Source organism: Stenotrophomonas sp. NPDC077420 (assembly GCF_044543385.1).
Classification (GTDB): Bacteria; Pseudomonadota; Gammaproteobacteria; order Xanthomonadales; family Xanthomonadaceae; genus Stenotrophomonas.
Window position 1 is genome coordinate 111129 of the sequence record NZ_JBITVZ010000006.1, and the last position, 57671, is coordinate 168799.

Sequence of the window (57671 nt, forward strand, 5' to 3'; positions counted from 1 at the left end):
GGCGAAGTGCTGGTCGGCGCCTCGGCCAAGCGCCAGGCCGTGACCAACCCGAAGAACACCTTCTACGCCGTCAAGCGCCTGATCGGCCGCAAGTTCACCGACGCTGAAGTCCAGAAGGACATCGCGCACGTGCCTTACGGCATCCTGGCCCACGACAACGGCGACGCCTGGGTGCAGACCAGCGACGCGAAGAAGATGGCGCCGCAGGAAATCTCCGCCCGCGTGCTGGAGAAGATGAAGAAGACCGCCGAAGCGTTCCTGGGTGAGACCGTCACCGAGGCCGTGATCACCGTGCCGGCCTACTTCAACGACAGCCAGCGCCAGGCGACCAAGGACGCCGGCCGCATCGCCGGCCTGGAAGTGAAGCGCATCATCAACGAGCCGACCGCTGCGGCCCTGGCCTATGGCCTGGACAAGGGCGACGGCAAGGACCGCAAGATCGTCGTGTACGACCTGGGCGGCGGCACCTTCGACGTGTCGATCATCGAAATCGCCAACGTGGATGGTGAGAAGCAGTTCGAAGTGCTGGCCACCAACGGCGACACCTTCCTGGGCGGCGAAGATTTCGACAACCGCGTCATCGAGTACCTGGTGGACGAGTTCAACAAGGACCAGGGCATCGACCTGCGCAAGGATCCGCTGGCCCTGCAGCGTCTGAAGGACGCCGCCGAGCGCGCCAAGATCGAGCTGTCGACCAGCCAGCAGACCGAAGTGAACCTGCCGTACGTCACCGCCGATGCCTCCGGTCCGAAGCACCTGAACATCAAGCTGACCCGCGCCAAGCTGGAAGCGCTGGTCGAAGACCTGATCAAGAAGTCGATCGAGCCGTGCCGCATCGCCCTGAACGATGCCGGCCTGCGTTCGAGCGACATCAGCGAAGTGATCCTGGTCGGCGGCCAGACCCGCATGCCGAAGGTGCAGCAGGCCGTGACCGAGTTCTTCGGCAAGGAACCGCGCAAGGACGTCAACCCGGACGAAGCCGTTGCACTGGGTGCGGCGATCCAGGGCGGCGTGCTCGGCGGCGACGTCAAGGACGTGCTGCTGCTGGACGTGACCCCGCTCTCGCTGGGCATCGAAACCATGGGCGGCGTGTTCACCAAGATCATCGAGAAGAACACCACCATCCCGACCAAGGCCTCGCAGGTGTTCTCCACCGCCGAGGACAACCAGTCGGCGGTGACCGTGCACGTGCTGCAGGGTGAGCGCGAACAGGCCCGCTACAACAAGTCGCTGGCCAAGTTCGACCTGTCCGGCATCGAGCCGGCCCCGCGCGGCCTGCCGCAGGTGGAAGTGTCCTTCGACATCGACGCCAACGGCATCCTGCACGTGTCGGCCAAGGACAAGAAGACCAACAAGGAACAGAAGGTCGAGATCAAGGCCGGTTCGGGTCTGTCCGAGGACGAGATCGCACGCATGGTCGCCGACGCGGAAGCCAACCGCGAAGAAGACAAGAAGTTCCACGAGCTGGTCCAGGCCCGCAACCAGGCCGACGCGCTGATCCACGGTACCCGTACCGCGATCACCGAGCACGGCAGCAAGGTCGGTGGCGACGTCATCGGCAAGGTCGAGGCGGCCCTGGCCGACCTGGAAACGGCGATGAAGGGCGACGACAAGGCGCAGATCGAGGCCAAGTCGAAGACGCTTGAGGAAGCCGGCCAGGCGCTGTTCGCCGCCGCGTCCGCGGGCGAGCAGGGTGGCGGCGCTCCGGGTGCCGACGCCGGTGCCGCTGGCAACGGTGGCGCGCACGACGACGTGGTCGACGCCGAGTTCACCGAAGTCAAGGACGACAAGAAGTCCTGATCCGGACAGCCGACGGGGCGTTGCGCAGGCAACGCCCCGTTGTCGCATCCCTGAACGCCTGACTGCCGGAACCCGATTCAAACCATGAGCAAGCGCGATTACTACGAGGTGCTGGGTGTTGCCCGCACCGCGACCGACGACGAACTGAAGAAGTCCTATCGCCGCTGTGCGATGAAGTACCACCCGGACCGCAATCCGGGCGACAGTGCCGCCGAAGCCTCCTTCAAGGAGTGCAAGGAGGCCTACGAAACCCTGTCCGATCCCAACAAGCGCCGCATGTACGACGCGCATGGCCACGCCGCGTTCGAGCACGGCATGGGCGGTGGCGGCCCGGGCGGCCCGGACATGGGCGACATCTTCGGCGACATCTTCGGCAACATCTTCGGTGGCGCCGGCGGTGGTCCGCGCCAGGCCCGTCGCGGCGCCGATGTCGGCTACGTGATGGAACTGGACCTGGAAGAAGCGGTGCGCGGCATCGAGCGCCGCATCGAAATCCCGACCCTGGCCGAGTGCGACGACTGCAACGGCAGTGGCTCGGAAGACGGCAAGGTTGAAACCTGCAGCGTGTGCCGAGGGCAGGGCCAGGTGCGCATCCAGCGTGGCATCTTTGCCATGCAGCAGGCCTGCCACAACTGCAACGGCCGTGGCCAGATCATCCAGACCCCCTGCAAGACCTGCCACGGCAACGGTCGCGTGGAGGAAGACAAGGTGTTGTCGGTCAAGGTGCCTGCCGGCGTCGACACCGGCGACCGCATCCGCCTGGCCGGCGAAGGCGAAGCCGGTCCGGCCGGGACGCCGCCGGGCGACCTGTACGTGGAAGTGCGGGTGCGTGAGCACGCGATCTTCCAGCGCGATGGTGACGACCTGCACTGCGAGGTGCCGATCCGGATCTCGCAGGCCGCGCTGGGCGACACCGTGCGCGTGGCCACCCTGGGCGGCTATGCGGAAATCCGCATTCCGGCCGAAACCCAGACCGGCAAGCTGTTCCGCCTGAGGGGCAAGGGCGTGCGCTCGGTGCGCAGCCGCAGCGAAGGCGATCTGTATTGCCGCGTGGTGGTGGAGACCCCGGTCAACCTGACCAGCGAACAGCGCAAGCTGCTGGAGCAGTTCGAAACCACCTTCACCGGTGAGGAGGCGCGCAAGCACTCGCCGAAATCGGCCACCTTCATCGATGGCGTGAAGGGTTTCTGGGACCGCATGACCTCGTAAACAGGATGGGTTCCAACGGTAACGAAGACGCCGGGCATGTCCCGGCGTTTTTTATGCGCAACTCACCGGTCTGGCACGATCCACGCAGTTGGCCGCAACCCACCACCGGTGGGGCCCGATCCACCCGGTCGGCGGCAACTCACCGGTCTGGCCCGATCCACGCGGTCGGCCGCAACTCACCGGTCTGGCCCGATCCACGCGGTCGACCACGACTGACCGGTCTGGCCCGACCCACGCGGTCGACCACGACTGACCGCTGGGGCACGATTCACCCGGTAGGTACCGACCGTTGGTCGGTACGCTCTAAAATGGGCCATGAACGATTCCCTGGAAAGCCACCTCGTCCACGGGCGCCGCCAGCGCCCGGACGGCCCGTCGCCGGTCGATGTCATCTCCGTGCAGTCGCAACTGGTCTATGGCCACGCCGGCAACAGCGCGGCGGTGCCCCCGCTGCGCGCGCTGGGCGTGCGCGTGGCCGAGGTGCCGACCACCCTGCTCAGCAACGCGCCCTTCTACCCGACCACCCGTGGGCGCGTGCTGCCGACCGACTGGTTCGCCGACCTGCTGCTGGGCGCGGAAGAACGCGGCCTGCCGGCCCGCGCAAAGATGCTGGTGTCCGGCTACTTCGGCAGCGTCGGCAACGGTGCCGCCTTCGCCGACTGGGTCGAGCGCGTGCTGGCGGCGTCGCCGCAGCTGCGCTACTGCCTGGACCCGGTGATCGGCGACACCCACACCGGGCCCTATGTGGAGCCGGGACTGGAAACCGTGTTCGCCGAGCGCCTGCTGCCGCACGCGTGGCTGGTGACGCCGAATGCATTCGAGCTGGGCCGCCTCACCGGCCTGCCCAGCCTGGCCGAAGCCGATGCCATCGCCGCATCGAAGGCGCTGCTGGCGCGGGGCCCGGAATGGGTACTGGCGCACAGCGTCGGCGGTGACCCCGGTGAGCTGGTAACGCTGGCGGTCAGCCGTGATGCGGTCTGGCGCTGGACCTCCCCGCACCTCCCCGTGGACGTGGCCGGTACCGGCGATGTGCTGATGTCGCTGCTGGTCGCCTTCCTGCTGCGCGGTGAGCGCTTCGAGCAGGCGCTGTCGCGTTCGATCTCCGGCGTGCATGCTGCGCTGGAAGCCACGTTGGCCAACGACCACGAAGAGTTCGACGTGCTCGCCGCGGCACCGGCCGCGTTGGCGCAGCCGCATCGCTTCCGCGCCGAGCGGCTGGCGTGACCCTGCGCCCGGTCGTCGGCATCGTCGGCAGCGCAGGTGCCTACGGACGCTGGCTGCGCACGTTCCTGGAACAGCGGCTGGGCCTGGAGGTGATCGGCCATGATCCGGCCGATCCCCAGTCGCAGGATCCCGAAACGGTGTTGGCACGCGCCGAGGTGCTGGTGTTCTCCGCACCCATCCGGCATACGCCTGCGCTGATCGCAGACTACGTGACCCGATCGGCCGGTCGCGAAGCCGGACGGCTGTGGTTGGACGTGACCTCGGTGAAGAGCGAACCGGTGGCGGCGATGCTGCGCTCGCAGGCCGAGGTGGTGGGGCTGCATCCGATGACCGCACCGCCCAAGGCGCCCACCCTGAAGGGCCGGGTGATGGTGGTCTGCGAAGCGCGCCTGGCGCGGTGGCAACCGTGGATGAGCGAGCTGTGCGCCGCGCTCGAAGCCGAATGCGTGCAGGCCAGCCCCGAGCACCATGACCAGGTCATGGCCCTGGTGCAGGCGATGGTACATGCCACCCACCTGGCCCAGGCCGGGGTGCTGCGCGGGTACGCCGCGCAGCTTGGCCCGCTGCAGGACCTGCTGCCCTACCGGTCGGCGTCGTTCGAACTGGATACCGCGATCATCGCGCGGATCCTGTCGATGAACCCGGCCATCTACGAGGACATCCAGTTCGGCAACCCGCATGTGGCGCCGATGCTGGAACGCCTGCTGGAGCAGCTGCAGCGCCTTCGCGACCAGGTCGTCCAGGGCGACGACGTGGCGCGCGCCGCATTCCGCCAGCAGCTGCTTGCCGACAACCGCGCGCATCAGGGTGACGCGCTGCTGGCCGACGGCAACTACACCTTCGAACGGGTCGGTTACCTGCTGGCCGACCTGACCGAGCGCAACGCGATCAGCGTGCATCTTCCCGAAGACCGCCCCGGCTCGCTGCGCGAGCTGCTGCATGTGTTCGAACGGCATGGGGTGAGCCTGGCGTCGATCCACTCCTCGCGCACGCCGGGCGGCGAGGTGCACTTCCGCATGGGGTTCGTGGCCGGCAGCAGCCTGCAGGCGCTGCAGCGCGCAGCGGTGGAGATCGACGCCACCGGGATCGGGCGGGTGCTGCCACGCTGATGCACCGCCGCATTCATCCACAGGGGGTGTGGATGACATGCGGACAAGCGTGTGGATAACCGTGCACAGGCCCCGCGCAGCAAGGCTGTCAAGAAGGATGGCGATTAATTGACCAGGGCCGCGCGACCCGCGCGTCGCACGACCAACGGTCGTGCGCTACCGGTAGCCTCGTCGCCCCGCGACATCGCGCACGCACCCCATCCCATCACACAGCAGGTACCGACCGTTGGTCGGTACGCGCCAAACCCACCACGGTAGGTACCGACCGTTGGTCGGTACGCTCCAAACCCGCCACGGTAGGTACCGACCGTTGGTCGGTACGCTCCACACCCGCAACGGTAGGTACCGACCGTTGGTCGGTACGCGCCAAGCCCGCCACGGTAGGTACCGACCGTTGGTCGGTACGCTTCAAATCGTCAGCGTAAGCCCGCCATCTTCAAGCCGGAATACCCGCCCATCACGCACCAGCCGCTGGCCGTCGGCCAGCTCGTAGCGGACATGCGGATCGGCCGCGGTAGCCGGTGCATTCGACTGCTCGCTCTTGAACTCAATGACCACATAGTCGTTGCCATCGGCGTCTACGGCGGGGAACTGTCGGAACGACATGCAACACCTCCTGCAGGGAACCCAGGGAACGGTGCCACGATGCGACCCCGCACGTTAGCGATGTGTCATCAATCGATGAACTGCAGCTTCGCCAGTTCAGCGTACAGTCCGCCTTCGGCCAGCAATTGCGCATGCGTTCCCTGCGCCACGATACGGCCGTGGTCCATCACCACGATCCGGTCGGCCTTGAGCACGGTGGCCAGGCGGTGCGCGATCACCAGCGTGGTGCGACCGGCCATCAGCCGTTCCAGCGCCTGCTGCACCGCGCGCTCGCTCTGCGCGTCCAGCGCGCTGGTGGCTTCGTCCAGCAACAGGATCGGCGCGTCCTTGAGCAGGGCGCGTGCAATCGCGATGCGCTGCTGCTGGCCGCCGGACAGGCGTGCCCCGCGTTCGCCCAGCTCGCTCAGGTAACCCTCCGGCAACGCCTGCAGGAAGTCGTCGGCCTCGGCCGCGGCCGCCGCGCGCTGCACTTCTTCGTTGCTGGCGTCCAGCCGGCCGTAACGGATGTTGTCCAGCGCGCTGCTGGCAAACAGGGTGGGCTGCTGCGGTACCAGCGCCATCTGCGCGCGCAGCTGCGCCGGATCGACCCGGCGCACGTCGACGCCGTCCACCTGCACGCTGCCGGCAGCCGGATCGTGGAAGCGCAGCAGCATCGACAGCACCGTGCTCTTGCCGGCACCGGACGGCCCCACCAGCGCCACGGTTTCGCCGGGGCGGACATGCAGGTCGAAATGATCCAGCGCGGGCGCATCCGGCCGCTGGGGATAGTGGAAAACCACGTCCTGGAAGCGGATGTCGCCGCGCAGCGGCTGCGGCAGCGGCTGCGGGTCGGCAGGACTGGTGATCTCGACATCTTCCTGCAGCAGCTCGGCGATCCGGCCCATGCCCCCGGAGGCGCGCTGCAGTTCGTTCCAGACTTCGGCCAGCGCGCCCACCGAACCACCACCGATCAGCGCATACAGCACGAACTGGCCCAGGGTGCCGGCGCTCATGCGGCCGTCGATCACATCGTGCGCGCCCAGCCAGAGCACGCCCACGATCGCGCCGAACACCAGCACGATCGCCGTGGCAGTGACCAGTGACTGCGCGGCGATACGCCGGCGCGCGGCGCGGATCGATTCGCCCAGCGCGGCGTTGAAGCGGCCGCGTTCATAGGGCTCGCGCGCATGCGCCTGCACCGTGCGCACCGCGCCCAGCGTTTCGGCAGCCAGGCTGTTGGCGTCGGCGATGCGGTCCTGGCTCGCGCGCGAAATGCCGCGCAGGCGGCGCGCGCCGATGATGATCGGCAGCACCGCCAGCGGAATGCCGACCAGCGACCAGGCCGCCAGCCGCGGGCTGGTCACGAACAGCATCACCAGGCTGCCCACCACGGTGACGCTGCTGCGCAGGGCGACCGACATGGTCGAGCCGATCACGCTGCGCAGCAGTTCGCTGTCGGCGGTCAGGCGCGACACCAGCTCGCCGCTGCGGCTGCGGTCATGGAAGCCCGCGCCCAGCGCGATCAGGTGTGCGTACAGGCGGCTGCGCAGGTCGGCCACCACCTTTTCGCCCAGCAACGAGACGAAGAAGAAGCGCGCCGCCGTGGCAAGCGCCAGCACCACCGCGACCAGGAACAGCAGGGCAAAGGCACGGTTGATCTGGCCATTGCTGTTGAAGCCGTGGTCGATCATCTGCTTCACCGCCGGCGGCAGGCTCAGCGTGGCCGCCGACGACACCGCCAGTGCGGCCAGCCAGGCCGAGAACAACCCGCCGTGGCGGCGCACGAACGGCCACAGCGTGCCCAGGCTGCCGAGGCGGCGCAGGGTGGGGGCCGGCGAGGGCGTGGGCGGGATCTGTGCATCAGTCATGGGCAATGCCTGGTTCGGTGCGTGCATGCACCCGGATACGATCACGGGTGGCGTCGCGAAGACGGGTTTTCAACGGGTCGACCTGCTCGGCCGGCAGCCGCACCTGCAGTGCCACCCCGGACGCGGTGAAGGTTTCATCCAGCTTGTCGGCCAGGTGCAGCGCCAGCGCCGCATGCAGCGCGCCCAGGTCCTCGAAGCCGGCCTGCACGGTCAGCTCGGCCAGCGCCACCAGCGGCAGCCGTGGCGCGGTACGCAGGCACTCGGCGGCGGTCCCGCCATACGCCCGCACCAGGCCACCCGCGCCCAGCTTGATGCCGCCGTACCAGCGGATCACCACGACCATTACCCGGTCGAAGCCCTGGCCATCGATCGCCGCCAGGATGGGGCGACCGGCGGTGCCCGCCGGTTCGCCATCGTCGCTGGAGCGGTACGCGTTGCCATGCCGGTACGCCCAGCAGTTGTGCGTGGCGTCAGCCACCGCCACCTGCTGCAGGAACGCCAGCGCGTCGTCGGGCGCGTCGATCGGTGACGCGTGCGCGACGAAGCGGCTGTGTTTGATGTCCAGGCTGTGGCTGACGGTGGTGGCGAGCGTATCGGGCATCGGCATCATTGTAGCCCCGGGCCGGGCGCGGCTCAGGGATCGAGCAGCGCGCGCAGGTCGCCGGGGATGCGTGCTTCCGGATAATGCTGCAGGTAGCGCTCCAGACTGGCGCGCGCGGTATCCAGGTCGCCACCATCGCGGCGCTCGCGGATGCGCTTGATCCACTGCCGCCGTGGCAGCGCGGCATCGGCATCGACTGCCAGGGTGAGGGCATCGGGCGAGATCATCGCGCCGTACGCTGCAGCCGGCGCCGGTTCGGCACGCCGCATGACCCCCGGCGCACCCGGCGCCCGCGCTGCCGCAGGCGCGGCGAGCCTGGCCTGGCCAGGCGCATCGCTGGCGCGGCTGCCGGTGGCCTCCACGCGGTCCAGCGCCGGCGCCTGCGCGGCGTCGACCTCGGCCTGCTCGCGCTGCGGTGTCGGGGCGGCCATCGGGGCGGGCGGCGCCGGCACGGCGACCGGCGCGGCGGCGGGGGGCGGCAGCGGGGCGGGCGCTGGCACCGGCACCGGCTCGGGACTTGGTGCGGACGGGGCGCGTGCCGACGGCCGGCGTGGCGATTCGCTCACCGGTGCGGCCGCATCGGACGGTGCCGCCGTGTCGGCAGCGACCTCGCGGGCCATCGGCGCCGGCGCGGCCGGCGGTGGCGCTTCCGGCTTCAGCTGCCAGGCAATGCCTACCGCGAACACCAGCGAGGCGGCCAGGCCGAGGACGGCGGGCACGCGCGAACGGCGCCGCGGCATGGGACGGGAGGCCGGTGCGGCGGCGCTCGGTTCCGCCTCGGCACCCGCTCGCACGGCCGCGCGCGCGGCCGCCAGCACCGCCTCGTCAACGGCCGCGGGCGGTGCGCTGGCCGCCGGCTGACCGAGCAGGCGGGCCAACGCGCGTTCTTCCGGGGTCAGCGGATCGTTGCGGTTCATGGGCTCAACTCCGCGCGCAGTTTGTCCATCGCGTACCGCAGTCGCGATTTCACGGTTTCCCGTCCGACGCCGGTGATCTGCGCGATCTCTTCCAGGCTCAACTCCTGTTCCAGCCGCAGCTGCAGCACCGTACGCTGGTCGTCGGGCAGCTGTTCCATCGCCAGTTGCAGCCGTCGCCGCTGCTCGAACTCGGACAACTGGGTTTCCGGGGTACGGGGATCGTGCATGCGCGCCACGCGTTCGTCGGCATCGCCCGGAGGAGAAGGCCGGTGGCGCAATGCCCGCCAATGGTCGTTGAGCCGATTATGGGCAATCCGGAACAGCCAGGTGGTGAACGCGGCTTCGGGCTGCCAGCCGGCGCGGGCGGCGATCACCCGCTGCCAGACGTCCTGGAACATCTCGTCGGCCAGCGCCGCATCGCGCAACTGGCGCAGCAGGAAGCTGTACAGGCGGTTGCGATGGCGTGCATACAGGCGCTCGAAGGCGCGCAGGTCGCCCGCGGCCCAGGCCAGCATCAGCGACTCGTCGGTTGGCAGGGCGGCAGCATCCACGGCGGACAGAGTAAGCGCTGGGCGCACCTGCGCATAGCCGGGCAGGGCGCGGGCGGGGCGGGTCATCGAGGCGGCGGCCAGTAGGGGGACACCCGTCGAACAACGTCCAGGGGCCCGCAATGGGGTCGAGGGCTTCCACTGCACCCCGGTTTGCGCGTTATGCTCGGCGGACAGGGGAGGCGCCGGGCATCCGGCGCCAGAAGAGATCAACATGTTGTCCAGCCAGGCAGTGACGACTTCAGGCCAGAAGGACCGTGCCGCAGCGGTGTCGGCGGCGCTTGCGCGGACGCTGTGCGCGTTGCTGCCGACCGGGACGCGGCTGACCCTGGGCTGGACCGACGCCACCCTGGGCGACGGCTGCGTCTGCCACCCGCCGGGCGTCGGCCCGGACCCGGCGGGGCTGGAGGCGCTGCTCGCATCGTCGCCGGACCGGTCCGCCCCCGGGGCGCTGTATCGCTGGCAGCACCAGGGCGGGGAGCTGCTCATTCATGTCGTGCTGGACGGCGACGCCAACCCGCCCGACGCCTGGTGGGGCGCAGCGCGCAGTGCACTGCAGGACGCACTGGCACTGGCCCGCCAGCGCGACCAGATCCGTTCGCTGGAAAATTCCAAACGCCTGCAGCAGGCCCTGTACGAAATCGCCGACCTCGCCGGCGCCGACCTGGAAATGACCGAGATGCTGCGGCACTTCCATCGCGTGCTCAATTCACTGATGTACGCGCAGAACTGCTACATCGTCGAATACGACGACGCGCGCAGGCGGATCCGCTTTCTGTACTTCGCCGACCAGCGCGACAGCTTCGTGGCCGATCCCGACCGCAGCTACGAAGAGCACGAAATGCCGCGCAGCCTGACCTTCGCGCTGCTGCGCCATGGCCAGCCGCTCAGTGGGCCATCCAACGAGCTGTTGGCGGCGATGAGCGACGAGTACGATCCCAGCCGCGGGCCCGAGAGCCTGGACTGGCTGGGCGTGCCGATGCTGCGCGACGGCCGGGTGTGTGGCGCCATCGTGGTGCAGAGCTATGAACAGCGGGTGCGCTACAACGAAGCCGACCGCACCCTGCTGGGCTACGTGGCCCAGCACATCCTCACTGCGATGGACCGGCGCCAGGCGCAGGTGCAGCTGGAGCGCCAGGTGGAGCGGCGCACGCTGGAACTGCAGCGCGCCAACCACAGCCTGCAGGACGAGGTGATCGAACGCCGCCGTGCCGAAAAGCTGCAGCTGGCCCTGTTCAACATTGCCGAAATGGCGATGAGCGCCGAGAGCCTGGCGCAGTTCTACGTGCAGGTGCACGGCGTGGTCGGCACGCTGCTGGATGCACGGAATTTCTATATCGCGCTGGTGGACGAGTCCGGCGAGGGGCTGGAATTCGTGTACTCGGTCGACGAGTACAACCCGGCGCGCGCCCCACGCCCGTTCAGCATGGGCCTGACCGAATACATCGTGCGCAACCGGCAACCGTTGCTGGCGTCGCGCGAACAGATCGATGCGCTGCGCGCGTCGGGCACGGTCAACGAGTTCGGTGCGCGCTCGCACTGCTGGCTGGGCGTGCCGCTGCTGAGCGACGACGACGTGGTCGGCGTGATCGTGGTCCAGAGCTATTCGCCGGACATCAGTTTCACCGCGCACGACCAGCGCCTGCTGACCTTCGTGGCGCAGAACATCGGCAACGGCCTGGCCCGCCAACGCGACCAGGAACGCCTGCGCAACGCGCACGCCGAGCTGGAGAAGCGCGTCGACGAGCGCACCCGCGAGCTGGCCGAAGTCAACGACAAGCTGCTTGGCCAGATCGGCGAGCGGCTGCGTGCCGAGCAGCGCCTGACCCACCAGGCGCTGCACGATGCGCTGACGGGACTGCCCAACCGCGCGCATTTGCTCGACCGGCTGGAAGACGCCATCGCGCGTGCACGCTCGCGCGACGGACTGCGCTTTGCGGTGCTGTTCCTCGACCTGGACCGCTTCAAGCTGGTCAACGACAGCATTGGCCATGCCGCGGGCGACCAGATGCTGGTGGAAGTGGCCAAGCGGATCGTGTCCATGGTGGGCCCCGACGACGTGGTGGCGCGACTGGGCGGTGACGAGTTCGCGCTGCTGCTCGAATGCGAGCAGGGGCTGGAGACGGCACGCGAGTTCTCCCAGCGCATGCTGGTGGCGCTGGAAGAGTCGATGTGGGTACAGGGCCGGGAACTGTTCCCGTCAGGCAGCCTGGGGATCGCGATGTGGAGCCCGCGCTACCGCAATGGCGAGGAAATGGTGCGCGATGCCGATGCGGCCATGTACCGGGCCAAGGCCCAGGGCAAAGACCGCTGGGCGGTGTTCGACGAAGCCATGCGCGAAGAAGCGCTGCGCAGCCTGGACCTGGAAGCGGACCTGCGCCGCGCGATCAACAACCGCGACTTCCTGCCGTACTACCAGCCGATCGTGCGGCTCAGCGACGGCCAGGTGGTGGGCTACGAAGCGCTGCTGCGTTGGCGGCATGAACGGCGCGGTCTGTTGCTGCCCAGTGCGTTCCTGGACCTGGGCGAGGAGAGCGGGCTGATCGAGCAGGTCGACTGGCTGCTGTATGAAGATGTGATCGGCCAGCTGGCGCGCGGCGGCGAGGGCTATCTCTCGGTCAACGTGTCGCCGCGGCATTTCCGTTCGGCCGATTTCAGCGCACGGCTGTTCGGCCTGATCGAGGCGGCCGGCGCCGATCCGCGCCGGCTGCGCCTGGAAATCACCGAAGTGGCGCTGCTCGACGACGGCCCGCGGACGCTGCGGATCCTGCAGACGCTGCGCGAACGCGGGGTGCTGGTGCAGCTGGACGATTTCGGTACCGGCTTCTCGGCGCTGTCCTACCTGCACCGGTTCCCGATCTCCACGCTCAAGATCGACCAGAGCTTCATCGCCGGCCTGCATGGCCAGGACCTGCAGAGCACCTACGCACTGGTCCAGGGCGTGCTGTCGCTGGCGCGCACGCTGGGCATCGAGACGGTGGGCGAGGGCATCGAGAACATGGCCCAACGCGAAACCCTGCTGCAGCTGGGCTGCGATTACGGCCAGGGCTACCTGCTCGGTCGCCCCGCGCCGATGGACACCTTCGTCACCGCGTGATTCCGCACAGCGGGGCAGGGCCGCCCGTCAGCGCAACGCCGTGCGGCGCTTCTCGTCGATCCACTTCGACGCCTGCGCCGGCTCATAGGCGCGCATCCAGTCCAGCATCGCGTCGATGTCCGAGCCGTACCAGAGGTCCGCGCGCTGTTCCGGGTGCAGGAAGCGCTCTTCGACCATGCGGTCGATCATCCCGATCAGGGGCGCGTAGAAACCGTCCACGTCCAGGAACGCGCAGGGCTTGTTGCCGATGCCGAGCTGGCGCCAGGTGAGCATCTCGAAAATCTCTTCCATGGTGCCGAAGCCGCCAGGCAGCGCGACGAATGCATCGGAGAGGTCGAACATGCGCGACTTGCGCTCGTGCATGGAGCCGACGATCTCCAGCTCGGTCAGCCCGCGATGCGCCACTTCCCAGTCGGCCAGCTGCTGCGGGATCACCCCGGTCACTTCACCGCCGCCGGCCAGCACCGCATTGGCCACGGTGCCCATCAGGCCGACGTTGCCGCCGCCATACACCAGGCGCAGGCCGTCGCGGGCGATACGGTCGCCCAGCGCGATGGCACGTTCGGTATAGACGGGCTTGCTGCCGGCGTTGGAGCCGCAGTAGACGCAGATGGATTTCATGGGAGGTCCCTGCTGGAAACCACCCATTATCGCATGGCCCCCCGCCCGCGTTGCGCGCGGGCGTTGGACGATCCCGATGCGTCAGGCCGCCTGGGTCTGCTCGCGCTGCGGGCCTTCCTTCAGGGCGCGGCCGACCAGGCGCACCAGCAGGTCCAGCTCGTCGCTGTCGATGCCGAAGTGCGGGGTGAAGCGCAGCGAGTTCTCGCCGCCATGGATCACGTTGATGCCATGCTGGCGCAGCCATTCCTCGGTGGAGCCCGCGCCGTAGCACTTGAACTGCGGGGCCAGCTCGCACGAGAACAGCAGGCCGGTGCCCTGCACCTTGGTGATCAGCCCGCCCAGCTCGCCCTTGAGCTGCTCCAGCCTGCGCACGGCTTCCTCGCCGCGCGCGCGGATGTTCCCGCGCACCTCGGGGGTGAGCAGCGACAGCGTCGCGCAGGCGACGTCCAGCGCGCGCGGGTTGCTGGTCATGGTGTTGCCGTAGATGCCCTTGCGGTACAGCTGCGCGGCGTGCTCGGTCACCGCCAGCACCGACAGCGGGTACTGCGCGGCGTTCAAGGCCTTGGAATAGGTTTCCATGTCCGGCACGTCCAGGCCTTCGAACCCGGGATAGTCCACGATCGACAGCACGCCGTGCGCGCGCAGGCCGGCCTGGATCGAATCGAGCAGCAGCAGGCTGCCGTGCTGGCGGGTCAGCTCGCGCGCCAGGGCGTAGAACGACGGCGGCACCGCGCGCCCGGGGTCGCCTTCGCCCATGACCGGCTCCAGGAACACCGCCTCGATGAACCAGTGGTTCTGCTGGGCGTCGGCGAACACCCGCTTCAGCGCATCCTCGTCGTAGGGCGCGATCGCGATCACGCTGTCCTCGCCGCGGTAGCTGGCCAGGTGCTGCAGGTACGTCCTGCGGCTGGAATCGGAGTACAGGCCCGGGCGGTCGGTGCGGCCGTGGAAGCTGCCCTTGACCACCACGCGCTTGATCTTCGCACCAGCATGGCGGGCGCCCGGATCAGTCTGCAGCTTGGCGTTCACGTCGGCGATGCGCGCCGCCAGGCCAACCGCTTCCGAGCCGGAATTCAGGCACATGAACCGGGCATACGGACAGCCGCCGCGGCGGTGGCCGATCTCACGGCGCAGGGCCTGGATGAAACGGTGCTGGGACAGGTTCGGTGTCATCACGTTGGCCATCACCTGCGGCGCGGCCATGGCGTCCAGCACGGCCTGCGGGGTGTGGCCGAAGCCGAGCATGCCGTAGCCACCCGCGTCATAGAGCACTGCGCCTTTCAGCGTCACCACCCACGGACCCCGGGCGGCGAGGGCGACATACGGGGTGACCGCATCATCCGCGTAGAAATTGACGAAGCCGTCCTGCATCGCGTCGATCTGCGCGCGCTCGTCCAGCGCCAGCAGATCGGCCAGATCGGCGCTGACGCGCTCGAATTCGGCGGCGCCTGCCTCTACGGCCGCCACGAGTTGCGGGTGCCCGGCAGCCAGGCGTTCCAGGGTGGCGTCATCCAGGCCGGCGGTGAGACGGGTGCCGGGCTGGGCGCGAAGGGGGGCGAGGCGTTCAATGAAGCGCATTGCAGATCTCCTGAAACGATTGGCGGCACGGCGCAAATGCAAAACGCGCGACCGGGGGCGCGCGCCTGGGGCAGTACGGCTCGTGCATCAGACTTCCGGTTCGATGCTATCACGCGAATTTTGGCGCGATAACCCCGTAAAAAACTGTTGCAAAGCAACATTTTGCGCGACGTTGCGCGCTTCTCGCGTTGCTACCGGGAGCCAGTCGTACAATGCCCGACATTGTCTACACGTTGCCGTGCGCTCCCTTGAAGAAGTCCGACTTCCATTACGACCTGCCCGCTGAACTGATCGCCCAGGCCCCGCTTGCCGAGCGCTCGGCAAGCCGCCTGATGGTGGTGCCACCGGCCCCGGCCGGGTTCGACCACCGCCATGTGCGCGACCTGCCGGCGCTGCTGCAGCCCGGCGACCTGCTGGTGTTCAACGACACCCGGGTGATCCCCGCGCGCCTGTTCGGCCAGAAGGCCAGCGGTGGCCGGGTCGAGATCCTGATCGAACGCCTGCTGGGCGCGCAGCAGGCGCGGGCCCAGGTGGGGGCGAGCAAGTCGCCCAAGCCCGGCAGCCGCATCGCCCTGGATGCCGGGGGCGAGGCCGAGGTGCTGGGACGCGATGGCGAATTCTATGTGCTGCAGTTCCACGTGTCCGAGCCGCTGGAGCAGTGGCTGCTGCACGCCGGGCGCCTGCCGCTGCCGCCGTACATCCAGCGCGAGCCCGGGCTGGACGACCGCGAGCGCTACCAGACCGTGTTCGCCCGCGAAGTGGGGGCCGTGGCCGCGCCGACCGCCGGCCTGCACTTCGACGACGCGCTGCTGGCGGCGCTGAACGACAAGGGCATCGGCTTCGGCCATGTCACCCTGCATGTGGGCGCCGGCACCTTCCAGCCGGTGCGTGTGGATGATCTCAGCGACCACGTCATGCACCGCGAATGGCTGAACGTGGGCGCCGAGCTGGTCCAGCAGGTGCGCCGCACCCGCGCGGCGGGCGGGCGCGTGATCGGGGTGGGCACCACCGTGGTGCGGGCGCTGGAAAGCGCGATGCGCGACGGGGAGCTGCTGCCCTACGCCGGCGAAACCCAGATCTTCATCACCCCCGGCTACCGGATCCGCAGCGTGGACGCCATGGTCACCAATTTCCACCTGCCGGAAAGCACGCTGCTGATGATGATCTCGGCGTTTGCCGGGCAGGCGCGGGTCTTCGAGGCCTACCGCGCGGCAATCGAGGAGAAGTACCGCTTCTTCAGTTACGGCGATGCCATGTTGCTGTTCCCGCAGGCATGACGCCGGATGGGCCGCCCCGGCACGGTCCGCCGCGCCGGGGTCGGATTTAGGGGATAATCGGGGATTATTTGCCCCGATTCCGCCCCGATGTCCCGACTCCAGTTCCAGCTCCAGACCACCGACGGGCGCGCCCGCCGCGGCCGCCTGACCTTCCCCCGCGGGACGGTGGAAACCCCGGCGTTCATGCCGGTGGGCACCTACGGGTCGGTCAAGGGCATCCTGCCGGAGCAGATCCGCGCGCTGGGCGCGGAGATCATCCTGGGCAACACCTTCCACCTGTACCTGCGCCCGGGCCTGGACGTGATCGCCGACCATGGCGGCCTGCACGGATTCGCGCGCTGGAGCGGGCCGATCCTGACCGATTCCGGCGGCTTCCAGGTGTTTTCGCTGGCCCATCGCCGCAAGATCACCGAGCAGGGCGTGACCTTCGCCTCGCCGACCGACGGCGCCCGGGTGTTCCTGGGCCCGGAAGAGAGCATGAAGATCCAGAAGGTGCTCGACTCGGACATCGTGATGATCTTCGACGAATGCACCCCGTACCCGGCCACCGAGCCGGTCGCGCGCACCTCGATGGAGCTGAGCCTGCGCTGGGCCCAGCGCAGCCGCGACGCACACGACGCGCTGGGCAACGACGCGGCGCTGTTCGGCATCGTCCAGGGCGGGGTCCACCACGACCTGCGCAGCCGCTCGGCCGAGGGCCTGCAGCAGATCGGCTTCGACGGCTATGCGATCGGCGGCCTGGCCGTGGGCGAGCCCGAGCACGAGCGCAACGCGATGCTCGACCACATGCACCCGATCCTGCCGGCGGACCGCCCGCGGTACCTGATGGGCGTGGGCCGGCCGGAAGACCTGGTCGAAGGCGTCGCCCGCGGCGTGGACATGTTCGACTGCGTGATGCCGACCCGCAATGCCCGCAACGGCCACTATTTCACCTCGTTCGGCACGGTACGCATCCGCAACGCCCGCTACGAGCGCGACATGGACACCATCGAGCCGGGCTGCGGCTGCCACGCCTGCACCAGTGGCTACACCCGCTCCTACCTGCGCCACCTGGACCGCTGCAACGAAATGCTGGCGCCCATGCTGGGCACCCTCCACAACCTGTATTACTACGAGAAGCTGATGGCCGACATGCGCGCGGCGATCGCGGCGGGAACCTTCGCCGCCTTCCGCGAGTCCTTCTATTCGGCCCGGGGGATGGCCACGCCGGCGCTGTAAGCGGCGGGCCCGGCCCCGTGGCATACTTCGCGGCTGACCCCTTTTTCGCGGCGACACCCGACCCCATGTGGGGGAGGGCGCCTCCCAACCCTAAGGACACACCATGAACCTGATCGCCTTCCTGATTCCCGCCGCCCACGCCCAAGCCGCCGGCGGCCAGCCGCAGGGCATGGGCCTGACCACGCTGCTGTTCCCGATCATCCTGATCGCGATCATGTACTTCCTGATGATCCGCCCGCAGATGAAGCGCCAGAAGGAACACAAGGCGATGCTGGAAAAGATCAAGATCGGCGACGAAGTCCTGACCAACGGCGGCATCGCCGGCACCGTCAAGGGCATCGGCGACAACTTCGTCACCATCGAAGTGGCCGACAACGTGAACATCCGCGTGCAGAAGGGCGCCGTGGGCAACGTGCTGCCCACCGGCACCCTGAAGTCGGCCAACTGAGCCACTCCCTTTCCGAAGCACAACCGCGGCGCCGGGAATGGCGCCGCGCAGGAACCTGGCAATGCTTGAATTTCCACGCTGGAAATACGTCGTCATCCTGATCGTACTGGCGCTCAGCGCGCTGTACGCTCTGCCCAACATCTACCAGAAGGACCCCGCCGTCCAGATCACCGCCAACCGCGGCGGCCAGGTCGACGACGCCCTTCGCGAGCGCGTCCTGGCCGACCTGAAGGTCGCCGGCATCGCCCCGATCGGTGTGGACAAGGAAGGCGAGAGCCTGATCGTGCGCTTGCCTGACCTGCAGACGCAGGCCGCGGCGAGCGCGAAGCTGCGCGACAGCGTGGGCCAGAACTACACGGTGGCGCTGAACCTGGCCTCGACCGTGCCGGACTGGCTGCAGCGCCTGGGCGGTCGCCCGATGGTGCTGGGCCTGGACCTGCAGGGTGGCGTGCACTTCGTGCTGCAGGTGGACCAGAAGGCAGCCGTCGACAAGCGCATGGACGCCTACGCCGAAGACGTGCGCGGCACGCTGCGTGAGTCGCGCGTACCGTTCCAGTCGGTCGAGCGCCGCCCGGACAACGCCATCGTGGCCACGCTCAGCCCGTCCACCGACGATGCCGCCGTGGAGCGCGCCCGCGTGGCCCTGGCCAAGGCGCAGCCGACCCTGGGCTACGACGTGGCCGGCAAGCGCATCACCGTCACCATCCCGGAAACCGAGCTCAGCCAGATCACCAACGGTGCGATCGAGCAGAACATCAACACGCTGCGCAATCGCGTCAACCAGCTGGGCGTGGCCGAGCCGATCATCCAGCGCCAGGGTGCCGACCGCGTGGTCGTGCAGCTGCCGGGCGTGCAGGACACCGCCGAAGCCAAGCGCATGATCGGTGCGACCGCCACCCTGGAATACCGTGCGGTGGTCGATGGCAACGCGCAGGACGCGATCGACACCGGCCGCATCCCGCCGGAGGCCAAGGTGTACCAGCGCCGTGACGGCGGTGGTCCGATCCTGTTGAACAAGCGCGTGATCGTCACCGGTGACCAGATGGTCGCGGCGCAGGCGGTCAACGACGCCACCACCGGTACGCCGTCGGTCAGCGTGACGCTGAACAGCGTCGGCGGCCAGCGCATGTTCGATTTCACCAGCGCCAACGTCGGCAAGCCGATGGCGGTGGTGTACACCGAGCGCGTGCCGACCGTGACCCTGGTCGATGGCAAGGAAGTGCGCAGCTTCCGGGTCAACGAGGAAGTCATCTCGGTGGCCAACATCAACGGCGTGTTCGGCAAGAACTTCCAGACCACGGGCCTGGAGAAGAAAGAAGCCGACGACCTGGCCAAGCTGCTGAAGTCCGGCTCGCTGGCCGCGCCGATGGACTTCGTGGAAGAGCGCGTGGTCGGTCCGAGCCTGGGTGCGGAGAACGTGGAGCGCGGCATCACCGCAGTGATCTACGCCTTCATGTTCACCCTGGTGTTCTTCACCGTGTACTACCGCATGTTCGGCCTGATCACCTCGGCGGCGATGCTGTTCAACCTGCTGATCGTGGTGGCGGTGATGTCGCTGTTCGGTGCCACCATGACCCTGCCGGGCTTCGCCGGCCTGGCGTTGTCGGTGGGCCTGTCGGTCGACGCCAACGTGCTGATCAACGAGCGCATCCGCGAGGAACTGCGTGCCGGCGTGCCGGGCAAGACCGCTATCGTGACCGGTTATGAACGCGCCAGCGGCACCATCCTGGACGCCAACCTGACCGGCCTGATCGTGGGCGTGGCCCTGTTCGCCTTCGGTACGGGCCCGCTGAAGGGCTTCGCGCTGACCATGATCATCGGTATTTTCGCCTCGATGTTCACTGCGATCACCGTGTCGCGCGCCTTGGCGACGCTGATCTACGGTCGTCGCAAGAAGCTCCAGAACGTGGCCATCTGACGGGACGACTCGCACAATGAAACTGTTTCCGCTGCACATCCTCCCGAACGACACCAAGATCGATTTCATGCGCTGGCGCCATGTCGCCATGGCCGTCACGATCGCGGTGTTCCTGGCCTCGGTGGCCATCATCGGCATCAAGGGCTTCACCTTCGCGCTGGACTTCACCGGCGGCACCCTGATCGAAGCGCGCTTCGATCGCCCGGTGGACGTTGAAGACGTCCGCTCGCAGCTGGAAGCCAACGGTTTTGAAGGCACCCAGGTGCAGAGCTTCGGCGGCAACACCGACGTGCTGATCCGCCTGGCCCCGCACGGCGAACACGCACCGGGGACCGGTGCGGCCAGCGCCGAGGACAAGGCCACCGGTGCGGCCGTGCTCAAGGCGATCACCAGCAGCGGCAACCCGGCCACGCTGCTGCGCAACGAGTTCGTGGGCCCGCAGATCGGCAAGGACCTGGCGCTGAACGGCCTGTACGCCACGATCTTCATGCTTGCCGGCTTCCTGATCTACATCGGCTTCCGCTTCGAATGGAAGTTCGCGGTCACCGCCAGCATCGTGGCCCTGTTCGACCTGCTGGTGACGCTGGCCTACATGTCGCTGATGGGCCGCGAGTTCGACCTGAACCTGCTGGCCGGCCTGCTGTCGGTGATGGGTTTTGCCATCAACGACATCATCGTGGTGTTCGACCGCGTCCGCGAAAACTTCCGCAGCCTGCGTGCCGACCCGCTGGAAGTGCTGAACCGCTCGATCAACCAGACGCTGTCGCGTACGGTGATCACCGCGGTGATGTTCTTCCTGTCGGCACTGGCCCTGTACATGTATGGCGGCGCCTCGCTGGAAGGCCTGGCCGAAACCCACATGGTGGGCGCGGTGATCGTGGTGCTTTCCTCGATCCTGGTGGCCGTGCCGATGCTGACCATCGGCTTCCTGCGCGTGAGCAAGCAGGACCTGCTGCCGAAGGCGAAGGACGTCGAGGCGCTTGAGCGCCGGCCTTGAGGGAGCGCCGGGCATGGCCCGGCATCCTGCATGACCAGACGCCGGGCATTGCCCGGCGTTTTCGTTTCCGTACCGGGGCGTCGGTTGTGCTGCCTGCCCGCGCGCACTACGATTTCGGGGTTGCGCGCGGCCGTTCCCATGGTCGCGCCGTTCCTATCGAGGTGTTCATGGTCATCAAACCGCGTGTGCGCGGCTTCATCTGCGTCACTACCCATCCGGTCGGTTGCGACGCTGCGGTCAAGCAGCAGATCGACTACATCCAGGCGCAGCCGAAGATCCAGAACGGTCCCAAGCGCGTGCTGGTGCTGGGGGCGTCCACCGGCTACGGCCTGGCCGCGCGCATCACGGCGGCGTTCGGCAGCGGGGCGGCTACGCTCGGCGTGTTCTTCGAACGCCCGGGCACGGAAACCAAGCCGGGCACGGCGGGCTGGTACAACTCGGCCGCGTTCCAGAAGTACGCCGAACAGGCGGGCCTGTACGCGCGCAGCGTGAACGGCGATGCGTTCTCGGACGAGGTCAAGGCCAAGGTGATCGAGCTGATCAAGCAGGACCTGGGCCAGGTCGACCAGGTGGTGTACAGCCTCGCCGCGCCGCGCCGCAAGCACCCGAAGACCGGCGAAGTCATCAGCTCCACGCTGAAGCCGATCGGTGCGCCGATCACGCTGCGCGGGCTGGATACGGACAAGGAAGTGCTCACCGAGACCACCCTCGAGCCGGCCACGCCGGAAGAGATCGCCGGCACCGTGGCGGTGATGGGTGGCGAAGACTGGCAGATGTGGATCGATGCGCTGCTGGAGGCCGGGGTGCTGGCCGATGGCGCCACCACCACGGCGTTCACCTACGTGGGCGAGGAGATCACCCAGGCGATCTACTGGAACGGGTCGATCGGTGCCGCCAAGAAGGATCTGGACGAGAAGGTGACGGGCATCCGCGCCAAGCTCGCCCCGATCGGTGGCGACGCGCGGGTGTCGGTGCTGAAGGCGGTGGTGACCCAGGCCAGTTCGGCGATTCCGACCATGCCGCTGTACCTGTCGCTGCTGTTCAAGGTGATGAAGGCGCGCGGCACGCACGAGGGTTGCATCGAGCAGCTCGATACGCTGTACGACATCGTCTACGGCGGCAAGGACAGTGGTCCGGCGGTGGAGCGCCTGCGCCACCAGCTGCTGGCCGACGGTCGCACGGTGGAGCTGGTGGACGAGGCCGGCCGCCTGCGCGCGGACTACAAGGAAATGGCGCCGGACGTGCAGGCTGACGTGGTGGCGCTGTGGCCGCAGGTGACCAACGAGAACCTGTACGAGATCAGCGATTTGGCCGGCTACAAGGCGGACTTCCTGCGCCTGTTCGGGTTCGGCGTGGAGGGCGTGGATTATGATGCGGACGTGGCCACCGATGTGGCTATTCCGAACCTGGTCGATATGACCTGATTGAAGGGCGTGCCGACCAACGGTCGGCATCTACCGGGCTGGCGTGCCGACCGACGGTCGGCACCTGTGATCAACCGAACTCGAAGTTCATCACCGGACCGGCCGGGCCGACGAACTCGCCCTGGACGTAGTCCACGCCTGCACTGAACAGCAGGCTCATCGAGTTGGCGTCGGCGATGAACTCGGCGATGGTGCGGATGTTGGCTTCCTGCGCGCGCGTGGTGATCTCGGTGATCTTGTCGGCGTTCTCGCGGGTGCGGGCGAAATCGCTGGTGAAGTCGCGGTCCAGCTTGAGGAACTGCGGCTGGAAATGCGCCAGCAGCTGGAACGAATCCAGCCCCGACCCGAACTGCTCCAGGCCGATCCGACAGCCCAGCGGGGCGACGTCGGCCAGGAACTGCTGCGCGTTGCGCAGGTGGGTGAACACCTTGGCTTCGGGCGCATGGAGCCACAGGCGTTCGCCGGGCACGCCCTGGGCCTCCAGCTCGCGGCGGATCGTCGCCACCATCTGCGGGTCGTTGAACGACTCGGGCGTGATCTTCACCATCATGTGGGTGGCATGGCCGGCGCGTGCGCGTTGGCCGAGCACCCCGATGGCGTGCGCCACCACCCAGCGGTTGATGTCGCCCAGCAGGCCGTGTTCCTCGGCAATGCCCAGGAACGCGGTCGGGCTCAACAGTTCGCCGTTGTTGTCCAGGCGCAGGTAGGCTTCGTACAGCTCCAGCGGCTCGCCGCCCAGGTTCAGCACCGGCTGGTAATGCAGCTGGAAGCCGTCACCGGCCAGCGCTTCGTTGATCCGCGCCACCCAGCGCTGGATGCGCTCTTCTTCCACCCGGTCGACCGCCGCCGGATCGAAGATCCGGCTGGTATTGCCGAGTTCGGACGCGGCCTGCTGGCATTCGGTCGCCCGCGCCAGCACCTGGCCGACGCTGGCGATCTTCTCGCCCACCTGCACGCCACCGATGCTGACCGTGACCGTGGCCGAACGGTCGCCGATGCTGAAGACCTGCGCGGCGAAGGCTTCGCGGATCCGGTCGGCCAGCGCCTCGGTGTCTGCAAACGCGCCTTCGGTCAGGACCGCCAGGCTGTGCTCGCCGAAGCGGGCCACCTGGCCGCGTTCGCCGACCGTGTCGGCCAGGACCCTGGCCAGCGCCGCGATCAGCGCATCGGCCGCATCCAGCCCGATGTCCGGCAGCAGCCGGCTGTAGTGATCCGGCTCGACCAGCAGCAGGCCGAACCGGCCTTCGCTGCGTCCGGCCTGGGCCACCGCGTTTTCCACGTGCAGCATGAAGGTCTGTCGGTTGAGCAGCCCGGTGACCTGGTCGCGCTGGCGCAGGTCCTCGACCTCGCGGGCCAGCTCCGGGTCGAATTCCATGCGGCGGCGGAACACCACCTGCAGGCAGTTCTCGCCCTCATAGGTGGCCGGGGTGAATTCCATGGTCGCGGCGAAGACCGCGCCGTCCTGGTTGCGCGCGTCCACCTGGTACTGCGGCGGCGGCGCTTCGCCCTTGCTGAGCGACTTGAGCAGCTGCTTGAAGCCGTCAACGTGCTGCGGCGCGACCATGTCCAGCAGCGAAATGCCTTCCACGTCGTCGAATGCCTCGTACCCGAACATCTCCAGGTAGGCTTCGTTGGCGCGGATGTGCATGCCTTCGTGCACGTAGGCGATCGGGTCGCGCGAGGAGGCGATCAGCGCGTCGCAGCGGCGCTCGGTTTCGCGCATCTGCGCTTCGATACGGCGCAGGCCGCGGCGGGCGTGCAGGTCGGTCCACTCGTTGCGGACCACCGCCAGCAGGTGCTCGGGGCGGTTGCGCAGGGCGACCGCGCGGATGCCGTTGGCGCTGGCTTCCACCCACTCCGATTCATTGATCGACTCGGCCAGCAGGATCATCGGGATGTCCTTGCCGCTGGCCGCGATCTGCTGGGTCACCTGCAGCAGCGGAATGCTCTGCGCAGGGGCGGCCAGGACCAGGTCGATCGGCTGGCTGCCGATGATCTGGGCCAGCTCCTCGGCGTTGTTCGGGCGCGCCGGGCGCACCGCGATGCCGCTGTTGCGCAGCAGGCTGACGATGGTTTCGGCGTTCTCGCCGCTGTCATCCACGATCAGCAGGCGGACGGTGATGTCATTCGCGTTCTGCATTCACTACTCCCCGGACTGCAAACTTGATACACGATGCGTGTGACTTCGTCCATGCCGGCGGCGGGCGCCGATCACGGAATGATACGGGCGCTACACGACCTGGCCGGCGGCATGGCCGCTGGCCCAGGCCCACTGGAAGTTGTACCCCCCCAGCCAACCGGTGACATCCAGCACTTCGCCAATGAAATGCAGGCCCGGCACCCGCTGCGACTCGAACGTGCTGGACGAGACCCCGCGGGTGTCCACGCCCCCCAGCGTGACCTCGGCGGTACGGTACCCTTCGGTGCCGCTGGCGACCAGCGGGAAGTCCTGCAGCAGGGCGGCAGCCTGGCGCAGTTCGCGCTCGTCGATCTGGCGCACCGGGCGGTCCGGCAGCCAGTGCTCGCACAGGCGCAGCGCCAGCCGGCGTGGCAATACCTCGGACAACACCGTGCGCAGCTCGGCCGCGCCGCGCTCGCGCTTCATCGCGCGCAGCCATGCATCGGCATCCTGGCCGGGCAGCAGGTCCAGGCGCAGGTCGTCGCCGGGCTGCCAGAACGAGGAGATCTGCAGGATCGCCGGGCCGCTGATGCCGCGGTGGGTGATCAGCAGCGAGTTGCGGAACGCCATGTCGTTGCAGCGCGCCTCCACCGGCAGGGCCACCCCGCTCAGGTCCTGGAAGCGCTCCTGGTGCTTGCCGCTCAGGGTCAGCGGCACCAGGCCGGCGCGGGTGGGCAGCACCTCATGGCCAAACTGGCGGGCCAGCTCATAGCCGAAGCCGGTGGCCCCCAGGCTGGGGATGGACAGGCCGCCGGTGGCGACCACCAGCGAGGCGGCATGGAAGCGTCCCTGCGCGGTCTGCACGTGGAAGCCGTCGGCGCCGCGCTCGACCTTGTCCACGGCGCAGTCGGTACGGATCTGCGCGCCGGCGGCCGTGCATTCGTCCACCAGCATGCGCACGATCTGCTTGGACGAGATGTCGCAGAACAGCTGGCCCAGTTCCTTTTCGTGGTAGGCGATGCCATGCCGCTCGACCATGTCGATGAAGTCCCACGGCGTGTAGCGCGCCAGCGCGGACTTGCAGAAGTGCGGGTTGGCCGACAGGAAGTTGGCCGGGGTGGTGCCGGTGTTGGTGAAGTTGCAGCGGCCACCGCCGGACATCAGGATCTTCTTGCCGACCTTGTTGGCATGGTCGATCACCTGCACCATGCGCCCGCGCCGGCCGGCGGTCAGCGCGCACATCAGCCCGGCAGCGCCGGCACCGATCACCAGGACATCGCAGCGGATCGTACTCATCGGCGCTGGATCAAGCCTGCGGCTTCTGCTTGCGCCAGGCCGGGGTCACGGTCAGCTCCGCCTTGTCCGAGATCAGGCGGACTTCGCCATCCTGGATCATCACGTCCCAGCGCATGGTGCGCTCGATCTGCGCGGCCCATTCGGCGGCAAACTCACCCGGCAGTTCCATGACCTCCAGGACCGACAGCTTGTTCAGGGCAGCGCTGTTGCGCTTCCACCAGATCTCCGAGGCGTTGCCGCCGTACAGGATCAGCTGCACGGCGCGCGCGCGCCCGGCCGCCTTGCGCAGGCGCGATTCGTCCGGCTGGCCCACGTCGATCCAACGTTCGATGTCGCCGGTGTAATCGCGGCGCCACAGGTCGGGTTCGTCGTCCACGCTGAGCCCGCGGCCAAACTCCAGACGTTCGTCGGCGTTCAGTGCGAAGGCCAGCAGCCGCACCATCAGGCGCTCGTCGTTCTCGGACGGGTGCTGGGCCAGGGTCAGGTTATGGGTGGCGTAGTAGCCGCGATCCATGTCGCTGATCTGCAGTTCGGCCTTGCGGATGGTGGCGGTGAGGGCCATGGGGGTACCGTAAACAAAGAGCGCCATGATAATGCGTGGGCCATGCACTCGTCCGATCCAATCCGCGGCCACGTTGCCGCCAGTCGCCTGCAGCTTGCGCCCGGCCCCTGGGCCTGCCTGCTGGACGGGCTGTGCGCGCGGTTCCCGCAGATCGACCGCGCCCGGTGGCAGGACCGCTTCGCGCGTGGCCGGGTGCTGGACGCGCAGGGCAGGGCACTGTCGGCCGATGCCCCGTGGCGGGTCGGCAGCGAGATCCAGTACTTCCGTGAGGTGGCCGACGAGCCGGTCATCCCCGTACGGGAGGCCATCCTGTACGTCGATGACCACCTGCTGGTGGCCGATAAACCGCACTTCCTGCCGGTCACCCCGGCCGGGCCCTACGTGCGGCAGACCCTGCTGGCGCGCTTGGTGGCCCGCACCGGCAACCCGGCGCTGGTGCCGCTGCACCGGCTGGACCGGCTGACCGCCGGGCTGGTGCTGTTCTCGACCCAGCCCGGAACCCGTGACGCCTACCAGCGACTGTTCCGTGAGCGGCGCATCGCCAAGGTCTATGAAGCGTTGGCCCCGGCGTTGCCGGGGCTGACCTTCCCGCATCACCGGCACAGCCGGCTGGTGCCCGGGGAGCCCTTCTTCCGCATGGCCGAAGCGGGGGGCGAACCCAATGCCCGGACCCGTATCGAGGTCATCCAGGCGAGCGGGGCCGAGTGGCGGTACCGGCTGCACCCGGAAACCGGGCGCAAGCACCAGCTGCGGGTGCACATGGCCGCGCTGGGCGCCCCCATCCTTGGCGATGACCTTTACCCGCAGCCGAGCGAGCCGCTGCCGGGCCGGCCCCTGCAGCTGCTGGCCCAGGCGCTGGCATTCGACGATCCCCTGACCGGCCAGCCCAGGCGTTTCACCAGCCAGCTGCCCCTCGCACCCCGGTAACGCCACGCCCTGCGTGGGAGCGGGGAGGCATCCGGCGTTCAGGGCCGCCACGTGGGCATGGCGCTAACGGGGCGAGGGCGCGCGCGTCCAGCATTCTTTAGGGGCTGCGCGCCGCCTGTTTGGCTGAAATTAAGCCGGGAAATACATGAATAGGGTGTAGGAATTCGTGTAGGATGCGCCAATCCCTTGTCCTGTCAGGCGGGACGGGGGAGATGGCTGAATCACGTGGCTATCGCTTTTTCGGTAAAAGGCGCGTATCGTCCCCCACACTGTGTTTGCTAGGGTCACCGTGAATCGTGGCCTGGTGCAGTTGATCTCACGATCCGCTCATCGATCCGCTTTACCAACGCCTGCAACTCAGTCTCGGCCCCGATCTCCGGCGGCCGCGATTATTTTCAACTTATGTTTCAGGAGTTTGTATATGTCTGATCGTCAGACCGGCACTGTCAAGTGGTTCAACGACGCCAAGGGCTTCGGCTTCATCACCCCGGAAAGCGGCCCGGACCTGTTCGTGCACTTCCGCGCCATCCAGGGCACCGGCTTCAAGTCGCTGCAGGAAGGCCAGAAGGTCACCTTCGTCGCCGTGCAGGGCCAGAAGGGCATGCAGGCTGACCAGGTGCAGGCGGCTTAATTGCCCCTGCAACCGTAAGGTTGCCGAAAACGCCGGAAGCGAAAGCTTCCGGCGTTTTTTATTGCGCGATGCAGACGTCGCGGCGGGTAGGATGGCGGTTTCGCCTCGCGGACCCCTTCGATGATCAAGGTGCACCATCTGGACCACTCGCGTTCGCAGCGCGTGCTGTGGATGCTTGAAGAGCTGAACCTGCCGTACCAGCTGGTCAATTACCAGCGCGACGCGACGACCTGGCTTGCGCCGCAGGCGCTGCGCGATATCCATCCGTTGGGCAAGGCGCCGGTGCTGCAGGACGATACCCTGGTGCTGGCCGAATCCGGCGCGATTCTCGAATACCTGGCCGACCGCTACGACAGCGGGCGCACGCTGTCGCCGGAGCCGATGCCCGCGCAGGCTGCCGAGCGCACGCGCTACCGCTACTGGATGCACTACGCCGAAGGCTCGGCGATGCCGCCGCTGCTGATGAGCCTGGTGTTCGCCCGGGTGCGCAAGGCGCCGATGCCGTTCTTTGCCAGGCCGATCGCCCGCGGCATTGCCGACAAGGTGATGAAAACCTTCGTGAGCCCGCAGTTGAAGCTGCACCTGGACTGGATGGAGCGCGAACTGAGCGCCTCGCCCTGGTTCGCGGGCGATCGCTTCACCGCCGCCGATATCCAGATGAGCTTCCCGATCCAAGCCGCTGCGTCGCGCGCAGGCAGCATGGATGCCTACCCGAAGCTGCAGGGGTTCCTGCAGCGCATCGCGCAGCGCCCGGCCTACCAGCGGGCGGCCGAGCGCGGTGGCCCACTGGACCTGGGGCCGGGGCCGCCTGAGCTTGCGGGGGCGTTCCGACGCCCCCACCTTGTCGTGATGAGCACTGAACCGTTGCGCTTCGACAATCGTTTCCTTCGTGACCTGCCCGGTGATGAAGAGACCGGCCCACGCCAGCGCGAGGTGCGCGGCGCCGCGTGGTCGTCGGTGATGCCTACGCCGGTAGCGGCGCCGACCCTGCTCGCCTGCTCGCCGGGACTGGCGGCGCAGCTTGGGCTGGGCCCGGACCTGCTGGAGAGTCCGGAGTTCCCCCGCGTGTTCGCCGGCAACGCGTTGTACGCCGGCATGCAGCCCTGGGCGGCGAACTATGGCGGGCACCAGTTCGGGCACTGGGCCGGGCAACTCGGCGATGGCCGCGCCATCTCGCTGGGGCAGCTGCTGTCGCCGGATGGCGCGCACTGGGAGCTGCAGCTCAAAGGGGCAGGGCGTACCCCGTATTCGCGCGGCGCCGATGGTCGCGCCGTCCTGCGCTCGTCGATCCGCGAATTCCTGTGCAGCGAAGCCATGCATCACCTGGGCGTGCCCACCACCCGTGCGCTGAGCCTGGTGGCGACCGGCGAGCAGGTGATGCGCGACATGTTCTATGACGGTCATCCCGCACCCGAGCCGGGCGCGGTGGTGTGCCGGGTGGCGCCCTCGTTCCTCCGCTTCGGCAGTTTCGAACTGCCGGCCTCGCGCGGCGACGTGGCCCTGCTGCGGCAGTTGGCCGACGTCTGCATCGCGCGGGAGTTCCCCGCGCTGGCCGATGCCGGTCCGGAGCGTTACGCACGCTGGTTCGCCGAGGTCTGCGAGCGCACCGCGGTCCTGGTCGCGCACTGGATGCGCGTCGGGTTCGTGCATGGCGTGATGAACACCGACAACCTGTCCATCCTCGGTCTCACCATCGACTACGGCCCGTATGGCTGGGTGGACGACTACGATCCGGACTGGACCCCGAACACCACCGATGCGCAGGGCCGGCGCTACCGGTTCGGCACGCAGCCGCAGGTGGCGTACTGGAACCTGACCCGGCTGGCCCAGGCGCTGTCGCCGCTGTTCGACGACGTTGCGCCGCTGCACGCGGGGTTGGCGCGGTTCCAGGCCGTGCATGCGCAGTGCGAACGCGACGATATCGCAGCCAAGCTGGGGCTGGACGCGTGCCGCGATGCCGACCTGGGCTTGATGGGCGACTGGCTGCGGATCCTGCACGACGGCGAGATGGACATGACCCTGGCGTTCCGCGGCCTGATCGACCTCGATCCGCAGACCCCGAACGTGGCGGTGCTTGAGGAAGCGTTCTACAGCCCCGAGCGGCGCACCGCCGTGCTGCCGGCGCTGGATGCCTGGCTTGAGGCGTATGCGCTGCGCCTGCAGTCCGACCGCCTGGACGCGGCGCAGCGACGGCAGCGCATGCGCGCGGCCAATCCGGTCTATGTGCTGCGCAACTGGCTGGCACAGGAGGCGATCGAGCTGGCCGAACAGGGCGACCTGAGCGGCGTGCACACCCTGCAGGAGGTGCTGCGACGGCCCTACGACGTGCAGCCCGGTCGCGAGCACTACGCCGGCAAGCGGCCGGCCTGGGCGCGTGACAAGGCCGGCTGCTCGATGTTGTCCTGCAGTTCCTGAGCCCGCGGATGCCCCGGTCCGGCCCGGGTTACCCTATGCCACCCTTTGTTGCCCCATGACCATGACCGATTCTTTCGCCCCCGTTCCGGCCTGGGCAGGCCGCCTGCGTGACGTCGCCGATTTCCCCAAGCCGGGCATCCTGTTCAAGGACATCATGCCGCTGCTGGCCGATGGCGCGGATTTCGCCGCCGCCATCGACGCGATGGTCGCGCCGTGGCGCGATGCGCGCCTGGATGCGGTGATGGGCATCGAGTCGCGCGGCTTCATCCTTGGCGCGGCGATGGCGCGGGTGCTGGGCGTCGGCTTCGTGCCGGTGCGCAAGCCGGGCAAGCTGCCGGGGCGCACCTTGAAACAGGAGTACACGCTGGAATACCGCACCGACAGCATCGAAGTGCATGCCGATGCGTTGCCGGCCGGTGCGCGCGTCGTGGTGGTCGACGACGTGTTGGCCACGGGCGGCACGCTGCTGGCGGCGCTGTCGCTGGCGCGGCAGCTCCAGGTCGACGTCGTCGGCGCTGCCGTGCTGGTCGAGCTGGCCGGCCTCGGTGGCCGTGGGCGCTGGGCCCGCGACGTGCCGCTGCTGGCCAACCTGGTGTATTGAGGTTCCAGCCACGCAGGGCGTGGCAACCGCAACGCGCCCGCGCTTACATCTTCCGTACGCGGAAACGCCGGCCCTTGATCTTGCCTGCCTCCAGGCGCGAGATGGCCTTGCCGACGTGCTCGCGGGCAATGGCCACGTAGGAGCGCGTGGCATAGATGTCGATCTTTCCGATCACCTTGGCCGACAGGCCGGCATCGCCGGTCAGCGCGCCCAGGATGTCGCCGGGGCGCAGCTTGTCGGTCTTGCCGCCGTCGATGCGCAGGGTTTCCATCGCCGCCTGCGGCAGCACCGCCGGGCGGGCCGTGGCCAGCGGCGTCTTCTGCCAGTCCAGCGGCTTGCCCTGCGCCGCCTCCAGCGCATCGGCGCGGTTGCGTTCGCGCCCGGTCACCAGGCTGATCGCCAGGCCCGTGGCGCCGGCGCGGCCGGTACGGCCCACGCGGTGCTCATAGGTTTCGATGTCGGTCGGCAACTCGTAGTTGATCACCGCCGCCAGGTCCTGCACGTCCAGTCCGCGCGCGGCCACGTCGCTGGCCACCAGCACGTTGCAGCTGCGGTTGGCGAAGCGCACCAGCACTTCGTCGCGGTCGCGCTGTTCCATTTCGCCGTGCAGCGGCAGCGCGGAGAACCCGAATTCCTGCAGCGACCCCGCCACGTCGTCGACATCGCGGCGGGTGTTGCAGAACACCACGGTCGATTCCGGGTTGTATTTCAGCAGCAGTCCGGCCAGCGCCTTCTGCTTGCTGGCCAGGTCCACTTCGCAGAACAGGTGGCGGATGGCGGGCGCATGGTCGGCCCCTTCCACGGTCACTTCCACCGGATCGCGCAGCAGGACCCGCGCGATCTCGCGGATCTCGTCGGGGTAGGTAGCCGAGAACAGCAGGGTCTGCCGGTCCTTGCTGGTGCGCCCGGCAATTTCGCGGATCGGTTCCTCAAAGCCCATGTCGAGCATGCGGTCGGCTTCGTCCAGCACCAGGGTGGTCACCCCGCCCAGCTTCAGCGCACGCTTGCGGCCCAGTTCCTGGATGCGGCCGGGCGTGCCGACGACCACATGCGGGTCATGCGCCTCCAGCGAGGCCAGCTGGGGGCCCAGCGGCATGCCGCCGGTCAGCACCACCAGCTTCAGGTTGGGGATGCCCGTGGCCAGCTTGCGGATCTGCTTGCCGACCTGGTCGGCCAGTTCGCGGGTGGGGCACAGGACCAGCGCCTGCGCGCGGATCACGGCCGGGTCCAGGGCCTGCAGCAGGCCCAGGCCGAAGGCGGCGGTCTTGCCGCTGCCGGTGGGCGCCTGGGCGATCAGGTCGCGGCGCGCCAGGATTGCCGGCAGCGCCTGCGCCTGCACGGGCGTCATCTGGGTATAGCCCAGCGCGTCGATGCCCGCCGCCAGCGAGGCCGACAGGGGCAGTTCGGAGAATTCGTTCATGCCACATTCTACCCGTTCGGGCTCCGGCGGGCGACGCCGCGCACCGCCAGCCCGTACAATGGCCGGATGCCTCTGATTACTCTGCAAAACGTCGACTTCAGCGTCGGCGGCCCGTTGTTGCTGGAAAAAGCCGAACTGTCGATCGAACCGGGCGAACGCATCGCCCTGATCGGCCGCAACGGCGCCGGCAAATCCACCCTGCTCAAGCTGCTTTCCGGCGACCACAAGCCCGACGACGGGGAAGTGCGCGTCCAGCAGGGGGTGCGCGTCACCCGGCTGGAACAGGAAGTGCCGCATGGCGCTGCCGGCAGCGTGTTCGACGTGGTGGCCGACGGCCTCGGCGAGCTGGGCCAGTGGTTGGCCGAATTCCACCACCTCAGCGTGGCCGAGGACTTCGACGGCGATGCCCTGTCGGCGGTACAGGCCAAGATCGATGCGGCCAATGGCTGGGGCCTGGACCAGCGGGTCAGCGAGACCCTGACCAAGCTCGACCTGGACGGCGATGCCGAATTCGCGCGCCTGTCCGGCGGCATGAAGCGGCGCGTGCTGCTGGGCCGCGCCCTGGTGTCGGCGCCGGACCTGCTGCTGCTCGACGAGCCGACCAACCACCTGGACATCGAAGCGATCGACTGGCTGGAAATGTTCCTGAAGAACTGGAACGGCAGCGTGGTGTTCGTCACCCATGACCGGCGCTTCCTGCGCGCACTGGCGACCCGCATCGTCGAGATCGACCGTGGCCAGGTCACCAGCTGGCCAGGCGACTGGGCCAACTACGAGCGCCGTCGCGAAGAACGCCTGAACGCGCAGGCGCAGGAAAACGCGCGTTTCGACAAACTGCTGGCGCAGGAAGAGGTCTGGATCCGCCAGGGCATCAAGGCCCGCCGCACCCGCGACGAAGGGCGCGTGCGCCGCCTGAAGGCCATGCGCGACGAGCGCTCGCAACGGCGTGAGCTGAGCGGCAACGTGCGCATGGAGGCATCGCAGGGCCAGAACTCCGGCAAGAAGGTCATCGACGTCAAGGACGTGTCGTTCGCGTTCGGCGAGCGGGTGATGGTCAGAGATTTCAGCACCACCATCCTGCGCGGCGACCGCATCGGCCTGATCGGCCCCAACGGCAGCGGCAAGACCACGCTGCTCAAACTGCTCCTGGGCGACCTGGCCCCGGACAGTGGCGAGGTGCGGGCCGGCACCAACCTGCAGATCGCCTACTTCGACCAGTACCGCTCGGTGCTGCGCGAGGACTGGACGGCCATCGAGAACGTGGCCGAGGGCCGCGATTTCCTCGAGGTCAATGGCAAGCGCAAGCATGTGCACGCCTACCTGCAGGACTTCCTGTTCACCCCCGAGCGCGCGCGCGCGCCGATCACCCGCCTGTCCGGCGGCGAGCGCAACCGCCTGCTGCTGGCCAAGCTGTTCGCACAGCCGTCCAACCTGCTGGTGATGGACGAACCGACCAACGACCTGGACGTGGAAACGCTGGAGCTGCTTGAAGAGCTGCTTGGCGACTACACCGGCACGCTGCTGCTGGTCAGCCACGACCGTGACTTCCTCGACAACGTGGTGACCTCCACGATGGTGATGGAAGGCAACGGCGTGGTCGGCGAGTACGTGGGCGGGTACAGCGACTGGCAGCGGCACGCGGCACGGGTGCAGGCAGCAGCGGCCGCCGCGCCGGTGCCGACCGCCAGGCCGGTGGCCGCGCCGACCGCAGCACCCCCCGCCGCACCGGCAGCAGCCAAGCGCAAGCTCAGCTTCAAGGACCAGCGCGAACTGGAGCAGCTGCCGTTGAAGATCGAGACGCTGGAAAAGGACGTCGAAGGCCTGACCGCCGCGATGAACGACCCGGCGTTCTATCAGCGCAGCGCGCCGGACATGGCCGCACATACGCAGAAATTGAATGGCGTGCAGGCAGAGCTGGACGCGGCGTACAAGCGGTGGGAAGAACTGGATTCGTGACGCGCGTTGCCGGGTAAGAGCAGCCGACTGACAGTCGGCTCTACCGGGGCGGACGGATCCGGATCGTCGTGCGTTCGTTCCGGACGTATCCGGATCGTCGTGCGTTCGTTCCGGATGTATCCGGATCGTCGAGCGTTCGTTCCGGACGTATCCGGATCGTCGTGCGTTCGCCAGCAATTCGTAGCGCCGACTGTCAGTCGGCGACCGCGCGCAGCGCGGCAAACCATCCCGGCGCGCGATCGACACGCGCTCAATATCCTGCCGGCGTTCAAACCCGACCGAAACCGCCCGTCCGGCGTTCATGACCCCGGAACGGAGAGCAGCCACGCAGGGCGTGGCTCTACTTCACCCCGTGCAGATCCCGCAACTGGCTCGGCCGCGACCCGAAATACGCGGCCAGGTCGGCAATGTCCTGGTCGCTCAGGTCAGTTGCCTGCGGGGTCATCAGCGAATGCTGGCGGTCCCCGGAACGGTAGGCCTGCAGCGCGTGCGCGAGGTAATCCCCGTACTGCCCCCCCAGCTTCGGGTAGGTGGGGTCGATCGGCTGGTTGCCGTCGGCGCCGTGGCAGTCGATGCAGCTCTGCCCGGTGGCCTTGCCCTTGACCTGGGCACGGGCCTGCCCGGCGGCAAGGCGGCCGGCCGGCAGCCCGGCGGACGAGCCTGACCCATGCTCGCCACTGGCGTGACCCGGGTCGGCGGCGGAATCTGCACTGTTTTCCACCTGCGACTGCGAACAGGCAGCCAGCAGCAGGGCAACGGACAGGGCGATGGCGTAACGCGTGAACGGCGTGGCTTTCGACATGAGCGCGCTTATTTGACAGTGGACAGGTAAACAGCGAGATCGGCGATCTCCTGTTCGCTGAAACTCATGGACTGCGCCTGCATCGTCGGATGCCGGCGCTTGCCCTGGCGGTACTCGGTCAGCGCCTGGCTGAGGTACTGCTGGGTCTGCCCCCCGATCTTGGGCACCCGGTAACTGGGGTAGGCGTTCTTGTAGCCGGTGATGCCGTGGCACCCCTGGCACGTGTAGGCCAGCACCCGGCCGTTGTCGAACTGCCCGGTCAGGGCGGGCGCGGTGGCGGGCGCGGCTGCCGGGGCAGCGGCGGGCGGAGCGGGTACTGCGGGTACGGCAGGTGCGGCCTGGACGGCAACCCCGAAGGGCAGGAGGACGGCCAGAGCAAGACAAGCGGCGAGCGGCTGCGGGCGCATGATGTCGTTTCCGGTATACGGGTTCTGGTCGTTCCGGCGTGGGGTACGGAACTGCCCCGAGTATAGCCTGCGTTTTCATCTAGCTGAAACCGGGCAGTGCCGACAAGCGGCGGCGGGTCACCATGACCTTTGGGATATGGTGTTGTCGTGACGTGGTGCATTACTTTGCTACCACACCTGCCCACGCATCCTTCAGGGACACGACGATGTTGCGAATCTCTCTTCTGCCCGGCCGCACCGGAACCTGCGCCGCGGCGCTGCTGATCACTACGACCCTGCTGCTGGGCGGCTGCGGCGCCGGTGGCCCTGCCGGCGATGCCGCGGCGGCCGAGAAGGATCCCAAGGCCGAAAAAGCCCCCGACGCCGTCCCGGTGGAGGCCGTAGCGGCCAGCCGCCGTGCGGTCGCCGCCAGCTACACCGGCACGGCCGCGCTGGAAGCGCGCGCCGAATCGCAGGTGGTGGCAAAAACGTCGGGCGTGGCCCTGGCCGTCATGGTCGAGGAAGGCCAGCAGGTCCGCGCCGGGCAGCCGCTGGTGCGGCTGGACCCGGACCGGGCGCGCCTGGCCGTGGCCCAGAGCGAAGCGCAGATGCGCAAGCTGGAGAACAGCTACCAGCGCGCCCAGAAACTGGTGGGCCAGCAGATGGTCAGCGCCGCCGATGTCGACCAGCTGCGCTACGACCTGGAAAACGCGCGCGCGCAGTACCGCCTGGCGACCCTTGAGCTGTCCTACACCACGGTGGTGGCGCCGATCTCCGGCGTGATCGCATCGCGCTCGATCAAGACCGGCAACTTCGTGCAGATCAATACGCCGATCTTCCGCATCGTCGACAACTCGCGGCTGGAAGCCACGCTCAACGTGCCCGAGCGCGAACTGGCCACGCTGCGTGCCGGGCAGCCGGTGACCCTGGTGGCCGATGCGCTGCCGGGTAAATCCTTCCCCGGCACCGTGGACCGTATTTCCCCGGTGGTCGACGCCGGCAGCGGCACCTTCCGCGTGGTCAGCGGCTTCGGCGAAGATGCCGCCGGCCTGCAGCCGGGCATGTTCGGGCGCATCCGCATCGACTACGACCAGCGCGCCGACGCACTGGTGGTGCCGCGCCTGGCGCTGCTCGACGACGGCGACCCGGCGGTGTTCCGCGTACGCGCGGGCAAGGTCGCCCGCGTGCCGGTCAAGCTGGGCTACGCCGAAGGCCCGTGGGTGGAGATACGTGAGGGCCTGGCCGAGGGAGACAAGGTGGTGACGGCCGGCAAGGTCGCCCTGCGCGACGGCACCGCCGTGCAGGTGATCGGCGACAAGCCGGCCACCGCCGTGGCCAGCAAGGCCGCCCCGGCCAAGGCGGAGACCCGTCAATGAGTTCGGCCGGGCACGACCACGGCAACGAACCGCAGCCGGGCGAGGGCCCGGCGGCGCCGGGTGGCGGCCTGGTGGAATTCGCCACCCGCCGCCGCGTCACCATCTTCATGTTCATGATCACCCTGGTGCTGTTCGGCCTGATCGCGCTGGGCAACCTCAAGGTCAACCTGCTGCCGGACCTGAGCTATCCCACGTTGACCGTGCGCACCGAATACACCGGCGCGGCACCGACCGAGATCGAAACGCTGATCACCGAACCGGTCGAAGAGGCGGTGGGCGTGGTCAAGAACCTGCGCAAGCTGAAGTCGATCTCGCGCACCGGGCAGAGCGATGTGGTGCTGGAGTTCGCCTGGGGCACCAACATGGACCAGGCGAGCCTGGAGGTGCGCGACAAGATGGAGGCGCTGAACCTGCCGCTGGAGGCCAAGGCCCCGGTGCTGCTGCGCTTCAATCCCTCCACCGCGCCGATCATGCGCCTGGTGATCGCGGCCAAGGACGACCCGGCCAGCGATGCCGACGCCGTGCGCCAGCTCACCGCGCTGCGCCGCTATGCCGATGAAGACCTGAAGAAGAAGCTCGAACCGGTGGCCGGCGTGGCGGCGGTGAAGGTGGGCGGCGGCCTGGAAGATGAAATCCAGGTCGACATCGACCAGCAGAAGCTGGCCCAGCTCAACCTGCCGATCGATACCGTCATCAAGCGGCTGAAGGAAGAGAACATCAACATTTCCGGCGGCCGCCTGGAAGAAGGGTCGCAGCGCTTCCTGGTGCGTACCGTCAACCAGTTCGCCGACCTGGAAGACATCCGCAACCTGCTGGTGACCACCCAGGGCAGCAACGGCAGTGCCGCCGACGCGGCCATGCAGCAGATGTTCGCCATCGCCGCCTCGACCGGTTCGGATGCCGCGGTCGCCGCCGCGTCCGCCGCGCAGAGTGCTTCCAGCAGCAGCTCCACCACGGTGGCCAACGGCGTGCCGGTGCGGCTCAAGGACGTGGCCACGGTGCGCCAGGGCTTCAAGGAACGCGAAGCGATCATCCGCCTGGGTGGCCGCGAAGCGGTGGAACTGGCCATCTACAAGGAAGGCGATGCCAACACGGTGGCCACCGCCGAAGCGCTGCGCGCCAAGCTTGAGCAGATCAAGGCGCAGATTCCCGGCGATGCCGAACTGACCACCATCGAAGACCAGTCGCGCTTCATCGAGCACGCCATCAGCGACGTCAAGAAAGATGCGGTGATCGGCGGCCTGCTGGCCATCCTGATCATCTTCCTGTTCCTGCGCGATGGCTGGAGCACGTTCGTGATCAGCCTGTCGCTGCCGGTCTCGATCATCACCACGTTCTTCTTCATGGGCCAGCTGGGGCTGAGCTTGAACGTGATGTCGCTGGGCGGGCTGGCGCTGGCCACCGGCCTGGTGGTGGACGATTCCATCGTGGTGCTGGAGAGCATCGCCAAGGCGCGCGAACGCGGCTTGGGCATCCTGCAGGCGGCCATCACCGGCACCCGCGAAGTCAGCATGGCCGTGGTCGCCTCCACCCTGACCACCATCGCGGTGTTCCTGCCGCTGGTGTTCGTCGACGGCATCGCCGGCCAGCTGTTCCGCGACCAGGCGCTGACCGTGGCGATCGCCATCGCGATCTCGCTGCTGGTGGCGATGACCCTGATCCCGATGCTGAGCTCGCTCAAGGGCCGTCCGCCGCTGGCGTTCCCGGAAGAGCCCGCGCATGCCGCATGGCAGCCGCAGCGTCGCTGGCTCAAGCCGGTCGCCGGCAGCCGCCGCGGTTTCGGCGCACTGGTCCGCTGGACCGTGTTCGGCATCGCGTGGGCCATCGTGCGCGTGTGGCGCCTGCTGGTGGCGGTGATCGGCCCGGTGATGCGCAAGGCCAGCGACCTGGCCATGAAGCCGTACGCCGGTGCCGAGCGCGGTTACCTGCGCCTGCTGCCGAACGCACTGGCCCACCCGGGCAAGGTACTGGGCATGGCGGCACTGGCCTTCGTGGCCACGCTGGCGCTGGTGCCGATGCTGGGCGCGGACCTGATTCCGCAGCTGGCCCAGGATCGCTTTGAAATGACCGCAAAGCTGCCGGCCGGCACGCCGCTGAAGCAGACCGATGCGCTGGTGCGCGAGCTGCAGCTGGCCCACGCCAAGGACGACAGCATCACCTCGCTGTACGGGGTGAGCGGCAGCGGCACGCGGCTGGATGCCAGCCCGACCGAGAGCGGCGAGAACATCGGCAAGCTCACCGTGGTGATGGCCGACGGCGGCAGTGCGCGCACCGAGGCGGCCATCACCGAGCGCCTGCGCGCTTCGATGCAGGGCCACCCGGGCGTGCAGGTCGACTTCGCGCGGCCGGCACTGTTCAGCTTCTCCACGCCGCTGGAAGTGGAGCTGCGCGGGCAGGACATGGCCACCCTGGAACGTGCCGGGCAGGCCCTGGCCGCGCGCCTGCGCAGCAACCCGCACTACGCCGACGTGAAATCGACCGTGGAAGAGGGCTTCCCGGAAATCCAGATCCGCTTCGACCAGGAGCGCGCCGGTGCGCTGGGCCTGACCACGCGGCAGATTGCCGACGTGGTGGTCAAGAAGGTGCGCGGCGACGTGGCCACGCGCTACAGCTTCCGTGACCGCAAGATCGACGTGCTGGTGCGCGCCCAGGAAGGCGACCGCGCCAGCGTGGAGAGCATCCGCCGGTTGATCGTCAACCCGGGCAGCACGCGCCCGGTGACGCTGGACGCGGTGGCCGACGTGGTGGCCACCAACGGCCCCAGCGAGATCCACCGGGCCGACCAGACCCGCGTGGCGGTGGTGTCGGCCAACCTGCGCGACATCGACCTGGGCGGCGCGGTGCGCGAAGTACAGGACATGGTCGCCAACGACCCGCTGGGTGCCGGCGTCAGCATGCACATCGGTGGGCAGGGCGAGGAGCTGGCCGAATCGGCGCGCTCGCTGATCTTCGCCTTCGGCCTGGCGATCTTCCTGGTCTACCTGGTGATGGCCTCGCAGTTCGAATCGCTGCTGCACCCGTTCGTCATCCTGTTCACCATCCCGCTGGCGCTGGTCGGTGCGATCCTGGCGCTGATGCTCACCGGCAAGCCGATCTCGGTGGTGGTGTTCATCGGCCTGATCCTGCTGGTGGGGCTGGTGACCAAGAACGCGATCATCCTGATCGACAAGGTCAACCAGCTGCGCGAGGCCGGCGTGGCCAAGCATGAGGCGCTGGTGGAAGGCGCACGCTCGCGCCTGCGCCCGATCATCATGACCACCCTGTGCACGCTGTTCGGCTTCCTGCCGCTGGCGGTGGCGATGGGCGAGGGTGCCGAAGTGCGCGCACCCATGGCGATCACCGTGATCGGCGGCCTGCTGGTGTCCACGCTGCTCACCCTGCTGGTGATCCCGGTGGTGTACGACCTGCTTGACCGCCGTGGCGACGCCTATTACCGCGAACGTGGCCGTCATCACCACCGCGGTACACCCGACGCCAGCACCGCCGGTGGTGCGGCCCAGGAGCCGGCATGAGCATCGCCGAGTTCTCCATCCGCCGTCCCATCACCACCATCATGTGCTTCGTCTCACTGGTGGTGGTGGGCCTGATCGCCTCGTTCCGGTTGCCACTGGAGGCGCTGCCGGACATCTCCGCGCCGTTCCTGTTCGTGCAGGTGCCCTACACCGGCTCGACCCCGGAGGAAGTGGAGCGCACCATCATCCGGCCGACGGAGGAAGCGCTGGCCACGATGACCGGGATCAAGCGCATGCGTTCCCAGGCGACCGCCGAAGGGGCCAGCATCTTCATCGAGTTCACCGACTGGGACCGCGACATCGCCATCGCCGCCTCCGACGCGCGCGAACGCATCGACGCGATCCGCAGCGACCTGCCCGATGACCTGCAGCGCTACAACGTGTTCAAGTGGTCCAGCAGCGACGAGCCGGTATTGAAGGTGCGCCTGGCCAGTGCGTCGGACCTGACCGGTGCCTACGACATGCTCGACCGCGAGTTCAAGCGACGGATCGAGCGCATTCCCGGCGTGGCCCGCGTGGAAATTTCCGGCGCGCCACCGAATGAGGTGGAAATCGCGATCAATGCCGATCGCCTGACCGCGCACAACCTGAGCATCAACGAACTCAGCGACCGCCTGCGCACGCTCAACTTCTCGATCTCGGCCGGGCAGATCGACGACAACGGCCAGCGGGTCCGGATCCAGCCGGTCGGCGAGATCACCGACCTGCAGGAACTGCGCGACCTGGTCATCGACACCAAGGGCCTGCGCCTGGGCGACATTGCCGACGTGCGGCTCAAGGCGGCGCGCATGAACTACGGCCGTCGCCTGGATGGCAATCCGGCAGTGGGCCTGGACATCTACAAGGAGCGCAGCGCCAACCTGGTGGAAGTCTCGCGAGGCGCGCTGGCCGAGGTGGAAGCCATCCGCCGGCAGCCGTCGATGCGCGATGTGAACATCAAGGTGATCGACAACCAGGGCAAGACGGTGACGTCCTCGCTGCTGGAGCTGGCCGAAGCCGGCGCGGTCGGCCTGCTGCTGTCGGTGACGGTGCTGTTCTTCTTCCTGCGCCATTGGCCGTCGACGCTGATGGTGACCCTGGCGATCCCGATCTGTTTCGTGATCACCCTGGGCTTCATGTACTTCGTCGGGGTGACCCTCAACATCCTGACCATGATGGGCCTGCTGCTGGCGGTCGGCATGCTGGTGGACAACGCCGTGGTGGTGGTGGAAAGCATCTACCAGGAACGCGAGCGCATGCCCGACCAGCCGGTGCAGGCCTCGATCATCGGCACCCGCAACGTGGCCATCGCGCTCAGCGCCGGCACCCTGTGCCACTGCATCGTATTCGTGCCCAACCTGTTTGGCGAAACCAACAACATCAGCATCTTCATGGCGCAGATCGCGATCACCATCTCGGTCTCGCTGATGGCCTCGTGGCTGGTGGCGGTGAGCCTGATCCCGATGCTGTCCGCGCGCATGCAGACGCCCAAGCTGGTGCACTCGCAGACCGGCGTGATCGCCCGCCTGCAGCGCCGCTATGCCCAGCTGCTGCAATGGACGCTGGAACACCGCGGCTGGAGCGTGTTCGGCATCATCATGGTGGTGCTGGTCAGCCTGGTGCCGATGAAGCTGACCAAGATGGATATGTTCGGTGGCGAAGGTGGCACCGATGTCTTCATCGGCTACAACTGGAAGGGGGCCTTCACCCGCGCGCAGATGTCCGACGAGATCCTGCGGGTGGAGCAGTACCTGGACCAGAACCGCGAGAAGCTGCACATCACCCAGGTGTATTCCTGGTACAGCGAACAGGAAGGCAGCAGCACGATTGTCACTCTGGACCAGGAGCACGCGGGCAACATGGCCGCGGTGCAGGAGTCGCTGCGCAAGGGACTGCCGCGCTCGGCGCGGGCCGATTACATCGTCGGCAACCAGGGCGGCGATGGCGGCGGTGGCGGTGGCAGCAAGGGCGTGGAAGTGCAGCTGGTGGGTGATTCGACCCAGATGCTGCAGGAGATCGGCGAAGACGTGGTGCCGTTGCTGGCCCAGCGCAAGGAACTGCGCGATGTACGCATCGACAACGGCGAGAAGGGCAGCGAGTTGTCCATCCATGTGGACCGCGAGCGTGCCGCTGCGTTCGGCTTCAATGCCGAGCAGGTTGCCAGCTTTGTCGGCCTGGCGCTGCGCGGTGCACCGCTGCGCGAGTTCCGTCGCGGTGACAGCGAAGTGCCGGTGTGGGTGCGCTTTGCCGGTGCCGAACAGAGCAGCCCGGAAGACCTGGCCAGCTTCACCGTGCGTACCGGCGACGGTCGCTCGGTGCCGCTGCTGAGCCTGGTCGATGTCAGCATCAAGCCGTCTGCCACCCGCGTCGGCCGTACCAACCGCCAGACCACGTTGACGATCAAGGCCAACCTGGCCGAGAAGGTGACCGCGCCGGAAGGCCGCAAGGCCATGGAGGAGACGCTCAAGCCGATGAGCTTCCCGGCCGGCTACAACTTCACCTTCGACGGTGGCGACTTCGGTGACGACAACGAGGCCATGCAGCAGATGCTGTTCAACCTGGTCATCGCGCTGGTGATGATCTACGTGGTGATGGCGGCGGTGTTCGAATCGCTGCTGTTCCCGGCGGCGATCATGAGCGGGGTGCTGTTCTCGATCTTCGGGGTGTTCTGGTTGTTCTGGCTCACCGGTACCTCGTTCGGCATCATGTCCTTCATCGGCATCCTGGTGTTGATGGGGGTGGTGGTGAACAACGGCATCGTGATGATCGAGCACATCAACAACCTGCGCCGACGCGGCCTGGCGCGCACCCAGGCGCTGGTGGAAGGCTCGCGCGAGCGCCTGCGCCCGATCATGATGACGATGGGCACGGCGATCCTGGCGATGGTCCCGATCTCGCTCACCGACACCCAGCTGCTGGGCGATGGCCCGCCGTACTACCCGATGGCGCGCGCCATTGCCGGCGGCCTGGCGTTCTCCACCGTGGTCAGCCTGCTTTTCCTGCCGACCATCTACGCCATGCTCGACGACATGAGCATCAACGTGGCCCGCATCGTGCGGCGGGCGAGGGGATTGCCGCCCAAGGGCAGCGGTGCGGTGATCGAACCGGCATGAACGAAAAGGGCCACGCGATGCGTGGCCCTTTTCGTATCGACCAACGGTCGATACCTACCGAGCTCGAACAACGTTGTCGCGCCGTGGCAGGTACCGACCGTTGGTCGGCACAGGCAGGTACCGACCGTTGGTCGGCACAGGCAGGTACCGACCGTTGGTCGGCACAGGTAGGTACCGACCGTTGGTCGGTACGGGTAGGTACCGACCGTCGGTCGGCACAGGTAGGTACCGACCGTTGGTCGGTACGGGTAGGTACCGACCGTTGGTCGGTACGGGTAGGTACCGACCGTTGGTCGGTACAGGTAGGTACCGACCGTTGGTCGGTACGGCGCCGTCAGCCGCCCACCTTGTGCCACACCTGGAACCCGGTCAGCCACAGGCCCAGCATGCTGCCCAGGTTGGTCAGCATGAAGGTCAGCACCACCCGGGTGACCCGGTTGCGGTACCAGCCGCGCACGCTCTGCGCGTCATCGCGCAGCTTGAGGAAATCCTCGTACGCCGGCTTGCGCAGGCGCGCTTCGACCAGCGCGGCGAATGCGCCGGTCGGGATGCTCAGCCGGAACGGCTTGAACGGCGCCACCACGATCGCGGTGAGGATGCTCAGCGGGTGGCTGCCGGCCAGCAGGCAGCCCAACCCGGCCAGGCCGCCGGTGTACATCGCCCACACCGCCAGCAGCTCGGTACCCACGCCCAGTCCACCGCGATAGAACCCGACGGCAATACCGGCCAACACCACCGCCAGGATGGTCAGCGTGATCCACGGAATGTTGCGCTTCTTCGGCACCGCTTCCAGCGATTCGCGCAGCGGGCCCGGGGCGTCGGTATCGGTTTCCAGGTACCGGGCCAGCCCGGCGAGATGGCCGGCACCGACCACGGCCAGCACCTCGCGCTGGGCCGGATCGTGCACTTCGCGCAGGCGCGTGGCCATGTAGCGGTCGCGCTCGCCGATGATGGTTTCGTACAGTGCCGGGCTTTCGCTGGCGAACTCGCCGAAGCTGGCTTCCAGCATGTCGCCCTGCTTGAGCTTCTCGATCTCGTCTTCGCCGACGTCGTCGGAAGCGAACAGTCCGGCGCCCAGCCCCATGACCAGCTTGATCTTGCCGACGAAACCCAGCCGCTGCGAGGCGCGTTTGAAGGTCAGGCCCACTTCGCGGTCGATCAGGTGCACGGGAAGGTGGCGTTCGTTGGCCAGGCCGACGGCGCGCTTGAGCTCGGCGCCGGGCTCGATGCCCAGCTGCTCAGCCAGGCGGCGCTGGTAGGCGGCCAGGGCGAGATTGGCGGCAAACAGCGCCACGCGGCCCTTGCGGATCACTTCGACCAGGTCCAGCTTGGCCAACGCATCGGGATTGGTCAGCGCCTGCAGGCGTTGCGGATCCAGCTCCACCGCGACCGCATCGAAGCGGCCGCTGTTGATGGCGCGTTCCACCACCTCCACGCTGGCCTGCGAGACGTGCGCGGTGCCCAGCAGGGTGTAGCGCACGCCGTCGCGTTCGACCACGCGCACGGGCTGGCCGGCGAACAGGGTGTCGCCGTTGTCGTCCATCAGGTTTTCAGTCATTTCATCATTCATTCGAAGGGGCGCTGTCGGCACCGTCGCCGAGCGCGCGCTGCATCTGCACCGTATCCAGCCAGCGCCCATGCTTGCGGCCCAGGCCACGGAAAATGCCGACCAGGTGGAAGCCGAAGCGTTCGTGCAGCTTGATCGATGCGGTGTTGGTCGGTTCGCCGATCACCGCCACCATCTGCCGGTAGCCACGCGCGACGCAGGCGTCGATCAGGCCCTGCATCAGCGCGGTGCCGACGCCCTTGCCCTGGAATGCGGCATCGACGTAGACGGAGTTTTCGACCGTCCACTGGTAGGCGATACGCCCACGGTAGGTGTTGGCATAGGCGTAGCCGGCCACGTGGCCATCAACCTCGGCCACGAGGTACGGGAAACCGCGTGCGACGATGTCGTGCATGCGCCGCTGCATCTCGGCCGCCTCCGGAACGTCGTACTCATAGGTGTTGACGAAGTCGGTTACTTCCACGGCATAGATGGCGGTGATGGCCGCAATGTCGGCATCGGTGGCGTCGCGCAGCTGCACGGTCACGGGGCAGGGTTCCTGTGGGAAGGTCAGTCGATGTAGCGCTTGAGCAGGTCGCCGTAGGCGTCGATGCGGCGATCACGCAGGAACGGCCAGATGCGGCGCACATGCTCGCTGCGCTGCAGGTCGACCTCGCAGACCAGTACGGTCGGGTCGCCACCGGCTTCGCCAATGAACTCGCCCTGCGGGCCCAGCACGTGGCTGTTGCCCCAGAACTGGATACCCGATGCGCCCAGCGGCGAGGGCTCATGGCCGACGCGGTTGCAGCTCAGCACGGGCACGCCGTTGGCCACGGCATGGCCGCGGTGGCTGAGCACCCAGGCATCGCGCTGGCGGCCCTGTTCGTCCTTCTGGTCGTCCGGATCCCAGCCGATGGCGGTGGGGTAGAGCAGCAGTTCGGCACCGGCCAGCGCCATCAGGCGCGCGGCTTCCGGATACCACTGGTCCCAGCAGACGAGCACGCCAAGGCGACCCACCGAGGTGTCGATCGGCTTGAAGCCGAGGTCGCCCGGGGTGAAGTAGAACTTCTCGTAGAAGCCAGGGTCGTCCGGGATGTGCATCTTGCGGTACTTGCCCAGCAGGGTGCCGTCCTTTTCGAACACTACCGCGGTGTTGTGGTACAGGCCGGCGGCGCGGCGCTCGAACAGCGAGCCGACGATGACCACGCCGTGCTTCTTCGCAAGCGCGCCAAGGCGCTCGGTGCTCGGGCCGGGGATCGGTTCGGCCAGGTCGAACTCATCCACCGACTCGTGCTGGCAGAAGTACGCGCCGTTGTGCAGTTCCTGCAGCAGGATCAGCTTGGCACCCTGGGCAGCCGCTTCAGCCACGCGCGTTTCGATCACGGCCAGGTTGGCGGCCGCGTCACCGTGGTTGCGCTCCTGGATCAGGGCGACGGAAAGGGTGTGGCGAGAGCTCATCCGGGGCGATCCTGCTGGGGGAAAAACCCAGTTTATCGCGGATGGGTGGACGCCGCGTGCCGGGCGCTAAATGCAGGGCAACGGCGGGAGTTGCGGAGTGCGTGGTTGCATGCGATTGCATGGGGCCGGGCGCTGCCCGGCTTCATGCATTTGGGCGAGCAGCCCGTGGCTGATGCGCTGCTGGGCTAAGGCGGGTCGGGGCGGGCCCGCGGGGGACGCCGTGAATCCGTCCATGGAGGCTTGGTCGCCGCATCCATGCGGCTCACACCCCCGCAAACCCGCCCCGACCCACCTTTTGACAGTGTGTCGTTGCCACGGGAAACGCGGGAGACGGCCGTTGGCCGTCATGTTGTCGAGCTTCGGTCGGCATTCCGCCTTTCCTCTGGCCACCCGCCGGCCCAGCTCAGATCGCGCATCGGCCTGCGGCTGTTCGCCCAAATGCATGAAGCCGGGCAAAGCCCGGCTCCAGGTGAACGTATGCAACCGTGGAAGCCGGGCAACGCCCGGTTTCATGCGGATCAGGCGTTCAGGACGCCCGCAGGCAACTGCATGGTGATGCAATGCAGGCTGCCGTTCTGCCAGATCAGCGAGCGGCAGGGCACCTGCACGATCTCGTGGTTTGGATACGCCTGGGCCAGGACGTCGCGCGCGGCGTCGTCGGCCACGTCGCCGTAGGCCGGCATCAGTACCGCGCCGTTGAGGATCAGGTAATTGGCGTAGGACGCCGCCAGGCGGCGGCCCTCGTCGATCACCGGTCGCGCCCACGGCAGCGGGAACAGGCGGTAGGGCTGGCCGTCGGCGGTGCGCAGCGCGGCCAGTTCGTTGCCCATCGCCTGCAGCTCGGCATGGTGCGAATCGCTGGCGTCATCGCAGGCCTGGTAGACAATGCTGTCCACCGACGCGAAGCGCGCCAGCGTGTCGATGTGCGCGTCGGTGTCGTCGCCTTCCAGGTAGCCGTGGTCCAGCCACAGCACCCGGTCCTGCGCCAGCCAGCTCGCCATGTCCGCGCTCAGCGACGCACGATCCCGGTCCGGGTGGCGCTCGTGCAGGCACTTCCAGGTGGTGAGCAGGGTGCCCGCGCCGTCGGTCTCGATGGCGCCGCCTTCCAGCGCGAACGGAATGCTCTGCAGCTCCGCGTCCGCAAACAGGTTGGCCGCGTGCAGCACGCCCACCAGCTGGTCGTCCAGGCTGGCCTCGAACTTGCCGCCCCAGCCGGTGAAGCGGAAGTCCAGCAGGCGGAAGCCGCCGTCGGCGCGGCGCAGCGTGATCGGGCCCGAATCGCGCAGCCAGGTGTCGTCATACGGCGCAGTGACGAAACGCACGCGGTCCGTGTCGATCCGGTTCGAGCGAAGGCGCGCGTCGGCGTACGCCTCCAGGTCGTCGTCAGCCACGATGATCACCACCGGCTGGAAGCGGGTGATGGCCGCGACCAGCGCGATGTAGGTGTCCTCGACGTCACCCAGGCGGTCGGCCCAGTCGGTGTCGGCGTGGGGCCAGGCGATCAGGATGGCGGACTGGGATTCCCATTCGGCCGGAAAGCGGAGCGTGTCGTTCATGGTCTCGGTGCGATGGCCCGCCGGGCGGCGGGCGTTTGAGGGGTCAGCGGATCGGCGGCTTCGGGCCGACTTCGTTGGCGTCGGCCTTGTTGGCCACCACGTCGATCACCTTCGACTTCTCGAAGTAGACGGTGAACATCGGGTACACCCAGCGGTTGATGGTCGGCCACTGGCGCTTCTGCCCGCCGCGGGGTTCCAGCTTTTCGGTGGGTTCGCCGAAGGTGCTCAGCACCTCGGTGGCGCTCTGGCCACGAACCGGAACCACCGGTGCGGGCTGCTCCTTGGTGCGGTCGATCAGCAGGGTGTCGGCCTGGGCGCTGGCGCAGGCCAGCAGGGCCAGCAACGGCAGGGTGGTCAGGTAACGCTTCATCTCGATCTACTCCCCAGTCATCAAGAAAGGAGCCACGACCGGCGGTCGTGACGTACAGCGGCATCACCACCCATGGTCGTGATGTACCGGCGGATCCAGCAAGGCAGCCACGACCGGTAGTCGTAGCGCACCCTGCGATTACACCAAAATCGGCAATAAAAAACCGCCCGGAGGCGGCTTTTTATTCAGGCAGGTCGCGACCGATGGCCGTGACGCCCTCGGCTCAGCGCTGGCGAGCCTTGAAGCGCGGGTTCGACTTGCAGATCACGAAGATCTTGCCGCGACGACGGACGACCTTGCAGTCGCGGTGACGGGACTTGGCCGACTTCAGGGAAGACAGGACTTTCATTGCATACCTCGGCGTAAACGTGGATTCGGTTGGAGCGCGGCCGCGATATGCAGACGACAATCGGCAGGTGACGCTCGTTCAAGCCCGCCATTCTACCGGTCTTTTTTCCATCCTTTCAAGTGGTTGCACCAAAAAGGTCTCGGCAGCGGTCGGGCAGGGGCTAGAATGGGGGGTCAAATCCACAGGGAAACCCATGAATCAGCTACCTCCCGTGCTCACCATCGACGGTCCTTCCGGGGCCGGCAAGGGGACCGTCAGCCGCATTGTCGCATCGCGGCTGGGCTGGCACTACCTCGATTCGGGTGCCCTGTACCGGGCCGTGGGGGTGGCCGCCAGCTGGGCCGATATCGACACCTCCGATGCCTCCGCGCTGGTCCGCTGCACCTTCGACACCCATGTGCGCTTCGTCGAGGCCGCCGACGGCGGCCTGCGTGTCATCGTCAATGAGACCGACGCCACCGACGAGCTGCGGCTGGAGACCACCGGCGCCCTGGCCTCGGCCATCGCCGCCATTCCCGAAGTGCGCGCCACGCTGAAAGAGCGCCAGCGCGCATTCAGGATTCTTCCCGGCCTGGTCGCCGACGGCCGTGACATGGGGACGGTGATCTTCCCGGACGCCCCATTCAAGGTGTTCCTGACCGCCAGCGCCGAGGAGCGCGCCGGCCGCCGGCATAACCAGTTGAAAGACAAGGGGGTTTCTGTTAACTTTGATGACCTCCTGCGCGAGATCATGGCCCGCGACGCCCGTGATGCACAGCGCACAGTGGCGCCCCTGAAGCCGGCAGACGATGCCGTCGTCATCGACACCAGTGGTATCGGCATCGACCAGGTCGTTGCCAAGGTACTGGATCTGCTTCCGGTTTCGGGTGCCTGATCCGCTGCAAGGAGACCGCCAGTGCATCGGCGGTAGTCGCACCAACGCAAGGCAACACAAGCTCCGTCCCGCAATGATGCGTGGCGGTTTTCCTACTTAACACACGACTCGCGTTACCGGGGTCGACCAACAGGCGGGCAGTAAAAGGGAACCGTTCCCGGAACCCATGCCCATGTGTCCAACAGAGTAAATCTAATGACCGAATCATTTGCCGAACTGTTTGAAGCCAGCCAGGCCAATCTGGCCAAGCTGAAGCCGGGCGCCATCGTCAGCGGTGTTGTCGTTGAAGTCCGCGGCGACGTCGTGGTGATCAACGCCGGCCTGAAGTCCGAAGGCATCGTGCCGATCGAACAGTTCCGTAACGACGCCGGCGAAATCGACGTCGCCGAAGGCGATGTCGTCAAGGTCGCCCTCGACTCGATCGAGAACGGCTTCGGTGAAACCGTCCTGTCGCGCGAGAAAGCCAAGCGCGCCATGGTGTGGGACGAGCTGGAAGAAGCCCTGGAAAAGAACGAAACCATCACCGGCCGCATCAGCGGCAAGGTCAAGGGTGGTTTCACCGTGGACATCAAGGATGTCCGCGCGTTCCTGCCCGGTTCGCTGGTGGATGTGCGCCCGGTGCGCGACCCGGCCTACCTGGAAGGCAAGGAGCTGGAATTCAAGCTCATCAAGCTGGACCGCAAGCGTAACAACGTCGTGGTCTCGCGCCGCGCTGTCGTCGAAAGCGAGCACTCGGAAGAGCGCGAGCAGCTGATGGACAAGCTGCAGGAAGGCGCGATCCTGAAGGGTGTCGTCAAGAACCTGACCGATTACGGCGCGTTCGTGGACCTGGGTGGCATCGACGGCCTGCTGCACATCACCGACATGGCCTGGAAGCGCGTGCGCCATCCGTCCGAAGTCGTGAACGTCGGCGACGAGCTGGACGTGCGCGTGCTGAAGTTCGACCGCGAGCGCAACCGCGTTTCGCTCGGCCTGAAGCAGCTGGGCGAGGATCCGTGGGACAACATCGCCCGCCGTTACCCGGCCAACAGCCGCGTGTTCGGCAAGGTCTCCAACGTCACCGATTACGGCGCGTTCGTCGAGATCGAGCCGGGCGTCGAAGGCCTGGTGCACGTGTCCGAGATGGATTGGACCAACAAGAACGTCAACCCGTCCAAGGTCGTGCAGGTCGGTGACGAAGTTGAAGTCATGGTCCTGGACGTCGATGAGGAGCGTCGCCGCATCTCGCTGGGCATGAAGCAGGTTGCCGCCAATCCGTGGGAAACCTTCGCTGCCATCCACAAGAAGGGCGACAAGGTGTCGGGCCAGATCAAGTCGATCACCGACTTCGGCATCTTCATCGGCCTGGACGGCGGTATCGACGGCCTGGTGCACCTGTCCGACATCAGCTGGAACACCACCGGCGAAGACGTGGTCCGCAACTTCAAGAAGGGCGACAACCTGGACGCCGTCGTCCTGGCCGTCGATCCGGAGCGCGAGCGCATCAGCCTGGGCGTCAAGCAGCTGGAGCAGGATCCGTTCGGTCAGTACATGGCGGCCAACCCGAAGGGTTCGAAGGTCGAAGGCGTGGTCAAGGAAGTGGACGCCAAGGGCGCTACCATCGAACTGGCTGACGGCATCGAAGGCTACGTCGCTGCACGTGACGTTGCCAACGAGCGCGTCGACGACGCGACCCAGTTCCTGAAGGTCGGCGACAAGGTTGAAGCGAAGTTCGTGGGCATGGATCGCAAGGGTCGTACCCTGCAGCTGTCGATCAAGGCCAAGGACGACGCGGAAATGCGCGAAGTGCTGGAGGAATACCAGTCCTCTTCCGCTTCCAGCGGCACCACCCAGCTCGGCGCGCTGCTGCGCGCCCAGCTGAACGGCAACAAGTCCGAGTAATCGGACCCCGCCGTAGCTGTAGTTTCCTGGGCGGCCCGGACACATGTCCGGGCCGTTTCAGGGTTTGAGACCCTCGACGCGAGTCCGCAATGACCAAATCCGAGTTGATCGAAATCCTGGCGCGCCGACAGGCGCATTTGAAGTCGGACGATGTCGATCTGGCGGTGAAGTCGTTGCTGGAAATGATGGGCGGGGCGCTGGCCGGCGGGGATCGCATCGAGATCCGCGGGTTCGGCAGTTTTTCGTTGCATTACCGGCCGCCGAGGCTGGGGCGCAACCCCAAGACCGGGGAGTCGGTCGCATTGCCGGGCAAGCATGTCCCGCATTTCAAACCGGGCAAGGAACTGCGCGAGCGCGTCAGCGCCGTGGTGCCGCTGGAAAGCGATCCTGCCTGAGCCGCATCGTCCGCACTGCGGACCGATGATTCATTCCCGTTCGGCTGCTACTCTTGGCGGCATGAACGACCTCAGCCCGCCCATCCGGCGCGCGCTGCCTTTTCTTACTTTCGACGGACACTGAGCGCCGATGGACTTTGTCTCCGAGTGGTTCTGGTTTTTCCTGTTCCTGCCCCTGGCAGCGGTTTCCGGCTGGGTGATCGGCCGACGTGGCGGCCAGCGGCATGGCGACAACCAGGTCAGCCGCCTGTCCAGCACGTACTTCCGTGGCCTGAACTACCTGCTCAACGAGCAGCCTGACAAGGCCATCGAGCTGTTCCTGCACATCGCCGAGCTGGACAAGGAAACCTTCGAAACCCAGGTCGCGCTGGGGCACCTGTTCCGCCGCCGCGGCGAGGTCGACCGTGCCATCCGCCTGCACCAGGGGCTGGTCAACCGCACCGACCTGAGCGACGCCCAGCGCGTGCAGGCGCTGCTGGCCCTGGGCGAGGACTACATGAAGTCCGGCCTGCTGGACCGTGCCGAGACCGTCTTTTCCGAACTGGCGCAGATCGACCAGCGCGCGCCGCAGGCCCTCAAGCACCTGATCGGCATTTACCAGGCCGAACGCGACTGGGAAAAGGCGATCGACAACGCCACCCGCTATGAAGAAGTCACCGGCGAGCCCATGGGCAAACTGGTCGGGCAGTTCGAATGCGAACTGGCTGAGCGCTTCCGCGGCGCCGGCAAGATCGACGAGGCGCGGGCAGCCATTGCCCGCGCGTACCAGGCCGACGCCATGTCGGTGCGTGCCGGCATCATCGAAGGGCGCCTGGAGACCGATTCGGGCAATGCCGAAGCCGCGGTGCGTGCGTTCGAACGCGCCGCCCGCAACGACCCGGAATACCTGCCCGAAGTGCTGCAGCCGCTGATGCAGAACTACCGCAAGGTGGGGGACCTGGGCGGCGCGCGCGCCTTCCTGTCGGAAATGACCGAGCACTACCGCGGCATCGCCCCGGTGCTGGCGCTGACCCAGCTGATGGAAGAACAGGAAGGCGTGGCTCCGGCGCGGGCCTACCTGGGGCGCCAGCTGAAGGATCGACCTTCGGTGCGCGGTGAGTCGGCCCTGATCGACCTGACCCTGGCCGAGGGGGCCGATTCCACCGCCACCCTGCACGACCTCAAGCACATCACCGACCAGTTGCTGGTCCGCAATCCGGCGTACCGCTGCACCCGCTGCGGCTTTGGTGCGCGGACCCACCACTGGCAATGCCCGAGCTGCAAGGAGTGGGGAACGGTCAAGCCGCTGCTGAATTACGCGGTGCTTTGAACCATGACGACAGGGTGGTGGATCGGATTGCCGGCGGTGCTGGCGGTCTCGGCGGCGCTCACCGGATGGGCCCGCCACTACGCGCGGCGGCGTAATCTGCTCGACCAGCCCGGCGAGCGCCGCAGCCATGGGGTGGCCACGCCGCGCGGCGGCGGCATCGCCATTGTCCTGACCCTGCTGCTGGCCGCGGTGGTCGGCGCCGTCGCATGGCCGGTGGCGCGCACGCCGTTGCTGGTGTCTGGCCTGGGCCTGGTACTGGTGGCGGGCATTGGCTGGTGGGATGACCATCGGCCGCTGCCGGCGGTGCGTCGACTGCTGGTCCATGTGATCGCGGCCGCCCTGTTGGCGGGACTGGTCTGGAACGCCACCGGGAACCTCTGGCAGGCCGCGCTGGCCCTTCTGTTCACGACATCCCTGATCAACATCTGGAATTTCATGGATGGGATCAACGGCATCGCGACCACCCAGGCGATCCTGGCCGGGATCGCCTTCGCCCTGGTCCTGCCCGGGTCGCTGGCCCTGGTCGGCATCGTCCTGGCGCTTGCCTGCCTCGGTTTCCTGCCCTTCAACTTTCCGCGTGCACGGATCTTCATGGGGGATGTCGGCAGCGGGGCACTGGGGTATGCCGTCGCTGCCCTGGTCTGCCTGGCGAGCGTGACCACGCCGGTGTCCTGGCTGCTGCTGCTGGTGCCCCTGACCGCGTTTCTCGTGGACGCTGGCTTCACACTGCTCTCGCGCATGCTCACGGGGCAAAGATGGATGGAGCCCCACACCCAGCATCTTTACCAGCGGGCTGTCAAAGGTGGTGCCACGCACACTTCGGTTACAGGGATGTACTTTGTTTTTGGTCTGTTCAGTATTACAGTGTTTAATGCTTGCACGTACTTGCAGCCGAGGTGGGAGGCTGCCGTGGCCGTAGCGTGGTTGTTCGCCACCTCCGGTCTTTGGCTACTCCTGCGCAAGGGAATGCGCTACTAGAAGGATTGCTTGGTTTATGACGCCTTGGCAGGACCGCTTTACGAGTCTGCTTCCCCGCGCCGCCATCGTGGCCCACGACCTGTTCATGGTCTGGGCCTGCTGGCAGCTGCTGCATGCCGGCCGCTATTCAATGCTGGCCGATGCGCCCTCGCTGCCGCTATGGAACATCGACACCACCCTGGTGCTTGCGATCCAGGCCGTGGTCTTCTGGCGGGTAGGTCTGTACCGGGGCCTGTGGCGGTTTGCCAGCGTGGCCGACCTGCTGCATATCTTCAAATCCAGCTTCATCGGTCTGCTGGCCATCGTCGTGGTGCTGGCTTACAAGCGCTTCAACGGCGTGCCGATGTCGGTGCTGGTCATCTATCCCTTCGCGCTGTCGGCGCTGCTGGGCGCGCCCCGGCTGCTGTACCGCGCGTGGAAGGACTACCAGGCGCTGCAGTCGGACGCGACCGCGCGCCGGGTGCTGATCCTCGGGGCCGGGCAGGCGGCTGAGGCGCTGGTCCGTGACCTGCGCCGCTCCGGCGATTTCGAGCCGGTGGGCCTGCTGGACGACGCCCCGCACCTGCAGGGCGCCAAGCTGCAGGGCCTGCCCATCCTGGGCACGCTCGACGACGCGGCCGCCGTGGCCCGCGAAACCGCGGCCAAGTTGCTGGTGATCGCCATTCCGTCGCTGGATGCGGCGGGCATGCAGCGGGTGGTGGCGTTGTGCGAAAGCACCGGCGTCCCGTTCCGGATGGTGCCCAAGCTCAACGATGTGCTGCTGGGGCATTCGCTGCCCGGCGAGCTCAAGGAAGTGGCCATCGAGGACCTGTTGGGGCGCAAGCCGATCCTGCCGGACTGGTCGCTGATCCGTGGTTGGCTGGGCGGTCGCACCGTGCTGGTCACCGGTGCCGGTGGCTCGATCGGTTCGGAACTGTGCCGCCAGTGCGCGCGCCATGGGGCGGGGCGGGTGGTGCTGCTGGAGATGAGCGAACTGCTGCTGCTGACCATTGAAGCCGAGCTCAAGCGCAGCTTCCCGGATCTGGTGGTGGAAGCGGTGCTGGGCGACTGCGGCGACCCGGCGGTGATCCGCCACGCGTTGTCGCTGTCCAGCGTCGATGCGGTGTTCCATGCCGCCGCCTACAAGCAGGTGCCGGTGCTGGAGCGCCAGCTGCGCGAGGCGGTGCGTAACAACATCCTGTCTACCGAAACGGTCGCGCGCGCCTGCGTGGAAGCGCGCATCGAGCATTTCGTTTTCATCTCCACCGACAAGGCGGTGGACCCGGTCAACGCGCTGGGCGCCAGCAAGCGCTACGCGGAGATGATCTGCCAGAGCCTTGACCAGAAGACCAGCCACACCCGTTTCGTCACCGTCCGCTTCGGCAACGTGCTGGCGTCGGCGGGCAGCGTGGTGCCGGTGTTCCGCGAGCAGATCCTGAAGGGCGGCCCGGTCACGGTCACCGACCCGGAAGTGACCCGCTACTTCATGACCATTCCCGAGGCCTGCCAGCTGATCCTGCAGGCGGCGGCATCGGCGTCGCACGGCGCGATCTACACGCTGGACATGGGCGAGCCGGTGCCGATCCGGGTGCTGGCCGAGCAGATGATCCGCCTGGCCGGGAAACAGCCGTACAAGGACATCGCCATCGTCTACACCGGCCTGCGTCCCGGCGAGAAGCTGCACGAAACCCTGTTCTATTCAGACGAGGACTATCGGCCGACCGCGCACCCCAAGATCCTGGAAGCCGGCGTCCGCACGTTCGCGCGCGACCAGGTGCTGGGCAATGTGCCGCGCCTGCGCGAAGCGATCGCCAACTACGATACCGACGCCATCAACAGCATCCTGTTCGCGACCATGCCGGAATTCGCGCCGTTGCAACAGGAATCTCACGTCGAGTCGGCTAACGTGGTGCCCTTTCCGGCACGAGAGGCCAACAGGCTGTGACGAACAAACGCATCCGCAAGGCGGTATTCCCGGTAGCGGGACTGGGCACCCGGTTCCTTCCCGCAACCAAGACGGTTCCCAAGGAAATGCTGCCGATCATCGATCGGCCGCTGATCCAGTACGCCGTCGATGAAGCGATCGAAGCAGGGTGCGACACCCTGATCTTCGTCACCAACCGCTACAAGCACGCGGTGGCCGACTACTTCGACAAGGCCTACGAACTCGAGCAGAAGCTGGAGCGGGCGGGCAAGACCGAGTTGCTGGAGCTGGTGCGCAACGTGCTGCCCGAAGGCGTACGCGCGGTGTTTGTCACCCAGACCGAAGCGCTGGGCCTGGGCCACGCGGTGCTGTGTGCCAAGTCCGTGGTTGGCGATGAGCCGTTCGCGGTGCTGCTGCCGGACGATCTCATCTGGAACCGGGGTGATGGCGCCCTCAAGCAGATGGCCGACCTCAACGCGGCCACCGGTGCCAGCGTGATCGCGGTGGAAGACGTGCCGCACGAGAACACCGCAAGCTACGGCATCGTGGCCACCGAGGCGTTCGACGGGCGCAAGGGTCGCATCTCGCAGATCGTGGAGAAGCCGAAGCCGGAGGATGCGCCCAGCGACCTGGCGGTGGTGGGGCGTTATGTGCTCGACCCGAAGATCTTCGGCCTGCTCGAAGCCACCGGCCAGGGCGCCGGCGGCGAGATCCAGCTGACCGATGCGATTGCAGCGCTGCTGACATCGGACGAAGTCAATGCATACCGCTTCGAAGGGACCCGGTTCGACTGCGGCACCCACCTGGGTCTGGTGGAAGCGACGATCCGCTTCGCGCTGGAGAACAAGAAGCTGGCCAAGCCGGCGCGCGAGAAGCTGACGCAGATGCTGGCCGAGGATTGATCAGCGCGCAGGCGCTGCTCGATCCAACAAAAACGGGCGGCCAAGGGCCGCCCGTTTTGTTTCCGTAGCGCCGGCCGTTGGCCGGCCCTCAGTGCCGCGTGGGCCGACCAACGGTCGGCGCTACCGGTTGCGGAGACGTCCACCGACCAACGGTCGGTGGCTACCGGGGTAGGTGCCGACCGTTGGTCGGCACACCGGTGGATGCCGCCGCGGGCGGCGCGTTACAGCGATTCGAAAATGCCCGCTGCGCCCATGCCGGTGCCGATGCACATGGTCACCATGCCGTACTTCTGCTGGCGACGGCGCAGGCCGTGCAGCAGGGTGGCGGTGCGGATCGCGCCGGTGGCGCCCAGCGGGTGGCCCAAGGCGATGGCGCCGCCCAGCGGGTTGACCTTGGACGGGTCCAGGCCGCAATCGCGGATCACCGCTAGCGACTGCGCCGCGAAGGCTTCGTTGAGCTCGATCCAGTCCAGCTGGTCCTGGCTCAGGCCGGCCTGTTTCAGCGCCTTGGGAATGGCGGCGATCGGGCCGATGCCCATCACTTCCGGGCGCACGCCGGCCACCGAGAAGCTGACGAAGCGGGCCAGCGGCTTCAGGCCGTAGTCCTTCACCGCCT

The 57671-nt window shown here is 67.5% G+C and carries 46 protein-coding genes and 1 pseudogene (2 of these 47 cut by a window edge); 27 read left to right on the forward strand and 20 right to left on the reverse strand.

Going from position 1 to position 57671, the window contains the following annotated elements:
- The 4 genes from dnaK to ACIGII_RS08345 form a co-directional block, all read left to right on the forward strand.
- Nucleotides 1-1800 carry the 3' portion of a molecular chaperone DnaK gene (dnaK, locus tag ACIGII_RS08330; RefSeq protein WP_399657486.1) on the forward strand. 135 nt of this gene lie to the left of the window's left edge, so the window shows 1800 of its 1935 coding nt (coding positions 136-1935); the start codon falls outside the window, past its left edge; it ends in the stop codon at nt 1798-1800.
- A gap of 84 nt (nt 1801-1884) precedes the next feature.
- Nucleotides 1885-3009 (forward strand): molecular chaperone DnaJ, encoded by a 1125-nt coding sequence (dnaJ, locus tag ACIGII_RS08335; RefSeq protein ID WP_399636507.1) that lies wholly within the window; start codon nt 1885-1887, stop codon nt 3007-3009.
- 315 nt (nt 3010-3324) lie between these two features.
- Nucleotides 3325-4233, forward strand: a complete 909-nt coding sequence (gene pdxY / locus ACIGII_RS08340) for a pyridoxal kinase (RefSeq protein WP_399636504.1) — start codon at nt 3325-3327, stop codon at nt 4231-4233.
- Nucleotides 4230-5342, forward strand: coding sequence for a prephenate dehydrogenase (locus ACIGII_RS08345; RefSeq protein ID WP_399636502.1), 1113 nt, complete (start codon nt 4230-4232; stop codon nt 5340-5342). The genes pdxY and ACIGII_RS08345 overlap by 4 nt, the downstream gene beginning before the upstream one ends.
- A 408-nt stretch (nt 5343-5750) precedes the next feature.
- On the opposite strand, the gene ACIGII_RS08350 is transcribed toward ACIGII_RS08345, so the two are convergent.
- The 5 genes from ACIGII_RS08350 to ACIGII_RS08370 all read right to left on the reverse strand — a co-directional run bounded on the left by ACIGII_RS08350 (nt 5751) and on the right by ACIGII_RS08370 (nt 9864).
- Nucleotides 5751-5948 (reverse strand): hypothetical protein, encoded by a 198-nt coding sequence (locus tag ACIGII_RS08350; protein WP_399636499.1) that lies wholly within the window; start codon nt 5946-5948, stop codon nt 5751-5753.
- Between the two features lie 68 nt (nt 5949-6016).
- The gene (locus tag ACIGII_RS08355) at nt 6017-7795 is read right to left on the reverse strand and encodes an ABC transporter transmembrane domain-containing protein (RefSeq protein WP_399636496.1); all 1779 of its coding nucleotides are present in this window, start codon (nt 7793-7795) and stop codon (nt 6017-6019) included.
- The gene (locus tag ACIGII_RS08360) at nt 7788-8396 is read right to left on the reverse strand and encodes an IMPACT family protein (RefSeq protein WP_399636493.1); all 609 of its coding nucleotides are present in this window, start codon (nt 8394-8396) and stop codon (nt 7788-7790) included. Before ACIGII_RS08360 ends, ACIGII_RS08355 begins: the two co-directional genes overlap by 8 nt.
- 32 nt (nt 8397-8428) lie before the next feature.
- On the reverse strand, nt 8429-9313 hold the full coding sequence (locus ACIGII_RS08365; protein ID WP_399636491.1) for a hypothetical protein: 885 nt from the start codon (nt 9311-9313) through the stop codon (nt 8429-8431).
- Nucleotides 9310-9864, reverse strand: a complete 555-nt coding sequence (locus tag ACIGII_RS08370) for an RNA polymerase sigma factor (RefSeq protein WP_399636746.1) — start codon at nt 9862-9864, stop codon at nt 9310-9312. The genes ACIGII_RS08365 and ACIGII_RS08370 overlap by 4 nt, the downstream gene beginning before the upstream one ends.
- A gap of 211 nt (nt 9865-10075) precedes the next feature.
- Here ACIGII_RS08370 and ACIGII_RS08375 point away from each other — a divergent pair, with 211 nt between their 5' ends.
- Entirely contained in the window at nt 10076-12958 is a 2883-nt protein-coding gene (locus tag ACIGII_RS08375; RefSeq protein ID WP_399636489.1) for an EAL domain-containing protein, read from the forward strand.
- A 27-nt stretch (nt 12959-12985) separates the two neighbouring features.
- Here the strand turns inward: ACIGII_RS08375 and ACIGII_RS08380 are convergent, their stop codons facing one another.
- Nucleotides 12986-13579, reverse strand: coding sequence for a TIGR00730 family Rossman fold protein (locus tag ACIGII_RS08380; RefSeq protein WP_399636486.1), 594 nt, complete (start codon nt 13577-13579; stop codon nt 12986-12988).
- Nucleotides 13580-13660: 81 nt separating this feature from the next.
- Nucleotides 13661-15157, reverse strand: a complete 1497-nt coding sequence (locus tag ACIGII_RS08385; RefSeq protein ID WP_399636483.1) for an aminotransferase class III-fold pyridoxal phosphate-dependent enzyme — start codon at nt 15155-15157, stop codon at nt 13661-13663.
- Between the two features lie 212 nt (nt 15158-15369).
- Here ACIGII_RS08385 and queA point away from each other — a divergent pair, with 212 nt between their 5' ends.
- The 6 genes from queA (at nt 15370) to fabV (ending at nt 22439) form a co-directional block, all read left to right on the forward strand.
- The gene (gene queA, locus ACIGII_RS08390; RefSeq protein ID WP_399636481.1) at nt 15370-16434 is read left to right on the forward strand and encodes a tRNA preQ1(34) S-adenosylmethionine ribosyltransferase-isomerase QueA; all 1065 of its coding nucleotides are present in this window, start codon (nt 15370-15372) and stop codon (nt 16432-16434) included.
- 87 nt (nt 16435-16521) lie between these two features.
- Nucleotides 16522-17652 (forward strand): tRNA guanosine(34) transglycosylase Tgt, encoded by a 1131-nt coding sequence (gene tgt / locus ACIGII_RS08395; RefSeq protein ID WP_399636479.1) that lies wholly within the window; start codon nt 16522-16524, stop codon nt 17650-17652.
- Between the two features lie 103 nt (nt 17653-17755).
- Nucleotides 17756-18100: a preprotein translocase subunit YajC gene (yajC, locus tag ACIGII_RS08400; RefSeq protein ID WP_070206534.1), complete on the forward strand. Its 345-nt coding sequence runs from the start codon at nt 17756-17758 to the stop codon at nt 18098-18100.
- 61 nt (nt 18101-18161) lie between these two features.
- Complete coding sequence (gene secD, locus ACIGII_RS08405) at nt 18162-20018, forward strand: protein translocase subunit SecD (RefSeq protein WP_399636476.1); 1857 nt, start codon at nt 18162-18164, stop codon at nt 20016-20018.
- 16 nt (nt 20019-20034) lie between these two features.
- Entirely contained in the window at nt 20035-21015 is a 981-nt protein-coding gene (gene secF, locus ACIGII_RS08410; RefSeq protein ID WP_399636475.1) for a protein translocase subunit SecF, read from the forward strand.
- 167 nt (nt 21016-21182) lie between these two features.
- Nucleotides 21183-22439, forward strand: coding sequence for an enoyl-ACP reductase FabV (fabV, locus tag ACIGII_RS08415; protein ID WP_399636472.1), 1257 nt, complete (start codon nt 21183-21185; stop codon nt 22437-22439).
- Between the two features lie 70 nt (nt 22440-22509).
- Here fabV and ACIGII_RS08420 read toward each other — a convergent pair whose 3' ends face one another.
- The 3 genes from ACIGII_RS08420 to ACIGII_RS08430 all read right to left on the reverse strand — a co-directional run bounded on the left by ACIGII_RS08420 (nt 22510) and on the right by ACIGII_RS08430 (nt 26416).
- Nucleotides 22510-24579, reverse strand: coding sequence for an EAL domain-containing protein (locus tag ACIGII_RS08420; protein ID WP_399636470.1), 2070 nt, complete (start codon nt 24577-24579; stop codon nt 22510-22512).
- A 90-nt stretch (nt 24580-24669) separates the two neighbouring features.
- Nucleotides 24670-25854 (reverse strand): NAD(P)/FAD-dependent oxidoreductase, encoded by a 1185-nt coding sequence (locus tag ACIGII_RS08425; protein WP_399636467.1) that lies wholly within the window; start codon nt 25852-25854, stop codon nt 24670-24672.
- A 10-nt stretch (nt 25855-25864) separates the two neighbouring features.
- Nucleotides 25865-26416 (reverse strand): YaeQ family protein, encoded by a 552-nt coding sequence (locus ACIGII_RS08430; RefSeq protein WP_399636464.1) that lies wholly within the window; start codon nt 26414-26416, stop codon nt 25865-25867.
- Between the two features lie 42 nt (nt 26417-26458).
- Here ACIGII_RS08430 and ACIGII_RS08435 point away from each other — a divergent pair, with 42 nt between their 5' ends.
- The 5 genes and pseudogenes from ACIGII_RS08435 (at nt 26459) to ACIGII_RS08455 (ending at nt 30990) form a co-directional block, all read left to right on the forward strand.
- Nucleotides 26459-27343 carry a pseudouridine synthase gene (locus ACIGII_RS08435; RefSeq protein ID WP_399636462.1) on the forward strand — a complete coding sequence of 295 codons (885 nt, stop codon included), beginning with the start codon at nt 26459-26461 and terminating at the stop codon, nt 27341-27343.
- Nucleotides 27344-27764: 421 nt separating this feature from the next.
- A complete protein-coding gene (locus ACIGII_RS08440) occupies nt 27765-27974 on the forward strand; it encodes a cold-shock protein (protein ID WP_145477885.1) in 210 nt (69 codons plus the stop codon).
- Nucleotides 27975-28094: 120 nt separating this feature from the next.
- A pseudogene (locus ACIGII_RS08445) lies at nt 28095-28778 on the forward strand (glutathione S-transferase family protein); the annotation flags it as partial.
- Between the two features lie 45 nt (nt 28779-28823).
- On the forward strand, nt 28824-30389 hold the full coding sequence (locus tag ACIGII_RS08450; protein ID WP_399636744.1) for a YdiU family protein: 1566 nt from the start codon (nt 28824-28826) through the stop codon (nt 30387-30389).
- Nucleotides 30390-30450: 61 nt separating this feature from the next.
- On the forward strand, nt 30451-30990 hold the full coding sequence (locus tag ACIGII_RS08455) for an adenine phosphoribosyltransferase (protein ID WP_399636459.1): 540 nt from the start codon (nt 30451-30453) through the stop codon (nt 30988-30990).
- A gap of 43 nt (nt 30991-31033) precedes the next feature.
- Here the strand turns inward: ACIGII_RS08455 and dbpA are convergent, their stop codons facing one another.
- Entirely contained in the window at nt 31034-32410 is a 1377-nt protein-coding gene (gene dbpA, locus ACIGII_RS08460; protein WP_399636457.1) for an ATP-dependent RNA helicase DbpA, read from the reverse strand.
- A 66-nt stretch (nt 32411-32476) separates the two neighbouring features.
- On the opposite strand from dbpA, the gene ACIGII_RS08465 reads away from it, so the two are divergent.
- A complete protein-coding gene (locus ACIGII_RS08465) occupies nt 32477-34366 on the forward strand; it encodes an ATP-binding cassette domain-containing protein (protein WP_399636455.1) in 1890 nt (629 codons plus the stop codon).
- Nucleotides 34367-34706: 340 nt separating this feature from the next.
- Here the strand turns inward: ACIGII_RS08465 and ACIGII_RS08470 are convergent, their stop codons facing one another.
- The gene (locus ACIGII_RS08470) at nt 34707-35168 is read right to left on the reverse strand and encodes a c-type cytochrome (RefSeq protein ID WP_399636452.1); all 462 of its coding nucleotides are present in this window, start codon (nt 35166-35168) and stop codon (nt 34707-34709) included.
- An 8-nt stretch (nt 35169-35176) separates the two neighbouring features.
- On the reverse strand, nt 35177-35575 hold the full coding sequence (locus ACIGII_RS08475; RefSeq protein ID WP_399636449.1) for a c-type cytochrome: 399 nt from the start codon (nt 35573-35575) through the stop codon (nt 35177-35179).
- A gap of 206 nt (nt 35576-35781) precedes the next feature.
- Between ACIGII_RS08475 and ACIGII_RS08480 the strand changes: the two genes are divergently transcribed.
- The 3 genes from ACIGII_RS08480 to ACIGII_RS08490 are packed head-to-tail and all read left to right on the forward strand — an operon-like array spanning nt 35782 to nt 43534.
- Complete coding sequence (locus ACIGII_RS08480; protein WP_068851252.1) at nt 35782-36930, forward strand: efflux RND transporter periplasmic adaptor subunit; 1149 nt, start codon at nt 35782-35784, stop codon at nt 36928-36930.
- The gene (locus tag ACIGII_RS08485) at nt 36927-40442 is read left to right on the forward strand and encodes an efflux RND transporter permease subunit (RefSeq protein WP_399636447.1); all 3516 of its coding nucleotides are present in this window, start codon (nt 36927-36929) and stop codon (nt 40440-40442) included. The genes ACIGII_RS08480 and ACIGII_RS08485 overlap by 4 nt, the downstream gene beginning before the upstream one ends.
- Entirely contained in the window at nt 40439-43534 is a 3096-nt protein-coding gene (locus ACIGII_RS08490) for an efflux RND transporter permease subunit (protein ID WP_399636444.1), read from the forward strand. Before ACIGII_RS08485 ends, ACIGII_RS08490 begins: the two co-directional genes overlap by 4 nt.
- 334 nt (nt 43535-43868) lie before the next feature.
- Here ACIGII_RS08490 and ACIGII_RS08495 read toward each other — a convergent pair whose 3' ends face one another.
- From ACIGII_RS08495 to ykgO, 6 genes are all read right to left on the reverse strand, one after another.
- The gene (locus tag ACIGII_RS08495; RefSeq protein WP_399636441.1) at nt 43869-45104 is read right to left on the reverse strand and encodes a TraB/GumN family protein; all 1236 of its coding nucleotides are present in this window, start codon (nt 45102-45104) and stop codon (nt 43869-43871) included.
- The gene (locus ACIGII_RS08500; protein WP_399636439.1) at nt 45097-45627 is read right to left on the reverse strand and encodes a GNAT family N-acetyltransferase; all 531 of its coding nucleotides are present in this window, start codon (nt 45625-45627) and stop codon (nt 45097-45099) included. Before ACIGII_RS08500 ends, ACIGII_RS08495 begins: the two co-directional genes overlap by 8 nt.
- Nucleotides 45628-45650: 23 nt before the next feature.
- The gene (locus ACIGII_RS08505; protein ID WP_399636437.1) at nt 45651-46538 is read right to left on the reverse strand and encodes a carbon-nitrogen hydrolase; all 888 of its coding nucleotides are present in this window, start codon (nt 46536-46538) and stop codon (nt 45651-45653) included.
- 518 nt (nt 46539-47056) lie between these two features.
- Complete coding sequence (locus ACIGII_RS08510; RefSeq protein ID WP_399636434.1) at nt 47057-48094, reverse strand: agmatine/peptidylarginine deiminase; 1038 nt, start codon at nt 48092-48094, stop codon at nt 47057-47059.
- A 43-nt stretch (nt 48095-48137) separates the two neighbouring features.
- Nucleotides 48138-48464 (reverse strand): hypothetical protein, encoded by a 327-nt coding sequence (locus tag ACIGII_RS08515; protein ID WP_399636431.1) that lies wholly within the window; start codon nt 48462-48464, stop codon nt 48138-48140.
- 223 nt (nt 48465-48687) lie between these two features.
- Nucleotides 48688-48813 carry a type B 50S ribosomal protein L36 gene (gene ykgO / locus ACIGII_RS08520; RefSeq protein WP_017355593.1) on the reverse strand — a complete coding sequence of 42 codons (126 nt, stop codon included), beginning with the start codon at nt 48811-48813 and terminating at the stop codon, nt 48688-48690.
- Nucleotides 48814-49006: 193 nt separating this feature from the next.
- Between ykgO and cmk the strand changes: the two genes are divergently transcribed.
- From cmk to galU, 7 genes are all read left to right on the forward strand, one after another.
- On the forward strand, nt 49007-49687 hold the full coding sequence (cmk, locus tag ACIGII_RS08525; protein ID WP_399636429.1) for a (d)CMP kinase: 681 nt from the start codon (nt 49007-49009) through the stop codon (nt 49685-49687).
- Between the two features lie 195 nt (nt 49688-49882).
- On the forward strand, nt 49883-51568 hold the full coding sequence (gene rpsA, locus ACIGII_RS08530; protein WP_068851279.1) for a 30S ribosomal protein S1: 1686 nt from the start codon (nt 49883-49885) through the stop codon (nt 51566-51568).
- An 89-nt stretch (nt 51569-51657) separates the two neighbouring features.
- A complete protein-coding gene (locus tag ACIGII_RS08535) occupies nt 51658-51963 on the forward strand; it encodes an integration host factor subunit beta (RefSeq protein WP_017355596.1) in 306 nt (101 codons plus the stop codon).
- 130 nt (nt 51964-52093) lie between these two features.
- Entirely contained in the window at nt 52094-53272 is a 1179-nt protein-coding gene (gene lapB / locus ACIGII_RS08540) for a lipopolysaccharide assembly protein LapB (RefSeq protein WP_399636425.1), read from the forward strand.
- Between the two features lie 3 nt (nt 53273-53275).
- On the forward strand, nt 53276-54250 hold the full coding sequence (locus tag ACIGII_RS08545; RefSeq protein ID WP_399636423.1) for a glycosyltransferase family 4 protein: 975 nt from the start codon (nt 53276-53278) through the stop codon (nt 54248-54250).
- 16 nt (nt 54251-54266) lie between these two features.
- Nucleotides 54267-56174, forward strand: coding sequence for a polysaccharide biosynthesis protein (locus ACIGII_RS08550; RefSeq protein ID WP_399636422.1), 1908 nt, complete (start codon nt 54267-54269; stop codon nt 56172-56174).
- Nucleotides 56171-57055, forward strand: a complete 885-nt coding sequence (galU, locus tag ACIGII_RS08555; protein ID WP_399636420.1) for a UTP--glucose-1-phosphate uridylyltransferase GalU — start codon at nt 56171-56173, stop codon at nt 57053-57055. Before ACIGII_RS08550 ends, galU begins: the two co-directional genes overlap by 4 nt.
- Before the next feature lie 221 nt (nt 57056-57276).
- On the opposite strand, the gene ACIGII_RS08560 is transcribed toward galU, so the two are convergent.
- Nucleotides 57277-57671, reverse strand: the end of a protein-coding gene (locus ACIGII_RS08560) for an acetyl-CoA C-acyltransferase (RefSeq protein WP_145477865.1). 814 nt of this gene lie beyond the right edge of the window; the window shows 395 of its 1209 coding nt (coding positions 815-1209); its start codon lies beyond the right edge, outside the window — the gene reads right to left on this strand; its stop codon occupies nt 57277-57279.

Bases quoted from the DNA above. Each gene is read 5' to 3' on its own strand.
- ACIGII_RS08450 (WP_399636744.1), top strand. From the start codon at position 28,824: ATGAGCACTGAACCGTTGCGCTTCGACAATCGTTTCCTTCGTGACCTG.
- dnaJ (WP_399636507.1), top strand. From the start codon at position 1,885: ATGAGCAAGCGCGATTACTACGAGGTGCTGGGTGTTGCCCGCACCGCG.
- ACIGII_RS08375 (WP_399636489.1), top strand. From the start codon at position 10,076: ATGTTGTCCAGCCAGGCAGTGACGACTTCAGGCCAGAAGGACCGTGCC.
- secF (WP_399636475.1), top strand. From the start codon at position 20,035: ATGAAACTGTTTCCGCTGCACATCCTCCCGAACGACACCAAGATCGAT.
- ACIGII_RS08355 (WP_399636496.1), bottom strand. From the start codon at position 7,795: ATGACTGATGCACAGATCCCGCCCACGCCCTCGCCGGCCCCCACCCTG.
- ACIGII_RS08380 (WP_399636486.1), bottom strand. From the start codon at position 13,579: ATGAAATCCATCTGCGTCTACTGCGGCTCCAACGCCGGCAGCAAGCCC.
- ACIGII_RS08550 (WP_399636422.1), top strand. From the start codon at position 54,267: ATGACGCCTTGGCAGGACCGCTTTACGAGTCTGCTTCCCCGCGCCGCC.
- ACIGII_RS08475 (WP_399636449.1), bottom strand. From the start codon at position 35,575: ATGCGCCCGCAGCCGCTCGCCGCTTGTCTTGCTCTGGCCGTCCTCCTG.
- ACIGII_RS08470 (WP_399636452.1), bottom strand. From the start codon at position 35,168: ATGTCGAAAGCCACGCCGTTCACGCGTTACGCCATCGCCCTGTCCGTT.
- ACIGII_RS08455 (WP_399636459.1), top strand. From the start codon at position 30,451: ATGACCGATTCTTTCGCCCCCGTTCCGGCCTGGGCAGGCCGCCTGCGT.
- rpsA (WP_068851279.1), top strand. From the start codon at position 49,883: ATGACCGAATCATTTGCCGAACTGTTTGAAGCCAGCCAGGCCAATCTG.
- fabV (WP_399636472.1), top strand. From the start codon at position 21,183: ATGGTCATCAAACCGCGTGTGCGCGGCTTCATCTGCGTCACTACCCAT.
- ACIGII_RS08465 (WP_399636455.1), top strand. From the start codon at position 32,477: ATGCCTCTGATTACTCTGCAAAACGTCGACTTCAGCGTCGGCGGCCCG.
- ACIGII_RS08360 (WP_399636493.1), bottom strand. From the start codon at position 8,396: ATGCCCGATACGCTCGCCACCACCGTCAGCCACAGCCTGGACATCAAA.
- ACIGII_RS08435 (WP_399636462.1), top strand. From the start codon at position 26,459: ATGCACTCGTCCGATCCAATCCGCGGCCACGTTGCCGCCAGTCGCCTG.
- ACIGII_RS08510 (WP_399636434.1), bottom strand. From the start codon at position 48,094: ATGAACGACACGCTCCGCTTTCCGGCCGAATGGGAATCCCAGTCCGCC.
- tgt (WP_399636479.1), top strand. From the start codon at position 16,522: ATGTCCCGACTCCAGTTCCAGCTCCAGACCACCGACGGGCGCGCCCGC.
- cmk (WP_399636429.1), top strand. From the start codon at position 49,007: ATGAATCAGCTACCTCCCGTGCTCACCATCGACGGTCCTTCCGGGGCC.
- ACIGII_RS08420 (WP_399636470.1), bottom strand. From the start codon at position 24,579: ATGCAGAACGCGAATGACATCACCGTCCGCCTGCTGATCGTGGATGAC.
- ACIGII_RS08430 (WP_399636464.1), bottom strand. From the start codon at position 26,416: ATGGCCCTCACCGCCACCATCCGCAAGGCCGAACTGCAGATCAGCGAC.
- dbpA (WP_399636457.1), bottom strand. From the start codon at position 32,410: ATGAACGAATTCTCCGAACTGCCCCTGTCGGCCTCGCTGGCGGCGGGC.
- ACIGII_RS08545 (WP_399636423.1), top strand. From the start codon at position 53,276: ATGACGACAGGGTGGTGGATCGGATTGCCGGCGGTGCTGGCGGTCTCG.
- ACIGII_RS08535 (WP_017355596.1), top strand. From the start codon at position 51,658: ATGACCAAATCCGAGTTGATCGAAATCCTGGCGCGCCGACAGGCGCAT.
- ACIGII_RS08495 (WP_399636441.1), bottom strand. From the start codon at position 45,104: ATGAATGATGAAATGACTGAAAACCTGATGGACGACAACGGCGACACC.
- ACIGII_RS08385 (WP_399636483.1), bottom strand. From the start codon at position 15,157: ATGCGCTTCATTGAACGCCTCGCCCCCCTTCGCGCCCAGCCCGGCACC.
- ACIGII_RS08480 (WP_068851252.1), top strand. From the start codon at position 35,782: ATGTTGCGAATCTCTCTTCTGCCCGGCCGCACCGGAACCTGCGCCGCG.
- pdxY (WP_399636504.1), top strand. From the start codon at position 3,325: ATGAACGATTCCCTGGAAAGCCACCTCGTCCACGGGCGCCGCCAGCGC.
- secD (WP_399636476.1), top strand. From the start codon at position 18,162: ATGCTTGAATTTCCACGCTGGAAATACGTCGTCATCCTGATCGTACTG.
- ACIGII_RS08490 (WP_399636444.1), top strand. From the start codon at position 40,439: ATGAGCATCGCCGAGTTCTCCATCCGCCGTCCCATCACCACCATCATG.
- queA (WP_399636481.1), top strand. From the start codon at position 15,370: ATGCCCGACATTGTCTACACGTTGCCGTGCGCTCCCTTGAAGAAGTCC.
- ACIGII_RS08350 (WP_399636499.1), bottom strand. From the start codon at position 5,948: ATGTCGTTCCGACAGTTCCCCGCCGTAGACGCCGATGGCAACGACTAT.
- ACIGII_RS08440 (WP_145477885.1), top strand. From the start codon at position 27,765: ATGTCTGATCGTCAGACCGGCACTGTCAAGTGGTTCAACGACGCCAAG.
- ykgO (WP_017355593.1), bottom strand. From the start codon at position 48,813: ATGAAAGTCCTGTCTTCCCTGAAGTCGGCCAAGTCCCGTCACCGCGAC.
- ACIGII_RS08485 (WP_399636447.1), top strand. From the start codon at position 36,927: ATGAGTTCGGCCGGGCACGACCACGGCAACGAACCGCAGCCGGGCGAG.
- ACIGII_RS08365 (WP_399636491.1), bottom strand. From the start codon at position 9,313: ATGAACCGCAACGATCCGCTGACCCCGGAAGAACGCGCGTTGGCCCGC.
- yajC (WP_070206534.1), top strand. From the start codon at position 17,756: ATGAACCTGATCGCCTTCCTGATTCCCGCCGCCCACGCCCAAGCCGCC.
- lapB (WP_399636425.1), top strand. From the start codon at position 52,094: ATGGACTTTGTCTCCGAGTGGTTCTGGTTTTTCCTGTTCCTGCCCCTG.
- ACIGII_RS08515 (WP_399636431.1), bottom strand. From the start codon at position 48,464: ATGAAGCGTTACCTGACCACCCTGCCGTTGCTGGCCCTGCTGGCCTGC.
- ACIGII_RS08505 (WP_399636437.1), bottom strand. From the start codon at position 46,538: ATGAGCTCTCGCCACACCCTTTCCGTCGCCCTGATCCAGGAGCGCAAC.
- ACIGII_RS08425 (WP_399636467.1), bottom strand. From the start codon at position 25,854: ATGAGTACGATCCGCTGCGATGTCCTGGTGATCGGTGCCGGCGCTGCC.